Origin of the sequence: Prochlorococcus sp. MIT 0604 (genome assembly GCF_000757845.1) — a bacterium.
Taxonomy (GTDB): Bacteria; Cyanobacteriota; Cyanobacteriia; order PCC-6307; family Cyanobiaceae; genus Prochlorococcus_A.
Window position 1 is genome coordinate 1,592,399 of sequence record NZ_CP007753.1, and the last position, 56,504, is coordinate 1,648,902.

Genomic DNA, 56,504 nt, shown 5'->3' on the forward strand with positions numbered 1-56,504 from the left:
ATAGCAGAGGACTTCGCCGCCAATGCCTTGCTTTCTAGCATCGCGATCACTCATAACGCCTTTAGAAGTTGATATTATGGCAACTCCAAGACCTCCAAGAACTTTTGGTAAACCTCTAGTATTTTTATATATTCTCAAACCAGGTTTACTAACTCTTTGCATAGATCGAATAGTAGGAAATTTGTTTTTTCCACTATATTTGAGGCCGAGTATTATTTGTGATTTATAACCTTCACCTTCCTCATTAATATCAGAAATGAACCCCTCTTTTTGAAGTACTTTGGCGATACTTAAGGACATTTTTGAGCCTGGGATTGTTGTGGTTGTATGCTTTTTTTGACTCGCATTTCTAATTCGAGTTAGCATATCTGAAATTGGATCGTGATTTGACATAGTTTTAATTTAATTCTTACTAAAAGGCATTCCTAACTCCTGCAAAAGAGCTTTACCTTCTTGATCTGATTTTGCACTAGTGACAATAGTTATATCCATACCTCTTATTGAATCTATTTTATCAAAAGAGATTTCAGGAAAAATCAATTGCTCTTTCACGCCAACGGTGTAATTACCTCTCCCATCAAAACTTTTTGGATTAACTCCTCTAAAGTCTCTTATTCTTGGTAAAGCTAGATTTATAAATCTCTCCAAAAAAGAATACATCCTGTCTCCTCTCAAAGTTACAGTGCAGCCAATAGGCATACCCTCACGAATTTTAAAACCCGCGATAGCTTTTTTGGCCCTAGTTACTAAAGCCTTTTGTCCTGTAATTGTTGCCATTTCATTTAAAGAGGCTTCAAGAGCTTTCGAATTCGAAGCTGCTTCACCAAGACCTCTGTTAACGTTGACTTTGACAACTTTAGGTACTTGATGAATATTTTTAAGACCAAGGTCCTTTAAAAGTTTTGGTCTTATTGATTCTTTGTAGCGATTTTTTAGAGTCATAATTTTTTGTTAATTCTGGTCTTTGTCAGAATTGATAAATTAGAAAAAGTTGAAATCTGGTTTCTGATGAAAAATTAATCAATTACTTCACCAGTTTTCTTCAATCTTCTTTTCTTAACCCCCTCTTTATCAATAAAGTATTCAATCTTACTTGTAAGATTTTTATCCTTTGAAAAAAACATTACATTTGATGCATGTAAAGATGCTTCTTCTGTAAGAATTCTTCCAGTTTCTCCTTCCTGAGTTGGTTTTACATGTTTGGTCCTAAGGTTAATTCCCTTTACAACTACTCTATTTTCAAGAGGGATAGTTTTTAAAACTTCACCAGTTTTCCCTTTGTCCTTGCCATTAATTACTTTTACCAAATCTCCAGTTTTGATTCTCATTTTTATTCTCTGGAAATTTTTCTTTTGCTTTAATGAATCCAACATTTAAATCACCTCCGGAGCAAGAGAAACAATCTTTGTATAATTTTTATCCCGCAGTTCTCTAGCTACAGGACCAAAGACTCTGGTACCTTTTGGATTCTTATCTTCATTAATCAATACTGCCGCATTGTCATCAAATCTAATTGAATTACCAGTATTTCTTCTTAATGTTGCTTTAGTTCTGACTATAACAGCTTTAACAACTTCAGATTTCTTAACTCCCATGTTAGGAAGAGCATCTTTTACAGTTGCTACGATTACATCCCCGACATGTGCATACCTTCTATTTGAACCTAAAACCCTAATACATTGGAGTCTTTTTGCTCCGCTATTATCGGCAACTGTTAAATAAGTTTCTTGTTGAATCATTTTTTAACCTCCTTAGCCTGACTTGTTTTATTGAGAATCTCTTCTATGGCCCATCTTTTATGAGCACTAAGCGGTCTAGTTTCTCTAATTTTAACTCGATCACCTAAAACGCATGTATTTTCTGGATCATGCGCCTTATATCGAGTAGTTCTACTTACAATTTTTTTATAAGTGGGATGTGGATATCTGTTAATAACAGCAACAACAACTGTTTTATCCATTTTGTCGCTGACAACAGTACCAATTCTTTCTTTAAGTGCCATAACTAATAATTAATCAGAAGTTGTTTTAGAAGCAGATTGACTCTTACTGAGAGTGAGTAATTGAGCAACTTGTTTCTTGATAATTTTAAATTTATGAGTTTCATTCAGCTGTCTTGTAGCTTGCTTGAATCTCAAGTCAAAAAGATCTTTTCGTAATTGGTCAATCTTTTCAGTAATTTGTTCAGAATTTAATTTTTTAAATTCCTTTAGTGACTCTGAGTTTTTCATTGTTTAACCTCCTCTTGAGATTTTTTACTATTTTTTGTATTTTCTTGGGATGAATTTTCTAGATTTTTATCAATGGAGATAAATTTAGTTTTTACAGGAAGTTTGTATTGTGCCAGACGCATAGCTTCTTTTGCAATTTCCTCAGTGATATCCTCACCACCCATTTCAAAAAGTATTCTTCCAGGTTTTACAACTGCGACCCAAAACTCTGGATTACCTTTACCAGAACCCATTCTGGTTTCGGCAGGTCTCATGGTTACGGGTTTATCAGGAAATATTCTTATCCAGATTTGACCACCACGTTTGATATATCTAGTCATAGCTCTTCTGCTTGCTTCAATCTGACGTGCAGTTACCCAGCCACAGTCTTGAGCTTGGAGAGCAAATTGACCGAATGCAATAGTATTACCTTTTGAGGCTACACCCCTCATTCTGCCTCTATGTTGTTTACGGAATTTAGTACGTTTTGGACTAAGCATTGTTATACCTCCTATGAATTCTCATTTGAACGATCCTCAAATTGCTGAGGTCTTCTACTAGCTTTCCTCTTAGGGCTGGCACCCACAGGGATAGTTTGTTCTTCTTTAGGGAGAACTTCCCCTTTGAAAACCCAAACTTTAATGCCTAAAACACCGTAAGTTGTATTAGCTTCACGTGTTGCGTAGTCAATTTCAGCTCTCAAAGTATGTAAAGGTACTCTACCTTCTCTAGTCCATTCAGTTCTAGCTATTTCAGCACCATTCAACCTTCCCCCTACTTGAATTTTAAGACCTAGAACTCCAGCTCTTTGAGCCCTTTGTAAGGCCATCCTAATAGTTCTTCTAAAGGCGACTCTTTTTTCTAGTTGTTGAGCAATATATTCAGCTAGTAAAAAAGCATCAGCGTCTACGCGTTCAACTTCAACAACGTTTATTCTGACTTGCCTTGTTCTATCACCTATAGTTTTTTGAATGCCAGATCTTAATTCTTCAATACCACTTCCTTGTCTTCCAACTATAACTCCTGGTCTTGCTGTTTTTAATTCAAGTTCCAGTTGGTCAGCTTTTCTTGCTATTAAGACATCGCTAATTCCTGCTGCTCCATATTTTTTTTGTATGAAGGTACGAATTTTAAAATCTTCTTGGAGAAGAATTGGATATGTTTTTGAAGTAGCAAACCACTTAGAGCGATGCTCTTGTGTAATTCCTAATCTTAGTCCAGAAGGATGTATTTTATGTCCCATTAGTTTTGTACCTCCGCATTAGTTTGAGTAGGAGCAGACTCTACAGAAATACTGATGTGGCAAGTCTGTTTTTTAATTGAAAAAGCTCGACCTTGAGCTCTGGGTCTATACCTTTTCATTACTGGACCACTATTAGCCCATGCAGAGGAAATAACTAGGGTAGATGGATCCATTCCAAGGTTATGTTCTGCATTAGCAACAGCAGATCTTAGAACTTTAGTAATGGGGTCTGTAGATCTGTAAGGCATAAATTCCAACATAATCAATGCATCTCTATAAGATCTACCCCTTATCTGATCCAAAACTCTTCTCACTTTAGAGGCTGATCCGCGAACATAATTCCCATGCGCAATTGCTGTTTTTGTTGTTTCAGGTGTTTTTGTCATGATTTTGCTCCTTTCTTATCTCTTATGTGACCTCGGTAGGTGCGTGTAGGAGCAAATTCCCCGAGTTTATGACCAATCATTTGTTCAGTAATAAATACTGGAATGTGAGTCTTGCCATTATGCACAGCGATTGTGTGACCGATCATTAAAGGTAAAATCGTAGAGGATCTTGACCAAGTTTTGATAACAGACTTGTCATTATCAGTATTTTGTTTTTCTACCTTCTTGAGCAAGCTATCTGCTATAAAAGGTCCTTTTTTTAGTGAACGTCCCATGATTATGTAATAGAAATTGAAATAATAAATGAAGTAATCAAGAGTCTCTTCCTCCTCTACTCCTCTTAGAAACACGACGGCGTCTTCGAACAACTAATTTATTACTTGGTTTGTTCTTTTTACGTGTCTTTAGTCCAAGAGCTGGCTTACCCCATGGAGTAACTGGGCCTGCTCTACCAATTGGTGCTTTTCCCTCTCCTCCTCCATGTGGATGATCACATGGGTTCATTACACTACCTCTTACTTGAGGCCTTCTTCCAAGCCATCTTCTTCTTCCTGCTTTACCTAAGCTAGTATTTCTTATTTCAGAATTACCTACTTCACCAAGAGTTGCGTAGCATTCTTTTCTTACAAGTCTTACCTCAGTAGATGGGAGTTTTAAAGCAACATAATCTCCCTCTTTTGCCATAACTTGAGCACTAGCTCCTGCAGATCTAACCATTTGAGCACCCCTTCCTGCGTATAACTCAACACAATGAACACTAGATCCTAATGGCATAACAGAAAGTGGCATTGCATTTCCATCTTCAATTGGAACACTTTCTCCAGAAATGACATTTTGTCCGACTTTTACTCCTGCTGGAGCGATAATATATCTTTTCTCTCCATCTTCATAAAATAAAAGTGCCAACCTTGCATTTCTATGAGGATCGTAGTGTATAGCTGCAACTTTAGCGTTGATATTTCTTTTATCTCTTCTAAAGTCGACCAATCTATATTGCCTTTTGTGACCACCTCCACGGTGACGACAAGTGATAACCCCACGATTATTCCTGCCTTTAACTCTATGTTTTGAAACTATTAGTGATCTTTCAGGTTTTGCACTTGTGATTTCACTAAAGTCAGTAACTACTCTCTGCCTAGTGCCAGGTGTATAAGGTTTAAATTTACGTATTGCCATGATTAAAACTCCTTAAGATTCTGGAAATAGTTGGATTTTGTCTCCTTCAGCAAGACGTACAATTGCCTTCTTGACCTGAGAACGTTTTCCGGAAAATTTCCCGACTCTTCTTGTTCTCCTAGGAGGATTCATAGTGTTAACTCCTATGACTTTAACACTGAACAAGGCTTCAATAGCTGCCTTTATTTGAGGTTTTGCCGCTCTATGATCTACTTCGAAAGTATATTGGTTAAGATCTAGTGCATTTGTAGCTTTTTCAGTAATAACTGGCTTTCGTATTACATCGGCTAAACGAGAATCGAATAATTTACTCATGATGCATAAACCTCCTGAATTTTATCTATCGCTGATTGACCTATTACCAATTTATTGGCATTGAGAATATCAAATACATTTAATTGATCGGCGGCGATTAATTTTACTTTCTCAATGTTATTAATGGATTTTTTTATAATATCGGAAGGACTATCAAGAATAACCAAAACTTTTTCAGTTTTTTGTATACCTAATCGAGCAAGGCCATTGATGATATCACTTGTTTTAGGCTGCTTTAAAGTAGATCCAAAATCTTCAACAGCCTTCATATCAGATACTCTGGACATAAGAGCTGTTCTAAGAGCTAATCTACGTTCCTTACGATTCATATCAAGATTGTAAGAACGTGGTTTCGGTCCAAAAATAATTCCGCCACCAGGTCTTAAGGGTGTCCTTATTGATCCTTGACGAGCTCTTCCTGTACCTTTTTGTTTGTATGGCTTTCTACCGCCCCCGCGCACTTCAGATCTTGTCAAAGTTGATGCTGTCCCTTGTCTTTTATTTGCTAGCTGCCTAAGGACAGCTCTATGGATTAAGTCTGCCGAAGAAGTTTCTTTAGCAACTGCTAAATCAAGAGTAACTTTGCCTGATTTTTCACCATCCCACTTTAAAGTTTCAAGTGTTGTCATGATTTTTCACCTCCTTTTTTGCCTACAACATTATTTGGCTTAATGTTGACAATTGAGCCGGGCTTACCTGGAACAGAACCCTTTACTACAAGCAAATTCTTCTGATCATCAATTTTTAGAACTAACAATCCTTTGGTAGTTATCTGTTTTCCTCCATATCTTCCTGCCATTCTTTTCCCTGGATAAATTCTACCCGGAGTTGTTCCTGCTCCTGTAGATCCTGGTGCTCTATGATTTTTTGAACCATGACTCATAGGACCTCTGCTAAAACCATGTCTTTTCTGGTAACCTGCAAAACCTCTACCCATAGATTTGCCACTGATATCAACTTTTTGACCAACCTCAAAGTTTTTTACAGTTATTTGTTTTCCGATTTCATAAGATGAAGTTTCTTCAACCCTATATTCTTTTAAATGCTTTAAAAGTTTTTCACCTGATTTCAATAAGTGTCCCTTTTCAGGTTTGCTTAAATGCTTCTCTTTGGACAAACCATAACCTATCTGAACGGCGGTATAACCATCCAAAGCAGTTGTTTTCAATTGAGTGACGCGGCACGGACCTGCCTCTATAAGAGTAACTGGTACCGAATTACCTTTATCATCGAAAAGTTGGGACATGCCCAATTTCTTTCCTAAAATTCCGATAGACATAAGACTAAATTAGGCTAGCTCGTAATAATTTTTCAATTATCTAAACCCTTCAGTTATTAAGGTGAAGTTAATAAAAAAACAATTAGTAAGGTCGAGACTTATCTGAAATAATAGATAGTTTCTCTCGGGATAAACCCACCTGAATTTTTTTAACGAAACGCTAAAAAATGTGAAATTTCCAGAGGCTCGGCTAGCTTGCGAGCTTAAAAATTCACTAGGTTACAATTGTACAACATCAAGTACCATAAAATAAAATAAAATAGAAATAAAGGAAATTTTTATGCCATTACTTCTCTCAGGGAAAAAGTTTCATAACGATTTAAAAACTAACAAATGTCTCGCCATATTTGCTCCTCTTGAAGGTGGTTATGAAACTCGTCTTTTGAGAAGAATGAGGGCCAAAGGCTTTAAAACTTTTATAACTTCAGCAAGAGGGCTTGGAGATCCAGAAGTTTTCTTGCTCAAATTGCATGGCGTTAGACCACCTCACCTTGGTCATCAAAGTGTAGGAAGAAACGGAGCGCTTGGGGAAGTTCAACAAGTAATCCCACAAGCTTCTGAGTTATTTAATGAAAATGATAAAAATAAATTACTTTGGTTATTAGAAGGTCAAGTATTATCTCAATCTGAATTAGAGAGCTTAATAGAGATTTGCACTAACGATAATAAACTAACAATAGTTGTTGAAATGGGGGGTTCAAGAAAACTTGAATGGAAACCATTAAGTAATTATATTTTGGATGAATTTGAAAGTTAAATTGTTTGATTAAGACCAATAATAAAAAAGATAAATGGATTAAGTTAATTTGTGGTGCCAGCAATGAAGATATTGTTGCCATAGAAGATTTATGTGCAATTTATACTGCTGCTGGTGTCGACTACATAGATGTTGCAGCAGAAGAATCTATAGTTTATGCAGCAAAAAAAGGAATCGATTGGGCAAAAAAAGTCTTTAAAAACTCCCCTGGTATAATGATAAGTATTAGTGATGGTAATGATATCCACTTTCGAAAAGCAAAATTTGATCCTTTAAAATGTCCCCCTAGTTGTCCAAGACCATGCGAAAAAGTATGCCCCACCTTTGCAATTGATAATTTCGGAATTAAAGAGAGTAAATGTTATGGATGTGGAAGATGTTTAAATAGTTGTCCTCTAAATCTAATTAGTGAATATGAATATAATTTGTCAAAAAATGATTTAGCATCAACACTTCAAAAAATAAAGCCTAATGCAGTAGAAATTCATACAGAAATCAATCGCCTAGATTCTTTTACAAAAGTTGTAAGTATCGTTAAAAGTTCTGGAATGAAATTAGACAAAATATCTATTAGTTGTGGATTAAATCAATCTTTCAAAAAAGCCCAAGAGCCCGAAGATCTTTTGAAAGCTCTTTGGGAAAGATATGAAATTCTGAATGAGCTAGATATTCCCCTTATTTGGCAACTAGATGGAAGGCCAATGTCTGGAGATCTTGCTCCTACAACAAGTAGAGATGCTGTTAAGTTGTTTGAAAAAATCGGTTCAGATCTTCCACCAGGATTAATTCAATTAGCAGGAGGAACAAATGAAAAAACTCATGAATTATTGAATTCAAACAATCTCCCAGATGGAATAGCATTTGGAAGTGCTGCAAGAAAAATTATGCAGCCCCTTATTGAATTTGCTCACAAAAATAACAAAAAACTCTATGAGTATCCTGAAATAATGGGTTTGGCGATCAAAAAAGCTCAGAAATTTCTAGAGCCATGGAAATCGAGCTCAATCAAATAATATTTTTATTTTTCAAAACTAGCGCCATGTTTATAAAAAATTTGTATTTTTTGGATAGAAAAAAATCTTTTCATGTATTAAAATAGTAATTCAATGGGCCGTCGCCAAGTGGTAAGGCATCGGGTTTTGGTCTCGACATTCCTAGGTTCGAATCCTAGCGGCCCAGTTCTAATATTCAATTGGTGTCTTCTCAAAAAATTTTTCTATTTGATTTTGATGGTGTAATAGTTGATGGAATGCAAGAATATTGGCATAGCTCCTTGCTGGCCTGTGAAAAATATTTAAATTCCCCCAACATCACTATTGATCAAAAACTTTATCAAGAAGTACCAAATTCTTTCAAAGAAATTAGGCCTTGGGTTAAATATGGTTGGGAAATGATTCTAATTGTTCACGAAATAATAAAAACAGAAAATCCATTAAAAAGTGATAATAAAGATGATTTCATTAATAATTATCATCTAAATTGCCAGAGGATATTAAATGAAAATTCCTGGATAGCAGAAGATATACAAAAAATGTTAGATAAGTCTCGCAAGTACCAAATTGATAAAGATTTTAAATCGTGGGTAAATTTACATAAACCTTTTTTTGAAATTATATATTTTATGAAAGAATTAAGCAAAAGAGGAATCAAAACTGGAGTTATAACAACTAAAGGTAAAATATTTGCAGAAAAAATTCTTAACCAATTAAATATTTTTCCAGAATTTATTTTTGGTTATGAATCAGGAACAAAAATCAAAATAGCTGAAAAACTTACACAAACTTATAAAATTTTAGGCTTTATAGAAGATAGAAAAAAAACTCTAATCGATATTAAACAAAATTCGGAAACTTCTCACATTCCATGCTTCCTAGCTGATTGGGGATATTTGAAAGAATCAGATAAAAATAAGTTAAGTAATGAAATCAAATTATTAAAATTAGGAAACCTTGGAGAATTAGTTGCAATTCAAAGATAATCAGCTAGAGTACAAGTGTACTATAGTTTGTATTTATGAAGTTTGGTTTAAATAAAAATTTCCAAATTTAGAATAATTACAAGAACTTTAACCGATAAATCAAACAATGAGCCTTGAAGAAAAGAAAAAAACTGAATCAAAAGAAAAAGACAAGGCATTAAGTCTTGTCTTAGGTCAAATAGAAAGAAATTTTGGACGAGGTTCGATAATGAGGCTTGGTGACGCCTCAAGAATGAAAGTAGAAACAATATCTACTGGAGCGCTCACCTTAGATTTAGCATTAGGAGGAGGCTATCCAAAAGGAAGAGTAGTAGAAGTTTACGGACCGGAAAGTTCAGGAAAAACTACATTAACGCTTCACGCGATTGCCGAAGTCCAAAAAAATGGAGGAGTAGCTGCATTTGTAGATGCTGAGCATGCACTCGATCCAGTTTATGCGGCCTCTTTAGGTGTTGATGTTGAAAATTTGTTAGTTTCACAGCCAGATACTGGTGAAATGGCTCTAGAAATAGTTGACCAACTTATAAGATCGAGTGCGGTAGATCTTGTAGTTGTTGACTCGGTCGCAGCACTAACACCAAGAGCCGAGATAGAAGGAGAGATGGGAGATCACGTAATTGGAAGCCAAGCAAGGCTAATGAGCCAAGCAATGAGGAAAATAACAGGAAATATTGGCAAATCTGGATGTACGGTAATATTCTTGAATCAATTACGCCTAAAAATTGGCGTTACATATGGCAATCCAGAAACAACCACAGGAGGTAATGCATTAAAATTTTACGCCTCAGTAAGACTTGATATCAGAAGAATTCAAACTCTTAAAAGAGGTACTGAGGAATATGGTATAAGAGCAAAAGTGAAAGTAGCAAAAAACAAAGTTGCACCACCATTTAGAATTGCAGAATTTGATATTCTCTTTGGGAAAGGTATTAGTACAACAGGATGCTTATTAGATTTAGCAGAAGAGACCAATATCATCATAAGGAGAGGTGCTTGGTATAGTTATGAAGGAGAAAATATTGGACAAGGAAGAGATAATACAATTATTTGGCTTGATCAAAACTTAGAAATCAGGAATAAAGTAGAATCTATGGTTAAGGAGAAATTAACAGAAGGAACTGAAGTCAGTTCTAATTCAATGAAAGCATTAAATAGCAATCCTGCTAATACAATCGCTGTTAATGATATAAAAACAGTAGCTTAGATTTATAAAGAATCAGCTAAAGTCCACCACCCAGCAGCAGGGCCTATAAATCTCACTACAATCCATAAGATTACTAACCCTCCGATTCCAAACCAACTGGCCTTAATACTTAATTTAATTAGGTTATCTCTTTGATTGATTGTAAAGGGAAGCCATTCAAATAATCTGGGAGACTCATCAATTTTAGTTTTAGTATTATTTTTTTTTGGAGGTAAACCAAGTGTTTTACGTCTTTTTGCTTCTCCCATATTTCTTTAGTTATTTACAAAATCATAACCTAATCAAAAGGTAGCATATAGTTAATTTGTTTTGAGGGTTGAATGTTTTGCAAAAGTAATCTTCCCCAGTTTCTTTTATTTGCTCTTCCATCTAGGATTATTAACTTACCTGAATTTCTTCTTAAAGGAGAAATAGATCTTTCAAGTTTAATTCTAGCTTGAGGAAGAAAGAATTCTCTAAACCAGTCTTGAGAAAGCTTCTTTTTATGAGAGACAGTAATTACATTAATGGGTTCTGACAAATTCGGAATCGGAAGTAAAGGAATGATAATTTGTTCTGGAATTTGAATTAAATAAGAATTCATAATCCACCAGTCAAAACTAGAGCAAAGAATTTCATTTTTACCAGAGGGAATTTTCTCTAGCAATACTCTCTTCCCGTAAGTAGAAGCTAATTCTGTAGCAAGATTAATTTTTAAATCAATATCATCAGACAACACTAAAGTTAAACCCTTTCTAAAAAGTATTAACTTTTTGCATTTGTCCAAGATTGAATTGGTAAAAAGAGGATTATTAGGAAGCAACTGTTTAGAGGGTATATATAAAGAAATCATTTTCTCTTCAAAATTACTCTTAAAATTCATAACCAAGTCAATATCTAAACTATGTTTTTTAAAATACATTTGGAAAAAATTATCTTTTCTCAATGCTGATAAAAAAACAAATTTATTATTTGAAAAAAATTCCTTAATTTGAAAAAGTTCATCTATTGGCTGTAAATACAAATTCCAATCTAAATTTGTATCGTTTAACTTTACCCAGCATGCCCAACCTTGAGATAATGCTTTGTTGACGCTTAAAAATTTATCAGAAAAAAAAGAATTCTCATGAAAAAAGTTTGACAAGAAACTAATTTCTTTTTCATCTAAATTGATATAACTATTTCCTAAGACCTTTCTCAAGAAGAACTTTTTCTTCAACGAATCATATACTTTTATAAATTTTTGATTGATTAATTCAAATTCTTTAAAATTTTTTGTCCAATCCTTTTTAAGTAAAGAAATCCTAAAATGATTTTTTAAATCCTGTTTTATATCCTCAATTCCTGAATAAACTATTCTATGATTTCTAAGATTTCGAGAATTGGGATCATTAAGAAAATGTTGGATAGTTATCAAGTGAACATGATGATTTGCAAAAATAAATTGATCATTTTTAAAAATAAAATTAAAACCTAGATTTTTCAATGAATCAATCTGAAATTGGCTTATAAATTGGATTTTTTCTTTAGATAAAATGAAAGTTGAATCCTCTTCCTTTAAAAATAAAGAAATCAAAATTGGAGGTAACCAATCATAGCTAAAGAAAATTTCTGAATTAATTAGATAGGTAGAATCATTTTCAATACATTTGGAAACTATCCTCCCAAAAGAATATATGTGCTCCCAATTAATACTTTGATCTCTCAAAAAATTTTTCAAATATTGATGACTTAAAATTTCAAGCATTTATAATTAATTTAATTTCAAAAACATGCAAAATTTATGAACCTAATATACAAAAAATTGGTATCAATAAAAGAGGATCTTGAATTAATTAATTTATGAAAATTGGAATAGTAGGATTAGGATTAATTGGTGGTTCTTTAGGATTAAAACTCCAAAGTCTAAATCATACAATTTATGGAATAGCAAATAATGAATTTAATGAAAAAAAAGCTAAGGATAAAAAACTTGCAAATTTTGTTAGCTGTGATCTGAGCTTATTAAAAAAATGTGAGCTAATAATCTTGGCATTGCCTATCAAAGATTTGATCAGTCCGTCGCAACAATTAGTAGCATCAATACCTCAGGAAACAATACTAACTGATGTCGGCTCTGTAAAAGAACCAATTGTAAATACATGGGAAAATTCACATCCTCTATTTATTGGATCTCATCCAATGGCAGGAACAGAAAAAAAAGGAGTTGATTCTGGTTTTGAAGGTCTTTTTAAAAATGCAAAATGGATTATTACCCCAACACAAAATAGTGATTTAAATTCAGTCAGAACTATTTCCGAGCTCATAAAATCAATGGATTGTGAAATTTGCCAAGCTTCGCCAAAAGAGCATGATGAAGCAGTATCTCTAATTTCTCATTTGCCTATATTTTTAGCTTCTGCCCTCATAGAAACTGCGCAAACAAAAAATAATCAATCTTTATTAGATCTCTCGCAAAAATTAGCTGCTACAGGATTTGCTGACACTTCGAGAGTTGGCGGAGGCAATGAACAATTAGGCTTAGATTTAGCTATTAATAATCAGATTAATGTTTTAAATTCCATAAATAATTTTAAAAATAAGCTGAATATACTGGAATCTCTTATTAAAGAAAAAAATTGGGATTTACTTTCTAAAAAACTTGCTGAAGCAAAAGAAAACAGACAAAATTTTATAAACTAAAATTTTCTATACCTTTGGAAGCTAAAATTTGCCTTGAAACCATTAATGCAGACTGACTAACACCTGCAGTCCCCTCTCCTGGATAAATAGAATCTCCACATAACCATAAACCTTCAAAAGGTGTCCTACTTGATAATCCAAATAAACCAAAAATATCTGGATTTTGACCAAGCCCGCCTACTATTCCATTAGGTCTTTTTGTCCATTTTTCAAAGCCCAATGGAGTTGCTAATTCTCTATGTAGCCATTTTTCAGGATCAATATCAAATTGACTTTCCAATTCAAGGGATATTTTTTTCATGAAACCATTTTTTTTCTTTAAGTAAGTTTGTTTATCTAGATCAAACCAATCTTTAGTTTTGGTAAAGATACTGGCAATTAAAGTAACCTCACCTTTTGGAGCTCTTCCATCACCATCATCACTAATTGATACAAATAACGAACAAAATTCTTTTGAAACAAATTGATAATGATTGGAGAATATTTTTTTAATATGTTCTTTTTTTAATGCTGAATAAAAAACTACAGCTCCACTTGGATCAGGCAAATTATTAAGTCGATTTTTATAATTTTTTTTTCTTTCTAAAGGATCTTTCAAATGCTTGAGCAAAGATTGTGGAGGTGCGGTATAAATAACATCTTTTGCTTGATAAATAAATGATTTTTTTTTCGAATTAGCAGATACTTGCCAACACATATTACCATCATCAAAAGTTATAGAATTAACTTCTTGTCCAAAAATTAAATTCACTCCAGTTTTAATCAATGAACCTTCTAATGATTCACTTAAAGACTGCATAGATTTTTTAAGATGCCAGAGACCATGTGGCTGTTGACACATCTGAAGAACAGTAGATCCATATAATGCTGCAGTATTATAAACGTCCTCTTGAGAATAAAGTTTTAGTTGAAGATTTAAGAATTTAATCAGGCGCTCATTCTTGGATAATCCACATACTCGCAATAAATCATAGATAGTAGATTTAAGTAATATACCGGTGACAAGGTTTGAAGGTACTAGTGCTTTAAAAAGTTGAGAAAAATCCCAAAAATTACTTATTGGTAATACAGGGTTATTATTAGCAAATATCCAATTACTTTGATGTATAAGGGTACAAAGTTTCCAAAACCTTTGACTCCCAGGAAATTGCATTTCTCGTTCAGCTATCCATTTTCTTTTTTCATACCAAATAGGTATAGGTTTACTCCCATCATTTAAATCAACTATGCAAGCAGGATCTAAAATTGTGGCTTCTGGGGATGGAATATCTAAAAAATCAAAAATTCTAGAATGTATTCCTCCTTTCTCAAAACCCGCAACCTGAGTTGCGCCAACATCAAAAATATAATTCTTTCTTTTAAAAGTACCTGCACATCCTCCGGCTTGAGTATGAGATTCGATTAAAGTCACTGATAGGCCTTGTTTTGATAAAATTGCTGCAGAAGTGAGTCCTGCTATACCGGCGCCTACAACAATAACTTCAGACTTTCTCATAAAAATGCAAAAATTATCTCCTATTGAAATTAACGAAATTTGTGAAGAATTAGGTGAAAATTATCCAAAAAGCATTGAACAAGTTCATGGAGGTGATATTCATAATGCCTGGCAAATAGAATTCTCAGACAAAAAGTTATTTCTGAAAAGAAACATTAGAAACAAAAAATTCCTTGAATTTGAAAAATATTGTCTTCAAAATTTGAGAAAATACATTAATCAAGAAAATTTAGTTATTCCTGAAGTTATTGCATATAAAAATATAAAAAATATAGAAATTCTTTTAATTGAATGGATAGATATGCATAACTTTGACCAAAAAAAGCTGGGGAAAGGTTTAGGTGAATTGCATTTAAAATCATCTGAATCTAATCCCAAAATGTTTGGGTTTCCAGTTGAGGGTTTTATCGGAACAACAGATCAGAAAAAAGGCTTGGAAGATAATTGGATAGATTGTTTTCTAAACTTAAGGATAATACCTCAATTATTAAGTCTTAAATCGAGGATTTTAGATAAAGAAACTATAAATAAAGTTAAAGAAAAAATTAAATCAGAATTGCTGAATCATAAACCAATAAACTCTCTAGTTCATGGTGATTTATGGTCAGGCAATGCAGCAATGGACAAAAGTGGAAAAGGGGTTATTTTTGACCCGGCATCTTGGTGGGCAGATAATGAAGTAGATATAGCTATGACAAAATTATTTGGAGGTTTTAGAAAAGAATTTTATGAAGAATATCATAGATTTTTTCCTATAAAAAAAGGATTTGAAAAAAGAATTATTATCTATAATTTCTATCACATATTGAATCACGCCAATATGTTTGGAGGAGGTTATTCAAAACAAGTTAAAGATTACGTAAAAGCAATACTCAATATGTAATTTTAACTACCCTAAATATGTCTTTTTAAGATTTTGTACCTTATCTAGAACAGCTTCACGATTTTCACTGGTACGAAGATTTTGCCAGCTCCATTGACCTACAACAATTACGCCAAGTAGTTCTAGTAAACCAGGGAGAATAGGGAAAAAGTTTATCGTGTCAATGACAACTTTAATTATAATCTGAGCTATTACGACAACAGCAATTATGCCTGCCGCCTTGCCGTACTTACCCATTTGAGTCCAATCAACATTACCAAGGGTTTCGTTGACTTTTCCCATAACATCAGAGTACTTCTCTGAAAAACTTTTGGTTTCTGAGCTTGTATCGGAGCCGGAGTCTTGGTTTGACTCTGGAGTGTTATCACTCATGAATTCAGTAAACTTAATATATGAACCAGACAGTATCGGAAAAAACGTCTATTGACTACCTTTTTGTTGTGCAAAATTCCGAACCGAAACATTTTGTATTTTTTTAGAGGCATTGGTATATATGGTTTCTGAAGATATTTAAACTTAAAATTGATTTATAAAAACTTCACATTATTGTGTAGTTCTAACAAAAACATTAATAAATCCTAGTAATGAGAAAAATATAAAAGGCTAAAATTATTATTTTAATTATTATGTTTTCATAGTTTAGCTCGCAAACATTAAGGGATCGAAATGTCCAAAGATATCAAATTTAATTTCTTAAATTCTGATGAAGAAGAAAGATATCAAAAACATTTAACCCTCAGAGAGATAGGTTATGAGGGTCAACTATATCTTAAAAACAGCTCAGTATTATGCATTGGTGCCGGTGGGCTTGGGTCTTCCGTTTTGCTTTATTTAGCTGCAGCAGGAATTGGGAGAATTGGAATAGTTGATAACGATCAAGTTGAAAAGTCTAATCTCCAGAGACAAATAATTCATGAAACAAATACTATTGGTAATCTTAAAATTGATTCTGCCAGAGAAAGAATTAAAAAATTCAATCCTAATTGTGAAATATTAACCTTTTCAAAAAGAATTAATCCTAAAAATGCTCTTGAATTAATAAAGAAGTTTGATGTTATTTGTGATTGCTCGGATAACTTTGGCACAAGATATTTAATAAATGATTCATGCCTGATATTAAATAAACCCTTAGTCTTTGGAAGTGTACAAGGCTTTGAAGGGCAAGTGAGTGTTTTTAATTTAAATAAAAATAGTCCTAATCTAAGAGACTTACTTCCAGAGTCACCTTCAAAAAATGCTGCTCCTAGTTGTGCAGAATACGGGGTTGTGGGCGTTTCAACAGGTTTAATAGGAATTCTTCAGGTTAATGAAATTATCAAAATCATTTTGAAAAAAGGTGAAATTTTAGATGGGAAGATTTTAATTTTTGATCTATTGAATATGAATATGAAAAAATTACATCTAAAAAGTGATAAGTTAAATAAACGAATAAAAAATCTGTCTCAGTTTGAGGGCTTTTACGATAGTGATGAATATTGTGAGAAAAACGATAAAATAAACAGTATTAATGCTAATGATTTTAATAGTTTATACAAAGTAAAACCTAACAAAATTCTTTTAATTGATGTTAGAGAAAATGAAGAATTTTCTAAATCTGCAATAGAGGGATCTATCTCAATTCCCTTAAGTCATTTTAACCAAGAATCTGACTTAAAATTTATTCAAAAAGAAAGTTTGAATAAAGAGGTTTTCACTATATGTAAATCGGGTAAACGTTCTGAAAAAGCTTCAAGAATCTTGGCTAAATTAAAAATTCAATCAAGATCTATTGAGGGCGGCATTGAAAAAGTAAAAAAAATATTGTGCGATTAATATTTCTAAGAATATTTAGTAATCTACACCTCGTTTCAAATCAACTCCAACATTTGCGTAATGCTTATGACAAACCATTTCAGAGTAGACATTAGCGAGTTCAAAATATGAAGGTTCATTTTTACACCTCCCAGTAATGACAACTTCTGTTTCTGTCGGTTTTTTTAAGAGTGTTTGATGTATTGATTCCACTGGTAGCAGCTCTAAATCAACAGTTGGATTCAATTCATCTAAAATGATTGTTTTATACAAACCAGACAAAATAGCGGCTTTAGCAATTTCCCATGCTCTTTCAGCCTCAACATAATCAATTGGTTGTTGCTGACCTCTCCAGACGATGGCATCCCTGCCTGAACGCAAATGATCTACTAAGTGGGGGTAACTTTCTCTCAAAGCTTCTATGGCAGCATCTTCGGTATAACCATTTCCACCTTTTAACCATTGTAATATTAAGACTCTGTGACTTTTATCTTGAGATATTCCTTTACCGATAGCTTGAAGAGCCTTACCAAGTGCACTTGTAGATTTGCCCTTTCCTTCACCTGTATAAATCTCAATTCCACCACTAGAACTACTTTGTCTGGTAAGTTTTGAAAAGTCTTGAGTCAAACGTGGTCTCATTTCTGAATGGAGTTGAGATATTCTCACCAAAGAGGGCGGAGCTGCCCTTCCGGTAATAATTATTTCTAGTCCATCTGGACGATTTTGAAGAGAGTCAACTACTTCATTAATATTAAGCATTCCTAAATCAAGCACTGGGTTCAACTCATCTAGTACAACTACAGAGTAAAGAGAACTGGCAATAGCTCCTTTAGCAATATTCCAACCTCTTTCAGCCTCACCAACATCAAACTTTGTTACTTGGTCAGCGGTAAAGAATTCAGATCTTCCTGTTCTTACATGGTCAATTAAATGTGGAAAGCCTCTTTGCAAAGCCTCTATAGCTGCATCCTCGTCGTATGGCCTTTCAGGACCTTTTAAAAATCTCAGAAGTAAAACTCTTGATTGTCTTTTTTCGCATATTCCTAATCCTATTGTCCTAAGAACTACCCCCAAAGCAGCCTGGCTTTTACCCTTGCCCTCTCCATCATAAATATGTAATTGGCCTTTTGATCTTTCTTGACTGTCACTTGCTGTGACAATTCCAATTCCTCTATTTCTACTCGTATTCGTCAATTGAACAAAATTAATAAATTTAATCTAAGATATAGATAATAATATTATTAAAGATTTAATAATAAATTCAACCTATACATAGGTAATTTGAATTTTAAAGTAATTAGCATGTTCAATCAACTAGAAATCCTCTCTGATGAACAAAGTGAAAAGCTTTATACAATAAGAAGTTATATTAAGAATCTTGATAGTGTTTGTGTTGCTTATTCAGGAGGAGTTGATAGTACATTAGTAACATCATTAGCATTCGAGCAATTAGGTGGAAAAGCAATTGCAATAACTGGTATTTCTCCTGCATTAGCCAATACTCTTCGTGAAGAAGCAAAAAGTCAAGCAAAATGGATTGGAGTAAAGCATTTAGAAATTAAAACATCAGAATTAGACCAATCAAATTACAGTAAAAATCCTAAGGATAGGTGCTTTGCATGCAAAAAAGAACTTCACAAACACACAACATATCTCTCTAAAAAACTTAATTACAAAGTTGTTTTAGATGGAGTCAATCTAGATGATCTTAAGGATTACAGACCAGGTATACAAGCCTCAAAACAAGCAGGAGTTATCTCTCCCCTTGCAAAATTTAAATTCTCAAAAAAAGACATTAGGGATATATCAAGAGCATTAGGTTTTCCTTGGTGGGATAAACCTGCTCAACCTTGCTTATCATCAAGATTTCCTTATGGTCATGAAATAACTAGTGAGAGGCTAAAAATGGTTGAAAAAGCAGAGGAATACTTAAAAAAAGGTGGATTATCGGAGGTTAGAGTTCGATGCCAAGGCTCAACTGCAAGAATAGAAATTCCCCAAGATGAATTAAAGCATTTTTTTAACAAATATAATTTTAGTGAGTTAGTTCAATATTTTTCTAATTTAGGATTTAATTGCACAAGCTTAGATCTTGAAGGTCTAATAAGCGGAAAATTAAATAGGTAATATTTTATCTAAACAGGCGTTCTAATCTGTTCAGAGACTGATGAAGGAGGATTTCGTTCAATAACACGCAAATAATGTTCTTTAGCCATCAAAGATTCAATTAAATATTGACTAGCTAGTTCAGGCATCATATTTTGACCACATGTAAAAATATCCACTGCAGAATAATTAGATTCAGGCCATGTATGTATTGAAATATGAGATTCAGCCAATAATGCAATAGCCGTAACCCCCTGAGGCTCAAATTTATTGCTTATCAAATTCAGAACTGTTGCATTTGCCAATCTAGCAGCTCTGTTTAAAGTACAACGCAAAAAGGATTCGTCATTTAATTTTTCGCAATCACATCTATAAAGTTCCAACAAAAGGTGTTTATTTTGATGACTAAATTTTTGATCATCACGAAACGAACTTAAAATTTGGTTTTTTTTGTAGATTTCCATTTAAGAAATTTATATAAATTTAAGATTAGCTAAAAATCATTACTTTTTGAATTATAAGTGAATCATTTGTGACGAGCCTAAGAAAGACTGATTAAATTTATCTAAATGCGTCGCACTTATAAAACATTGACTATCTTTGCCAACAGAGTTCAATAGTAAATTTTGCCTAGTTAAATCTAATTCCGCCAAAACATCATCCAATATAAGTATTGGAGGGACATTTAAAGTTTTAGTTAATAAATCTAGTTCAGCCATCTTTAAAGCCAAGATAAAAGTCCTTTGCTGTCCTGATGAACCATATTTTCTAACTGAAACATTATTAATTAGAAACTCAACATCATCACGATGAGGGCCAAAATTACACTTGCCAGTCAATGCTTCTAGTGAACGCTGATTTAATAGTTGTTCTAGTATTTTTTTACTAATAACTTCCTCTTCTTCTTCTTCTGGGCTTATATTTTGTATCCCAGAAAGATAATTTATGCTTATTTGCTCTTTAGATTTACTTAAATGATTATGCCAATATTCGACATATGGTTTTATTTTTAATAAAGCTCTTCTTCTTCTCCTAAAAATTCTTGTACTTATTATTGACATTTGAATATCAAAGCTTTCAACAATATCTGTGTATTGGTTTTTTACAAAACTTTCCGAACGCCAAAAATGACTTCTTTGCTTTAAAAGCCTGTTAAATCTAATTAACAGGTCTAAATATACTGGTTCAAGCTGAGATACTACTTTATCAATCCATATTCTTCTAAAACTGGGTTCACTTCTAACAATATCTATATCATTAGAACAGAAACATACACTCCGAATGTAATTCTTTATTTCACTCTGTTTTTTCAAGATTGACTCATTAACATAAATTCTTTTAGGACCTCTTCGGAATAAATTTAACTTTAAATCGTCTTTAAAATTTATCTGTCCTATGACTATGGCCATATCACTTTCATTCTCTATTAAATCTTTATCACTTAATGCTCTATTGGATTTTAATTGACTTAAAAATTCAATCGATTCAAGTAAATTTGACTTACCAATACCATTGCAGCCCAGAACAATTGCTCTTTGCTCTTTTAGATCAATTTCAAAACTTTTATGGTTTCGAAAATTTTTAATTTTTAATTTATTTAAAAAAATTTTTTTTGTGCATTCATTAATTAAATTAGCTAAATTTAAAATATTTAGATTTTCTTTAAAGAAATTGAAAAATTAAAGGGCATGTAGCTCAGTTGGATAGAGCATCAGATTCCGGTTCTGAGAGTCGGGGGTTCAAATCCCTCCATGCTCGTAAAATGATTTTTAAAGTTTATATCCCATTACTCTGATTCCATTTGGATCTAGTATGAATCCATTTTCCTCTAAACTTATAAGCGAAGAAGCTGGAGCCTGTACAGAAATACTGCATCCAGGCATTTCTCTATTTATTTTCTCAAGAGTTACTTGAAGCAATATTGAATAATAAAGTTGCTGATTATCATCTGGCAATGCACTAAAATTCCACAAGTTAGCATTCAATCCCCTGTCGGACGTAACCCTTACGAAGCCATATAATTTATTTTTGAATTCATTTTGTATGGTAAAAAAGAAATTACTTTTCTTAATAGCCTGAGAAAGAGGTTTATTCGGGAAGGTCTCACAACCGCAATTCACTAAAAGTTTATTAACCTCTTTGGCTAATGGGATTTGAGAAGAGTTAACAAAATAACCTTCTGGAAGAATAAGTTTTTTTTTAGAAAAATATTGCAATTATTAACCTGTATTTCTCATGCCAGCTGCTATCCCATTAATAGTTAAAAGTGCCCCCCTCAATAGTTCACTTCTACTGTAAGCTCTTCTAGATTCATCTTGATCAATAATAAATTCGCTTATTGGTGGTTGCCTTGTCTGGTCTCTTAGTCTTCTTAAAAGTGAAACCTGTAAAAAGCCCAATGGGATTATCGTTTTATTTCTCAAGCTTACTGATGATTTCAAGTCTCTATCAGATTCGAGAAGCTTATTTTTACCCGTAATTTCAAGTATTAAAGATTTTGTAAGAATATATTCTTTAGAAATGACTTCAAAAATATCATCAAAAGAATCTTTATTTTCTTTACTACCAAGGGTATCAACATAATATCTAGCAACTTCCAAATCTACCTTAGATAATGTCATTTCTACCTTAGAAATAAGCATCCTAAAAAATGGCCATCTTTGATGGAGAACTCTTAATAATTCAATTTGTTTTGGATCTGAATTTAATTCAGATGACAATGCAGTGCCTACTCCAAACCAACTTGGCAAAAGAAATCTGCTTTGTGTCCAACCGAACACCCATGGAATAGCTCTTAGACTTGATAAATCTTTTGCACCTTTTTTTCTTCTAGCAGGCCTACTAGATATCTGTAATTTACTTATTTCTTCTATTGGAGTGACCTCTTGAAAGAAATTTAACAAATCAGGATTCTCATGCACTAATCGTCTGTAGTGAGACCTTGATGTTTCTGCCAGCCTAGACATTAATTGATTCCATTCTGGAGTAGCGTCAAGTCTATTATTTACCAAACTATTTTGAATTACAGCTGTAGTGACAGTCTCAAGATTGTATAAAGCCAGTTCAGGAAGACTATATTTAGAGGCTAAAACTTCGCCTTGTTCTGTTATTTTTATTCGACCTTTTAAAGTACCGCTTGGTTGAGCCAATATTGCCTGATAGGCTGGTCCTCCTCCTCTCCCTACAGAACCACCTCTTCCATGAAAAAGTCTTAGCAATATATTATTTCTACTTGAAAGATTTTGAAGAGATATTTGGGCTCTATGAATTTCCCAATTACTAGAAACAAACCCCGAATCTTTATTGCTATCAGAATATCCAAGCATTAATTCTTGCAGAGGTTTAGAAGATTCTCCCACTTTTGGTAATAATGATCTATAAAAATCTAATTTGAACAACTTTTCCATTACTTCTGGTGCTCTTTTAAGGTCTTCTACAGTTTCAAAAAGAGGAACAACTAATAATTTTGACTTTTGCGAATTTTGATCAAAAAGTCCCATTTCTTTTGCCAGTAAGAGAACTTCAAGCAAGTCAGATGCACTATGACTCATTGAAATTACATAAGAATGACAAATGCGACTTCCAAATTCTTGCTGTAATCTCTTAACCATTTTAAAAACTGCAAAGGTTTCTTCTGTAGTGTTTGTCCAGTTAACGTCAGATGGAATAAGAGGCCTTTTTGTATTTAATTCCTCTATAAGCCATTTAATTTTCTCTTCCTCAGACATTTGGTCATAATGGACTGATAGATCAAGATAATTTGTAAGCTCTTGTATAGCCTCACTATGCCTTGTACTCTCTTGACGAATATCTAAACTTGCTAAAGAAAATCCAAAAATGTGAACCTGAGTAAGTAGGGTGTTTACAGATTCACAATTTAAATCTGTACTAATCAGGCTATTTTTAATCAATTCGAGATCATAAGTAAATTCGTTTACTGATTGGTAATATAAGTTTTCAACTTTCTCTAGATTTTTATTGTCAATTTCTCCCTCCAAGTCAAATTTCCACCCACTATCAGCTAATAAATTATTTCTTTCCTGTGTTAACCTTAATTTCTCTAAAATATAACTTAATTTCAATCTGTAAGGTTCTGATCTATACCTTGTAGCTCTAGCTTCATAGATTTCTGGGAACTTGACCCTATCCGTTTCGAGTGACTCTAATAGAGAGGAACTGACTTGGCTCCACTGCATCGAAACACTTAATTGATCTCTAAGATTAGATATCGCAATAATATATCTTTCCAACATTAACTGCCTTTGGTAGCAAGCAGTTCTCCATGTTATGTCGGGAGTAACCGATGGATTACCGTCTCTATCGGAGCCTACCCAAGAACCGAAGTTACAAAAAGATTCAGAGGGCATCTGAACATCTGGATAATTTTCAGTAAGTGCTTCTGCGATCCTGCACCTCAATTGAGGCATCGCATTAAATAAAACTTGCTGAAAATAATGCAAAGCATAATCTACTTCATCTAAAACTGAAGGTTTAAATTGATGCAGTTCATCTGTTCTCCACCAAAGTCTTACTTCCTCTTTTAATTGGGTTTTTAGAGAATTTTTTTCTTCTTTTGTTAGAAATTGCTCAATCTGTATTTTTTTTAATAAATTTGCTACTCTTGTTTGCTTATGTCTAATCGTATGTCTCACTATCTCGGTGGGATGTGCAGTAAAAACTAAACGGATATCCATTTCCTGCAATAACTCTTCTAATTTCCCAGGTGGTACATTTAATTTCCTCAGCCTGTAAAATAATTCTCTAAAAGTTACTGGAGCATTTTGTCTAGCCAATGCTGGAGCAAAAGGATCAAGATTATCGGGCGATTTTTGAACGTCCTTATTGGTAAAACTTTGAATATATCTATCTTCTTCAACTCTTTGTTCCAAAATATTCACGAGTTGAAAATATAATGAAAACGCCCTCGCTGCTGCTATGGATTCTGATAAATCCATAGAATTTACAATTTCAACTATTTCATTTTTAGAAGTTTTTGAACTATTACCATCAATTTGTTTTGAATAACTTAATTCTTTAAGCTGAATCAACCTCTCTGCTTGATCATCTGGGCATTCTTCTCTGAGCACAGATTCCCATAGATCTTCTATTAAAAGACGATTTTTATCAAGTGGATCATTGTTACTAATCAGATCCACGTTATTATTTTTTATCTGTCGAAAAGATTCCATATAATCATTATGTCATAAGTAAAAATGTTCAGATAAAATATTTATTTAAATAATCAAACATTCTCGTCTTCACTCCTAATCATATCTTCGATAGAAATTTTCATTATCTGCTCAATAGAAAGGCCTTTGTTATATTGATTTATCCATTTCATAGATTGATTACCTTCTTCAAGCACTTTATAGATAGGGTTCAAAAGATGTTTCATACCAAAATTTTCTGCTGTGGATGACAAATCTGATAATAAGTTTTGAATCCATTCTCTACAAATAACTTTTTTGCCATCTTGCCAGTGAATTAATTCTGAATTAAGACTATCTTTAGCAGCATTTATTTCATTTTGATCACATATTTCTGATAATTCATCCATAGAAAAAATACTTGCATTCAAAGGATCTAAAGTATTTATATTTTCAAAAAGATTTAAAATTCTTAGTTCTATCATGGCTGTTATCCCTAAAAGCAAATTAATATCATGAACAAAATCACAAATTCTTAATTCCAAACGATCAAGTATTAAAGGTCTTTGGGGACCATTTGGTCGGATTGAGGACCAAAAATGCCTAATATTTTGCATATTTTTATTAGATATATTTTCCTCTATCCAATCGATATAAGAACTATGATTTACAAAAAAAGGTACCTTAACTGGCGTTTTAGGAAACTGGATCCATCTCTGGGAATGATTCTCCGTAATTTTATTGTTTAAAAAAGGTGAACTTGCACTTAAAGATAGATATAGAGCAGCCTCAGATCTTATAAGTCTAATAGCTGTAAAAAGCTTATCTAAATCATCTATTCCTATGTTTATGTGGACACTTGAAGTTGCAATAGATATTCCATAATTATCTTGAATAAATTGATGATAAAGATTGTCAACATCAGATCTTTGAAATTGAATATCGTGTTTAAAACAAAGAGTGGATGAAGGAATGATTGTTAAATTTTTAGTATTTAGCCACTTTCTTAACTTTTTTCTTGGAGTAATTAATTTCTCGTACAAAAAACCATAGTCTTTTTCAGGTGTTGTTATGTATTCAACATTTCTATTATCTGGCTCTTTGACAAAATCAGAAAATTTTTTCTCAATATCAGCTGAAACACCAATATGAGAATCAAATGAACCTGTAAAAAGTTCCACCTCAAAACCTTTATAAAGATAATACTTACTCATTTATTACTCTAAACAGGCTAATGCTTTCAATATCCCCTTAGCTTTATTAATTGTCTCTTGATATTCGTTTTCAGGAAAAGAATCAGCAACTATTCCAGCTCCTGCCTGCACTGAAACATCATATTTCCCATCTCTTGAGGGTTTAACTATCATAGTTCTTATCGTAATTGCCGTATTTAATGCACCATTAATATCAATAGATCCGTAAACACCAGCATAAGGTCCTCTAGCATCTTTTTCAAAGTGCTTAATCAATTGCATAGCTCTTATTTTTGGCGCACCGGTTACTGTCCCTGCAGGAAAAGATGCTTTTAGCAAGTCCCACACATCAGCATTATTTTTTAAGATTCCCTCAACTTCACTAACGATATGCATAACATGTGAATATTTCTCAATAACCATTAAATCTTTGACCTTCACAGTGCCAATTTCACAAACTCTTCCAAGATCATTTCTCCCAAGATCAATTAGCATTACATGCTCAGCTATCTCTTTTGGATCTTTTAATAAATCCTTTTCTAATTCCAAGTCTTGTCGATGATCAATACCTCTTGGTCTTGTGCCAGCTATTGGTCTTAAGCTTGCCACAATCTGACTATTTTTATTTTTTTCAGCTTTTACCATCACTTCAGGACTTGAACCTATCAGATACCATGTGCCAAAATCAAAAAATGACATATATGGAGATGGATTAACCATCCTCAAACTTCTATATAAATTAAAGGGATCATTATTAACTTGAGTTTGGAATCTCTGACTTATAACTATTTGGAAGATATCTCCCTTTCTTATGTATTCTTTTGCAGAAAGAACCGCATCCTCAAAATCTTTTTTCTTCCAATTACTTTCTAGATCTAAATTAAAATTCTCATTTTCGTTCCAATCTAAAAAATCATTTTCTTTTAGGGGAACTCTCATTAAATTTCTAGTTTTCTGAATTTTAGAAATTGAGTTGAGATACAATTCTTCAATCGAAGACTCCTTTGAGGAAGTTGTATCTGCATAAACCACTGCAGTAATACATCTTTTTATTTGATCAAAAATAACTAACTGATCAAAAAACATCCAGGAACCATAAGGGATATTCGTGTCTGGGATTTCATTTATTGGAACGCTTGGTTCTATTCGATTTATTAATTCATACCCCCATGAGCCATATAACTGTCCAATTGATGGTAAGTCATCAAGCATGGTTGACTTATATCCCTTTGTCCAACTTCTTAAAATATCAAAGGGATCACCTTTATGTGTTTCGGTTTTACCATTATTCCAAGTTTTAACTATTTCTTCTCCATAACAAATGGCTTCCCAAAGAGGTTTAGTAGCAACAATACTCCACCTACCCAAACTTTCCCCACCTTCAACAGATTCAAGAAAAACACCATGGGAATCTTTTGAGGATAATTTTAACCAAGTCGACAATGGAGTCTCTAAATCTGCTGGCCAAGTTTGAATAATAGGTATAAAATTTTTACCTTCTTTGTAAGACTTTAAAAAACTATCTTTCTGTGAGCTGATCATATTAATAAGGTCAACCCAAATTATAATTATTTTCTTCTTTTATATCAACTTTAAGGAAGTTAATCAAAAGTATTCTTAGTTGTAAATTTCAAACCAGCTGGATTAGGATTCTCACCTATTCTTCTTGGATTATGACCTACTTTCTCTCTGCCTTCATTTACTTTTTCAGGGAAAACACCATCTTTTGGGTGTAAAAATTCAGTATCACCACCTGGAAAAATTCGGTAGATTTTAAAATCTTCAATTCTTGGTTTAAAGGCTCTTAGTTGTGTCCCTAATGCAAGGCATTGTTCTTTTCTAGCAAAGTACATTAAATTATCACCTTCATGCATAATAGCGGCTCCACCAGTGGGCAATTCAAAAGCTTGTTCCTTTGAACTTTTCCATACAATTGCGTATTTTTCTTCGGTTTCTGCTGAGTTTAATAAACCCCCAGTACTTCCTATATGCTTTGGAAATTGACCAACTAAAGTTTCAGTCATCCTTGATTTTGAGTTATTTCTAATAAGAAAATAGCATTCATATTTTGCAAAATTCGAGATTTACAGGAAATTTTCTACATTATTTAATATATCGAAAGCTTATTTCTCATTTTATTTGGAATCTGATATCGGAAAAAAAACTGTCAAACCTGTATCACGCCTTTGTGTGACATGCCCTCCTAAACTAGCTAACAACTTTTGAGTAGCATTTTGACTAAGTTGTAAACTACCTGTTTGGGGATTCCAATTTAAAACAGGACCAATATCAGAGCCGTTATCTTTTTTAAGAATTTCTTTTTGATTACTTTCTAATTTTTGTACTTTTAATTGAAGTTTGAGTTTTTGACCAGCTGGTCTTAATTCTAAAATTAATTTACTACCTTCTTGTAATCCTCTAGTATTTTTATCAATTAATCCACTTAACATTAATTCCAATTTTTCAGAATCACTCAAAATTTGCGGAAGTTGATTGGGAATATCAATCTTTAAAGAAATCCCACGTCGATTTAATTGTTTATTCCATAAAGGAGCAAGCTTTTTAAAAATTTCGGCTAAATTAATTTTTGCCAAATTATTTAATGACGGAACTTCATTACTCACTAATTCTGCCGCATTGAAGATTAAACCAAACCTATCTATTTGTGCATTACATTCATTATCTATTTGAATTAAACGATTTTTCATTGATTCGTCCATCTTATATTTTTTCAAAGTAGAACTTATAAGGGTTCTTATTGTTGCCAAAGGTGTTCTTACTTCATGAGATATTGCACGTAATAATTTTGCTTCAGTTACTTGAACATTTTTTTCATCGTTTCTTACAGAATCCTTTATATTATGATTTGTAGAAATATTTGCTAATTTTGCAGATAATATTGGCCAAAATAGTTTCTCAAATTCATTGTTAATACTAAGGTTTCCTAAATTATTGATTGCATTACGAAATTTTACTCCCTCTTCAAAATTTTCTTGATTTAATTTTGCATGCATTAATTCAATTGAAAGTTTTAGACTTTCTTCATCACACTTCATTAACAGAATTTTCTTATCTTTTTCTCCTACAATTGATAATATGCATTGAAAATTTGGGGTGATTATCATCAAAAAAGGTTCATAACCATCTTCTTGACAAAGATTTAAGACTTTATAATTACTAACTAAATCGAAATCTTTTTTTATCTTTTCTGAATTATTGACTGGTAAAAAACCAGCATTCTCATTTTGAAAGTATGGAAACCCTTCAGGTGACCAAAGCCATCCATGAAGTTGATTTAAAAATTTTTTATCATTAAATGCTGGTAAAGGCGAAGAAACCCAAATTCCCCCATTTTTATAATTATGAGATAAGAAATCTTTTTGAATAAGTTCTAAAGAAGCCCACCACATTCTTCTAGATGTATCATTATCCACATATATAGGTTGAACTCCTTTAATCAAGAGGTCTTGAATTTTTTTTATAGTTATTTGTGATTTCATCAACTTCTTAGTGACCTAGAACGTTTCAATATAGATAAAACAAATCCAATAGATATAAAATTAGTCACCAATGACGTTCGACCATAGCTCATGAAAGGAAGGGGAATCCCAGTAACTGGTCCTAGTCCAATAGTCATAAATAAGTTAATAATTATTTGGAATAAAAAAGTTGAGGCTATTCCAATAACAATTAGAGATTCAAAGTTAGTTCTAGCAATTGTTGCAATATTAATAAGTTTTTTAATCAAGAAAAAGAACAAAAACAAAACTATCATGCAACCCACAAAACCTAATTCTTCACCTAAAGCACTGAATATAAAATCAGTATGTTGTTCTGGTATAAATTGCAATTTAGTAAGCTTACCTTGTAGCAAACCAGTCCCAAATAATCCTCCAGAACCAATCGCAATTTGGCTCTGTATCAAATGATATCCACCACCTAATGGATCTCTATTTGGATCTAAAAATAAAACTAATCTATCTTTTTGATATTCTTTTAAGCCATATTGCCACAAAATTGGTGTCAATTTTGCCACTAATAAGTGGAACGAAATAGCGAGAGCAGAAAAAATAATTTTCTTTTTTGAAGATCTATAAGCAAGATATCCTATAGCTGGAATCCAGAAAATAAGAAGAGTTGGTAAGGTTAAATATAATATAGAAGTGACGATACAAAACACTAATATCAAAATCCACTCTATGGGCATTTGCGACCAATAAAGCATCACACCTGTTAAAACAAGTAAAACTAAAGAGGTACCTAAGTCCGGTTGAAAGAAAATTAATAACCAAGGTACAAAAACTACTAATAAGGGCAATACTAAATCTCTTATTTTTAAAATTATTTTTTTGTCCAGTACTAAAGCAAGAGTTAATACAGTACTTAATTTAGCTACTTCTGAAGGCTGAAAAGAAAAGATGCCAAAATTTAGCCATCTTTGAGCTCCAGAAACTGAAATTCCAAAAAAATAAATTAGTAATAAGGATATTAAAGTACAAAAATAAAATGGAACCAAGTACTTTCTAATTCTTTCTAAAGGTATGTAAGAAATAAAAAATGCTAAAAAATAACCTAAAAAACCAGTTAGGATATGACTTAAATAATTTGATATTACAAAATCACCCTGTATACTTTTTATTAATAAACCTGAAATAATAACTAGAAAGAGGGGAATTAAAAGTAGTGGAGAAAATAAAAAACCTCTATTAAATCCTTTTTTTGGTAAAAAGCCTCCCTTATTTAATAAATAAATTCTCCTAAACATCAATTAAATATCAACGAATTGATTCTTAATTAATTGAGCTAAATTACCAAATACAACAGAACTTTCTTTATTGGGCTGGCTTATTGAGATTGGCACACCTTTGTTGCATTCATCAACGAGAGGAATTTCAATAGGAATTTGGGCTAATAATGGTAAATCATTTTCTTTAGCTAATGTTTGTCCACCACCTTTACCAAAAATTTCATATTTTTTACTTGGCATATCAGGTGGAATAAATACTGACATATTTTCTACAATTCCCAGTAAAGGTACTCCAAGTTGTTTAAACATTGCTAATCCCCTCCTTGCATCTTGCAAAGATACTTGTTGAGGAGTAGTGACAACAATAGCTCCAGAAATTGGCACAGATTGAGAAAGAGAGATTTGAGCATCTCCTGTTCCTGGAGGCAAGTCAATAACCAAAAAATCAAGATTATTCCATTCAACTTGGTACAAAAATTGTCGGATAATACTATTTAGCATTGGTCCTCTCCATATAACTGGCTGACCTTCTTCTATGAGGAAACCCATTGATACTAAAGAAATTCCATATTTATTTATTGGTATTAACCTTTGATCACTGCCACTACCTTCTGTAACCTTTGGGTTCTGTTCGGCAACTCCCATCATTGAGGGAGTATTAGGTCCATAAATATCCGCATCCAGTAAACCAGTTTTTAAGCCTAATTTAGCTAGAGAACAAGCAAGATTAACAGCAATGGTACTTTTCCCAACTCCACCTTTCCCACTACTAACAGCTATGATATGACGAATTCCATCAATCTTCTGCAACTCAGGAGCATTGCTTTCATTTTTAGATTCTATTTTGGAAGGATTATTATCTATCTCAATTTGAACATCATCAATATCTTCAAAATTCAATAGCACTTTTCTAACCTCATTTACAATTCTATCTCTCTGAGAATTTGCAAATGATGGTAATGATAATGTTACGATTACTCTCGGTATAGTTACTCTTACGTTTTTAATCCAAGCTAATTCAATTACATTTTTCTGTGATCCAGCATCTAGAACTTTTTGTAAAGCAAAATTAGCATCTTCTATTGTGGTCATTAAATTTTGAAATATTTTGACGAGGTAGTCGACTGTGTAAAAGATTAAGAACTATGTCGAACTATCAAATAATAGGCAATAAGGTCCCCTTAAGAGAAATTATAAAGGGAAACTTATAATTAACCAAAAAATTTTTTCTTCAAGATTGACTAAATACATGTTCAAAGAACCTCCTAAAAACTCGAGAGAAAAAACGAAAAATCTCTTATTAACCCTACAAGACCAAATTTGTTCAGGACTTGAAAATGTAGATGGCAAAGGGAAGTTTATAGAAGAATCCTGGCTAAGAGACGAAGGTGGTGGTGGAAGATCAAGAGTGTTGAAAAATGGTTCTATTTTTGAGCAAGCAGGAGTAAATTTCTCTGAAGTACAGGGAAAAGAATTACCTCAATCTATAATCTCTCAAAGACCTGAAGCAAAAGGTCATGAATGGTTTGCTACTGGAACTTCTATGGTGTTGCATCCTAAGAATCCCTATGTTCCTACAGTTCATCTGAATTATCGATATTTCGAAGCTGGACCTGTATGGTGGTTTGGGGGAGGTGCAGACTTAACCCCTTTTTATCCTTATCTTTCTGATGTAAGGAATTTTCATAAAGAGCATAAAAAAGCTTGTGAGAAAGTTGATAAAGATTTGCATAAAGTTTTCAAACCATGGTGTGATGAATATTTCTTCTTGAAGCATAGAAATGAATCTAGAGGAATAGGAGGTATTTTTTATGATTATCAAGATGGTTCAGGCAATATTTATAGAGGAAATAATCAAAATGGAGAAGCATCAAAAGCTTCACAAAATATTGGCAGATCTAATTTAAATTGGGATGATTTATTTTCTTTAGCGGAAAACTGTGGGCAAGCATTCCTCACTTCATATTTGCCCATTATTGAAAAAAGAGCTTCTCAAACATATTCATCGAAGGAAAGAGAATTCCAGCTATATCGAAGAGGTAGATATGTCGAATTCAATTTAGTTTGGGATAGAGGGACGATTTTTGGACTACAAACAAATGGCAGAACTGAATCTATATTAATGTCCTTACCGCCTTTAGCTAGATGGGAATATGGATATAAAGCTAAAAAGGGTTCTCGAGAGGAATTTCTCACATCAATTTTTACAAAACCCCAAGATTGGTTAAATGATAAAGAGTTAGAGAAATTCTGTATAGAGAATAATATTTTTGATTAAATATTATCGAATAAAATTTTAAAGCATCTTAAATAGGTGTTTTAAATAAAGAACCGTCACTTTTTAATTGAAGTTTTTCTCCAAGTTCATTTTCTAAAGATATTAATTCATCCCTATGCGCTCTTAGTCTCATGAAAGTTGAATCATTTTCATTTTCGTTGATCAACCTTAATTCAAATTTCTCCTCTCTTGCAGATTTTTTAAAATAAACAATTCCAGACAAAGGGCCACCAATTAATCCCAAAAGAATAGGCCACCAACCTAATTCAGGATATATTTGAATAATTACTAATCCCAAAGCACAAGAACCAAAACCTCCAAGAAAACCTAAAAAAATTGCCAAAAATTTACTAGAAACAACTTGTCCCTTGAATATTAAAATTCTTTGTTCAAAATCTCCTCCTATTTGCTTCCAACCCCTCAAATTAAGCCATTCACATAAGCCATTTAAAACCTTAACTGGCTGCTGAGAAGATGAAATCTCAACGATGGTTGTTCTATCTTTACTGGAAGCCCTAAGAAAAAAAAATAATCCTATGGCCAAGAGAATTGTCAGCAATAATGTTGAATTTAAGGAATAGGACATCAAATAAATTTTTTCTAGTAACTCGAGAATAAAAATTAAAGTTACATCATATTATAATTTTTTAGATTTATTCTGTAAAATATTCCTATTAAACAAAAATTCTTAATTAAATAAAATCTCAAATAATATTCTAAATCTTAAATTACCTTAAATACTTATTAAAAATGACTATTGAAAATAAAAATATTGATCTTCTTTATAGTGATTTAACAGCAGATTTATACAATCTTTATAAAAAATCATCCTACCTAGCTATTGACACTGAAGCAATGGGTTTAATTCATGGAAGAGATAGACTCTGTCTAGTACAAATATGCAACGAATTTAAAAGAACATCCTGTATAAAAATCGAACTTAATACTTCTTCTTCACCTCATTTAAAAGCACTTCTTGAAGATGACAAAATTACTAAAATATTCCACTATGCGAGATTTGATGTAGCAGCTCTAAAATGCAATCTTGAAATTAAGACAAAAAATATCTTTTGTACTAAAATTGCTAGTAAGTTGGCAAGAACTTATACAAATAAACACGGTTTAAAGGATTTAGTTAATGAATTGTTAGGAATAGAGCTGGACAAAAGCTCGCAAAGTAGTGATTGGGGTAGCAACGAAGATTTAACAAAAGAACAATTAGATTACGCAGCAAATGATGTTAGATATTTAATTGAAGCTATGCATAAATTAAAAATTATCTTAGAAAGAGAAAATAGATATGAATTAGCTCAAAAATGTTTTGAAACAGTTTCTGTACATGCTGATTTAGACATACTAAAATTCTCAAATATATTTGAACATTAATAATCAATCTTCAGTTAAAAAATTATCTTCACCATCAAGAGTTTCCATAAGCTTATCCAGTATTATTGATGAACTTAATTTATCTCCGTCATTTTTTTCACAAATTTTTAAGACATTTTGCGCAACTTGTATTTTTTCTTGAATAGTTTTCGAGCCTTCTTTTGCAATTTGAATTTCTACTTTCTTCTTAGCAGAAGATAAGCTTATACTCATAAGTTTTGCAATCTCTGCACAAATTTTTAGATATTGCCGATCATTTATTGGATACATAAAAAAATTAATAATTAATAAGCTAGGGACATTTACTAAGATAACAAATGAAGGTTTATGGCATCTACGATTTTCTTACTTGCGCCGGATTCCCCCATTCTTTTTTGTCCAATTTTTGCTTGTTCTAACCTATTAACTTTTCCTTTCAAAAGTAAACTTAAACGTTTTAAAAGAATTTTTTTGTTATTGCAAACTAAAACACTTCCTCCCAATAATCTTGATTGCCTTTTTGCAAATGATTTTGTAAATTGTGGTCCAGGTCCTGGTAGAGAAAGAGATGGAATTCCAAGGCCAGCAATTTGCTCTGTAGCAGTTCCTGAATTAGACAAGCCGACTTCTGCCATATTGGCCCATGAATTGAATTTACCTTTTCCAATCACTACATATTGATCTTTCTTTTTCCATACTGAATCTTCATCAATTAAAAATTTAACTTTACTCTGATTTATAAAACCATATTTATTTAAATAACTTTGAATTTGAATAACATTAGCATTAATGCTCAAGGGCAAAAGTATTATCAATTCCTTTGAAAAATCAAAATCTTGCAAACATTTAAGAAAATTATCAAGATTTTTAAGAGCTTCAGGGTATCTACTTCCAACTAATAAAATAATCCGTTTAAAAGAAATAATATTAGATATTTTCTCGTTTGTTACATTAACAAAATCCATCATTGGATTACCCAAGTATTTTGCATCAATATTTTTTTTATTCAAATTTTTAGCCGTAATTTTATCTCTCATAATTAAATTTTTGCATCTTGGAGATTTCATTAAAAACATTTCCCACGGATCCCATTCAGAACCTTTCAACTTATGATAAAAATCGCTTAAAGCCCAACCTGGCTCGCTACTCCAAGTATGATCACTTTTGGGAGTTCCAATGAAACTGAATTCGCATCCTGAACTCCAAGCGTAAAGTAATGGCAAGAAATCACCTACTGCGATAATTTTGGATTTATGTTTTGACTTTTGTTTTACAAGTAGAAAATTTCTTAAATTATCGATTAAAAATCCTGCAAATAAATCAAGCACAAATCCCTTCAAACTTTGATTACTAAAACCTCCACTAGGAAGCTCATTTAAATGACCTATTTTACGAAAATTCTTTGATTTTATGGAATTAAATACATCTCCATTTCCTACTAATGGCAAAACTTCAATATTTTTATTTTTTATTTTTTTTAGTAATCTTTTTATTATTTCCGATGCGATTACATCTTCTCCATGACCATTGCATATAAATAATAGAGAATGAGACACCTTACTGTTAAGATCATAAAGAGACTCAATTGAATCTTTTTCGGCGGCATGGCCAAGTGGTAAGGCAGAGGATTGCAAATCCTTTATCCCCAGTTCGAATCTGGGTGCCGCCTTATTGAATTTTTTTACGCATTTAATTATGAAGTTTTCGAAGAACTTCAATTTCAGAAAAAGGGTATAAAGTTTCAATTACTTATTTATATATAGAAAAATAATCTTTTCTTTATTATGGACAAATAATACATTATATCTATTGATAAATAAAATAAAATTAAATGAATTTATTAATTATTTTCATCAGATTATTTATATTTAAACTTTAATTATTTTAGTAATCATTATCTGCTACACACATTCCTAAACATCTAACTCCATTTGATGCGGTCCTTTTGCAATGATTGCATAAAATGGGATCATTCTCAGTAGAAAGGTGAATTTTTGAATTATTTTGGTCTTTAAAACTTATTAACTCTTGTGTTGAATCAAATAGAGTCATTCTTGGAATCATCACTTGAATCGATACTAACAACAAGTGAAGCATTTGTGTTGGAAGAGGGTATATCCATAATTTTTACAGTTTCTTTAGGCTCATCAATAACTTGATTTTCTTCAGTACTCTCATCAACTGCACAAGCTTCAAGAGCCTCTCGAAGTAGTGAATCAAAAGTTGCTCCAGGCAATCTATGTCTAGCAACCTCAAGAAAAGTTCTCGGTAACGATTCAGATGCAGCATCTCGTAAAGCAGGATTATTCTTTCTATGTTCTTGTTCTTCTTCTATTGATTTAATAAACCTCAGCGTGACATCTCTTTTGGTAGAGGCTTTTATCAGCGTATCATTTTCAGGATTACTATTATTAGGTTCATTTTCGAGATCACTAAGTCTTTTTTCCAAACTATTTAAAACTTCATTAGCTTCTTTACTAATATGTGCTAATTGACCATCGGACAAATTAGGTAAATCAGCGACAAAAACTTTCCCATGATCCCTTAGTGTCAAGAAAGTTGGTCTTGGTCCTTGAGCCTGTCTACCAATTGATTCAGAACTATTGCCTATTGGTCTTTTGGGAGGAGTAGGGCCAGCTGAACTACGTCTACGTGTAATTCTTTGATTATTTGCAAAGGGCATTGAATAAAATGTTAAATCTTAATACTTAAACTTCCGATATAATTCGGCGGTGATTTTATTATATTACACCTAACTTTTTCATTTGGGTATAAAAAATAATTTTTAAAACTCATTTGAAAAAGATAAAAAAATTTAAGTTAAAATTTCTGGCAAAAATTTACTAATTGTTGAATCATTTTTTCGAACTATCTTTCCAATTTCCCAACTATCGATGTCATGATCTTTACTGATACTTAATATCGCGTCCTTAAATTGTTTATCAATAATTAAACAAAATCCCACACCAAGATTGAAAGTATTCCAAAAATCTTTTTCAGGAATCAATCCTTTCTCTTTAAGGAATTTAAATAAAATAGGAATCTCCCAAGAACTGGTATTGATATAAGGAATAAAATCAGAAGGCATACATCTTGGTAAATTTTCTGGAATTCCTCCTCCAGTAATATGAGACATTGCTTTAATTTCTATATTTTCAGATAATATTTGGTTAATCACATTATTATAAATTTTTGTAGGTTTTAATAACTCATCATAAAAATTTAAGTGAGAAACTTTTTCAAATTCTTTATCTATTTGATTATTGTTTTGAATAATTTTTCTTACTAAACTAAAGCCGTTGCTATGAACTCCATTACTTTTTAAAGCAATTATTAAATCATTTTCGGATACTTTTTTACCATTAATAAGCTTATCCTCATCAACTATTCCAACACAAAATCCTGCAAGATCATACTTATTTTTTGAATAAAATCCAGGCATTTCAGCAGTTTCCCCGCCTAGTAATGAGCAGTTATTTTCTCCGCAGCCATGTGCAATTCCCTGAACAACCTTCAATAATTGTTTTTTATCAAGCTTACCAGTAGCAATATAATCCAGAAAAAATAAAGGTTTTGCTCCACTAGTAATGATATCGTTCATGCACATAGCAACTAAATCAATACCAACCTCAAAGTGAAAGTTTTTACTTTGGGCTAATTCTAATTTTGTTCCAACACCATCAGTTCCTGAAACAAGAACTGGTTTTTTCAAACTATCGATAGGAATTCTAAACAAACCTCCAAACCCACCAATACCCTCAATCACATTAGATGTATGAGTTCCTTCAACTGCCTGTTTAATTTCGGAAACAAATTCTCGCCCAGCTTCTATATCAACACCTGATGTTTTGTAATCCATGAAATAAAAATGATAGACTTTCCCTATATAGATATTCCTCCTAAGATTGCTTTTGTCCAGTAATTATTTATCAAATAGATTTATTTAAAAACAAAGTGAAGAAAGTAATCATAAGGAAAACTGAAGAAATAGAAAATTGGAGGAGAAATATAAATAGTGAAATTAACTTCATTCCAACAATGGGTAACCTTCACGATGGACACATAAAACTAATATCAACAGCAAAAAATGACAATTCTAATGTTAATTTGGTAAGTATTTTTATTAATCCACTTCAATTTGATAACAAGTTAGATTTAGAGAATTACCCTAAAACAATTGATAATGATATAAAAATCTCCTTTTCAAATGGAGCAGATGCCGTCTTCATCCCAAGTAATGAAGATATATATCCTCCGAATAATAAAAAAATAAAATTTCTAAAAGCTCCTATAGAATTATCCTCTGTATTATGTGGATTAAATCGAATTGGACATTTTGATGGCGTTTGTACAGTTGTTTATAGATTACTTAAACTCATCAAGCCAAAAAATCTTTACTTAGGAGAAAAAGATTGGCAACAACTTTTAATTTTAAAAAATCTTGTCCTAACAAATAAATTAAATGTTGCTATTAAATCTATTCCTACACAAAGAGATTTTGATGGGATTCCTTTAAGTTCACGAAATGTACATTTATCAAAAAACGATAGAAAATTGATTAGTTTTTTTTCAAGTGAGTTATTAGAAGCAAAAAAAATTTTTCAACAAGAAAAAAAGATCAATTTAAACGAAATAATTAAAAAGCTATCAGCAAAAAAAATTTCAATTGAATATTTAGAACATTTACACCCTCATACTCTCCAAAAAGCAAGATTTGAGGATAATATTTCGTTACTTGCTGGTGCGATAAGATGTGGAAAGACAAGATTAATTGATCACGTTTTTCTAATGAAAAGAAGGCCGATTATTGCAATTGATGGTCCTGCAGGTTCAGGTAAAAGTACTGTAACAAAGTTAATAGCGAAGAAACTTAAACTTTTATATTTAGATACTGGGGCAATGTATAGGGCATTGAGTTGGCTCATATTAAAAGAAAGTATTGATTATAAAAAAGAAAAAGAATTACATAATACTCTTAAAGATATATCTATTTTTTTCAAGTCGAATACAAAATCACATCAGGATGTTTATGTTAATAACTACTGTGTTACTGAAGAAATTAGGTCGCAAAAGATAAGTTCCATCGTTTCTAAAATTTCCGCGATAAAAGAAGTAAGAAAATTCTTAGTAGAAGAACAGAGGAAAATTGGGAAATCTGGCGGTCTTGTAGCTGAGGGGAGAGATATAGGAACTACTGTTTTTCCTCATGCAGAACTTAAAATATTTTTAACTGCTAGCATCGATGAAAGAGCAAAAAGAAGAAAATCTGATAAAAATAGTAAAGATTCACAAGAAATAGACCTTAATACATTAAAGGAACTCATAAAGAAAAGAGATTATGAAGATTCCAATAGGGAAATTTCACCTCTAATAAAAGCTAATGACGCAATAGAAATTATTTCGGATGGATATTCAATTAATGAGGTAGTGGATAAAATTATTGATCTTTATAATGACAAAATTCCTAAAGAGACTGAGATCAAATAAATTCAAGAAATACTTTCCAAAAAACCGTTTACAGAGTCCTCTAAAATATCAAGGACATAATCAAAGCCCTCATCACCTCCAAAATATGGGTCAGGAACTTCTTGCTCATTAAAAACAGACCTAAAATCTTGTATTTTTTTAATAGATGCGAAATCAGTTGAAGCTGTTCTATTTTTAAGATCTTGAATATTTCTAAAATTTGAGTCGTCCATTGCAAGAATATAGTTAAATTGCTCAAAATCTTTGCTAGTAATTTGGCGAGCCCTGCTTAAGATATTTATATCTCTTCTTTCTGCCGCAATTCTCATCCTAGAGTCCGCTTTTTTCCCAATATGCCAACTCCCAGTTCCAGCAGAATCAACAATAAAGCCATCGGTTAATCCATTCTTTTCAAGTAGACTTATAAAAATAGCTTCTGCTGCAGGAGACCTACAAATATTCCCCAAACATACAAAAAGAACAGAAATTTTTTTCATATGATTTCAAATTTCAACAAATTATAAAACTTTTAAGTAGTAAATAAAACTTCTTTAATTAAAGATTCTGTAAATTCTTTACCAAACAAACTCGACAACATTGGTCTTGCTGGATCGTTATCTCTTCTATATTTCAAATAATTACTTTGACCATTTATTAATTCTTTTTGCAGTTCCATATTGACTTCTCTTCTTTCGAAAAGAATTTCCAAATACAAATCAAGATATTCCTTAAATGAGGTATAAAGATGATTAGCAATTAAAAAATCACTTCTTTCTTCTTTTGGTAATTTTGACCAGATTACTCCTGGAGAAAAAAATCTAGCTACATCTGCAGGCATTTTTTCAGCTAATGGGATTGATGAATGACAATGATTTTTGAGTTTTATGAGTTTTTCTAATAACTCATTATTGTATTGATTTTCTATTTTTAATGAAGGCTGAAAATCTAATACTAATAAATGACTATTAGGTAGAGAAACAAAATCTACCCCAAAGAATGGGACGTTATAAATAGTATTAGGAATAATTAAAAAATTTAAAACAGAATAATTTGGACTATTTATACACACTGCTCTAGCGAATTGAATTCTTTTTTTATGCGTTACACCCCAAGTAAAGAGATTCACATTTTTTTTTGATTTTTTTGAACCATAAGTGGAATCTTTACAAGAATATTCCGAGGGTATTATCTTTTCTAAACAGTTATATTTAATTAAATTATTAATTAAATATTTTAGAAAATTATGCCATCTCCAATCTGGCCTATAAAAAATGGTATCTTGTATTAACATTCAATAAATAATCTCATTATTTAATGTAAAAAGAAATTTATTGATAAATTTTTTTGTCCATCTTTCTCCAAAAAAAGATTTAAACAATTTATCTGCAGGGTCTTTTTCAAAACTGTACTTATCATATTTAATTTGACTAATCTTAATTTCCGCTGCATTTAAAAATTGATTAACTGGATTCGATTTATAAATGTTCAAATAATTATTTACAAATGAATGGAATATATTATTTAAATCTCTATCTAGATTTAATTTATTTCCCCTACATATAATCACCCATGGGGAAAAATACTTTTTTGAATCATATATGTTCTTCATTTTATTATTATCAAATGCAGAATATTTTTTCTTAATACTTCCTAAACTTGAACAATATTTTTCAAGATACTTGCCTTCTTGAATTAAAGGTTGATAATCAAGTATTGCCAATAACTTTTGAGAAGTTCCAAACCATAAAACATCAGCTCCTAAAATAGGCATTTCACTATCATAATTTGGATATGCGACAGTATTAAACACTTGCAGTTTTTTGCCACCATCTAATCTTGTTATTCGCCACTTTCTATATTCGGGAGATGAAAAAAGCCAATTTTTAATGATATATTTTGAGTCTTCGTTGTGATGTTCTTTAAATTCGTTAGATATTTGTACTTCATGACCATTTAGTTCATCAATATTGGTTTTAAGGAAATCAACTAATGAATCAAACATAAATTCCTAGGTCTCGGTGCTTCCTTTCCTTACTTTTTTTGTAATGTAATTAAATACAATCTTGCCTAAAACAGCAATCAAGTTACCTTCAAGCTCCTTAAACATTTTCATATTGTAGGTAAAAGCTTGATTAGCTTCATCAATAATTTGATCAGCAGTCTTTTGATTTATTGGAAGTTTATTCAAAGTAAGGGAATATTCTTCCTTGAATTTCTTTTCATCAGCAATTAATTCAAACTCATAAAAATTTAAACCATCATTGCCCTGCAAATTTAATGCTTTTTTTGCTATTCTTTTTAAAATTTGCCCCCCGGATAAATCTCCTATATAGCGAGTGTAGTGGTGACCAACCAGTAGCTCAGGTGAATTTTTTGCGACCTCTCGGATTCTTTCAACGTATTCTTTTGCTGAGTGAGAAATATTAATTTCATTCTTCCAGTTATCACCAAAATAAAATTTAAGATCATTTACAAGAGTTTCTTTCCTGAATAATGATTTAAAACCTATAGGTTTTATTACGGGATGTTCCTCATTGACCAGTCTTTCAATTTCTTCTTCCATAGCTTCATAAACAAAATATAAATCACTAATTAATTTTCTATAAGATTTTTTTTCAACAACTCCTTTTAAAAAACAAGCGACAAAGCCAGTATTTTCTGCCATAGTGTGGGATTTTTTTGTCCCCTCTCTTAATTGTCCTGCAAGAGCGACTGCCATATATTTTGAATTATTTTGTAAGTGTATTTAATCTACAAGGAAAACACATAAAACAGCTAATTTTTGTTACCAGCGGATGTTGTAGAGAATAGCTTATAAAGTTCTTTACAAACCAAAAAAAGGTTATCTTTTTGTTCCTTTTGGGGTAGATGAGTGCCAGTCATTTCCCAATCACCGATGGTAGCCACTCTCCATCTCTCGGAGGGAACAATCATACCTCGCATTATTATCCCCAACAATTTTGGGACTCTGTCATTATTATCATTTTCAATTCTTAATTGTAAGAGTATTGCTCTACATTCAATAAGAGGACTCCAACCAGGGAAATGAAACGCAAAATCAATAGTATCTCTCATGGATTCATGATTTGAATTGTCCCAGGGACTAAAGTTTACGCTTGCATCTGGAAAATATTTCCGAAACAAAGCTGCAGTAGAAGCAATTTTATTAGCTATTTCAACATTACTAACATTTGAACTAGCATTCATAAATAGCTGAGTATTTTTTTGAAAATGACATAATTTGCTTTAACTTGCTTATTAACTACTTTTTCTTTTAATAAAGATGTTGAAATGCTGATCAATAAAGTATTCTCTATTCACATTTGAACAATAAATTTCTAGGTTTTAAAGAAAATAACTCATCGCAAATTACAATACGAGGAACTTCAATGAGTTATCTTTTATTAATTCAATGCTATGCCAAAATTTGAAAAATTAATTTTACCTAATGAAGGCGAGATAATAACTTTTAATCAAGGCAAACCTAATGTTCCTAATAATCCAATTGTTCCATTTATTAGGGGTGATGGCACTGGAGTTGATATTTGGCCTGCCACTCAAATAGTTCTTGATTCAGCGATTAAAAAAAGCTATGGAGATGAAAGAAAAATTAATTGGTTTAAAGTCTATGCAGGCGATGAAGCTTGTGAACTTTATGGAACATATAACTATCTTCCTCAAGATACTATTGAAGCAATCAGACACTTTGGTGTAGCCATCAAAGGTCCTTTAACGACTCCCATCGGTGGAGGTATTAGATCTCTTAATGTTGCATTAAGGCAAATCTTTGATTTATATAGCTGTGTTAGACCATGCAAATATTATTCAGGAACTCCAAGCCCTCACAAAAATCCCCAAAATTTAGACGTTATCGTTTATAGAGAAAATACTGAGGATATCTACATGGGAATTGAATGGGAAGCAGAGGATAATAATTGTCTTGAATTAATTAATCACTTAAATAACGTTGTCATACCAAAAAGTAAAAATTTAAAAAATAGATCTATACCAAACGGATCAGGTATTGGCATCAAACCGGTTAGTAAATCTGGTAGCCAAAGGCATATTAGAAAAGCTATAGAACATGCTAAAAGATTATCGGGCAATAAAAGGCATGTGACTCTTGTACATAAAGGAAATATTATGAAATATACAGAAGGTGCATTTAGAGATTGGGGATATGAATTAGCCGTAGATGAATTTAGAGAAGATTGCATTACAGAAAGAGAAAGTTGGATTTTAGATAATATTCAGAAAAATCCAGAAATTACAATTGAAAATAATGCTCGAAAAATTGAACCAGGTTTTGACAAGCTTACAAATAACAAAAAAGCATTCATTTGCGAAGAAATTAAAGAAGTTATTGCATCAATATCAAATTCTCACGGAGATGGAAAATGGAAGGAACTTATTCTTGTTGATGATCGGATAGCTGATAGTATATTTCAACAAATTCAAACTAGACCTCAAGAATATTCAATACTTGCAACATTAAACCTTAATGGAGACTATGTTTCTGATGCAGCTGCGGCAATTGTTGGAGGTCTAGGTATGGCTCCTGGTGCAAATATTGGAGATAATGCAGCAATTTTCGAAGCTACGCATGGTACTGCTCCAAAACATGCAGGCTTAAACAAGATTAATCCTGGCTCAGTAATTCTTAGTGGTGTAATGATGCTTGAATATTTTGGTTGGGATGAAGCAGCTAACTTAATTACTAATGGTTTAAGTAAAGCAATAGAGCAAAAAAAAGTCACTTATGATCTAGCACGTTTAATGGAACCAAAAGTAGAACCCTTATCCTGCAGCAGTTTTGCTGAAGAAATTATATCAAATTTCTAATTTTTAAAAATTACTTTTATTTTCAAAAACTTTCCAAATATTAACCAATGAATCTTTAGTGCCAATGTTTCCAGGATGAGTAACAATCGGGAGTTTTTTGTCATTTTTTAAGTTATAAGTCACCACCGAAATTCCTGTTAAAATCTGTCCCTCAAGATAAACATAATCTGCATTAAGTCCATTACTAAGAATTAAATTTGTTGTTATTCCACCTTTTGAAATCAAATATCCTATTTCATACTTCAAATCTGCTACTAATTCAGCAATAAAACAAGCAAGTAAATTATAAAAATTAACTATTTCAGAAGAATTTAAGGACATAAATTTTCTTGATGTAAACAAAACAGGAGTTTTTCCCTTCTCAAAAGAAAATCTAATTTCCTTCAAAAATTTATTTTTAAACAAATTCCTTCGCTTCTTATTATTATCTGATGAAGTGATGTTAAAGAATTCAAAAACATCTAATTCAACTGGATTGAAATTACTTATCTCTAATAAATTATTCAATTGTATTGTTGAAAGTTCTACATAAGATCCAACAATTATCAGTCCTGGAAGAAAACTCTTTTCTTTATTTTTTATTCTTAAATTAGAAAAAAATAGTTCACCCTTAGAGACACTTTTTTTCTCAGAAATTGAACTTATAAAACTTGCTGCAGTTCGAAAAAGGAATTTTTTTTGTTTAATTAATTTTTTAATTGCTAAAGAAAATTTTTTTAGTTGAGAATAATTTTCTACATCTACAATTACATGTTTATTATTCTTCAAGTTCTTTAGTTTTTTAAAAACAATATTATTTTCTTCATCATTTAGCATTTCGATATCTGACAATAAAAGATTTTGAATATCTTCAAAATTTATTTCCGATTTACTCTGTTGAAATAAAAGATTCTTGACTTTACTTGTCTCATATCCAAAAATTTTATCTTTTGCAAAAATTGTTTCACTAATAGGGGTTTTATCAACAAAATGTGATCCATTAATTGTTAATCTTTTACCCTCTATGAAAGCTGGAATATGAAAAGTAGCATCAAAAGGACCTAAGCGACTATTTAGGACACTTGGCTCTAAAAAGTTATGACCTCGTAGAGTAGAGTCTCCTCTACTTATAAAAATAATTTCTTCATTATAGGCTTTAGAAGCAATTACAGTCTTCAGATTTTCACAAATTTCCTTTATTGTTAATTTCGCATCATTTTCCGAAAGTGACCTTGTATTAGCCAAAATAAAAAATAAATTAGATTTAGATTCAAAACCTTTGACTAAAGTTGGACAGTCCCATTTAAGCAGTAACAAGCAATCTTGCACAGTTTGAGAGCCAGTAGGATCATCATCTATAACGACAAATTTCATAAGTATTGCACAATTACTTAAGAGATTTTATTTGTATTGAGGCATTAAACCTTTTACTATCATTTGAAGGAATCATAAATTTTCTAAATCCATCAACAAAAGAATTTCTTGGACTAGTCCAAGGTTCAAGACAAATCATTCTTCTTGGAGGATCACTCCAAATAACGCCTAAATCAAAAGGATATGGATGATTTAAAGTTACCTCTCTTTTAAAAACTTTATCTCGAAAAGAGCTTCTACCGGAAGTATACATAAGTAGATCAACTCCTAAATTAATTTTGTTTAATTCATCCAAAGTATTACTTATAGTATTTCTTTCTTGATCCTGACAATTAAGTGGATTATCAATAAACTCCAAATTTTTGAAATCTGAAACATTAAAATAAGGATGCAAACCAAAATTCATAGGCATAGCAAAATCTGTTTTGTTATGGATTGTAATTTCAAATTCTAAACAATTAATTTTTAAGGTAACTAAAATTCTTAGTTCGAAATCGAAAGGATAATATTGTTTGGTTTTTTTAGATTCATTTAAAAATAAGCATAAAGATTTTTCATTTTCATTAAAAGAGTGTTGCCATTGCGAATCCCTAGCGAAACCATGTTGTGTTAGTTGCAAATACTCTTTTCCAAATACTGAACTAGAGGTATTGAGATTTCCACAAATGGGGAACAAGATAGGAATGCCTCCCCTAATACTTTTTGTCTTATCCATAAATCTTTTTTCATCGAAATAAAGTATCTCTTTACCATCCGAAATCCAATTTGTAATAAAACCCCCTCTCTCAGGACAAAATTTAATGTAGTTATTTTTATCTAATTGAAAGACAAAAATTTTTTGGTCTTTATTAGATAATTTAATTTGCACAATTGTTACTTAAAGAGAATCAACCCAATCCAAAATATGCTGATTAACTAATTCAGGTATTTCGTCATGAGGACAATGTCCAGCTTCAAGAATGATTTCTTTTGTATTCTTTGGTGTAAATTTTTTATAAAGATTTCTTTTTTTGGGAGTATTCATCCAAGGATCTTTTCCTCCCCAGAGCAGTAATAATGGTGAATCAAGTTTTGCGAACAACTTATCCAACGGCAATCCCTGGGGACCTGATGGGTTAAATACGCTTCTAAAAACATTAAAAGCACCGAAATCTAGCGAAGGCTTTCTTATGGACTCAACTAAAAAATCATCAACGTTTTTCTTATCAACATAAACTTGATTCAAAGTTTTTTTAATATTTTTTGGATTTCTCATATTCTCGAAAATCAAACGTTGAAGAACAATATTTTTCAAAAATATGCCGGCAACTGTTTCAATAGAAGTTTGCAACATATTCTTTTTGGTAGTTTTTTCTTCACTAAAGTATCCCGCAGCATTAAGTAATATCACTCCTGCATTTAGTTCATTTAATTCTGAACCAGCTGCTAATGCTGCATAACCACCTAATGAATTCCCAACAACAATTGTAGGTTTTTTAATTTTCTCTTTTACATAAGCTACAACTTGGTCTTTCCATAAAGATCCTGAGTATTCAACATCTTGAGGCTTAGGACTTTTTCCAAAACCAAGTAGATCCATAGCATGAACTTCGTATTTGGTACTCAAAATAGGAATATTAAATCTCCAATGATCCGTGGAGGCTCCGAAACCATGAATTAATAAAATTGCACATTCTTTTGATGTTTTCGCAGGCTTAGCAGAAACAGTATGGATTGGGTAATTTAAAAAATTCCAGTCATAATTTACATCACTATTTATTAGAACTGTCTTTTCCATTTATTGAAAATCATATTTTGGTTGATTCTAATAAACTTATTTCCTAAAGAAGACCCACAGGATCAGCTGCAACATCATCTGAAATTTTATTGCCATCATTTGGGGGCTTATCTTTTAAAACAATTCTTAAGAGAACAGGTGCAAGAAACGTGGTTCCAATAACCATTAATAAAATAGCTGCTTCAAGAGAGGGAGTTAACAACTTAGCACTTGTCCCTAGTCCGAGGAAAATTAAACCAACCTCTCCTCTAGGCATCATACCCAAACCAACAACTAATCTATTTGTAGGTTTATCACTTGAGAATACCCATCCTGCTGCAATCTTTCCTATAATCGCCACAACTAATAAAAAACCAGCAACTACAAGTGCTGACCTACTTGTTGGATCAAGTGGATTGATAACTGATAAATCCATTCCAGCTCCCACTAATACAAAGAAAATAGTTGCGAATAAGGATACTAAAGGTAAAACGGATTGTTGTATTGCGTGATTATTTTTAGAACTACTAAGAATTAGTCCAGCTGCAAAAGCACCTAAAGCTGCTTCCAAGCCTATGGCTGTTGCGACAAAACAACACAACACAAGTATCACAAAAGAAGCTACCACTACGGCTCCAGGAGCCTTTAATCTATCTAATAACCAATCAAAACCTGGGGCAGCTGTTCTACTTAATGCAATAGCAGCAATAACAAATACTACAGCTGCTGCAACTAATTTAACTATAGGTGCAATTTCTAAAGAACCTCCGGCAGCAAGTGCAACTACAACTGCAAGAATAACAATACCCAAAATATCATCCAAAACAGCTGCTCCAATGACAATCTGTCCTTCTCGAGTTTTTAAATATCCCAACTCACCGAAAACACTTGCAGTAATTCCTATACTGGTTGCTGTCATAGATGCTCCCGCAAAAACTGCTGGAATTAGATCTACTTGGAAAATAAACATTAATCCAAGAGTTCCAAATGCAAACGGTAAAATTACACCAGCCATAGCAACAGTAAATGCCTGAGCTCCGACAGCAACTAATTCCTCTAACTCACTTTCTAATCCTGTTAAAAATAAAAGAGCATATAACCCGAGAGTTGCTACTGCTTGGAGAGATGGAAAACTTTCGAAGTAAACTTCAGGTACAGCTTCTGGGGGAATAGACGCTAATGAGCTAATAACATTTATAAGTCCCTCATTTAATTCAGTTCCAGCTGAAGGCGGTATCAACAAATGAAATCCTGAGGCCCCTATTACGACCCCTGCAAGAAGCTCGCCTACTATGGTTGGCAAACTTAGTCTTACTAATACTTCTGCTAATGCTCTTGCAGCTAAAAATATCAATAGAAATCTTATAACTCCTATCAAAGTTTCGGCAACTTCTAAATCATGTGCACTTAATTCAGCAAGTAAAGAATACATTTGAAATGAGAGAAAAAATAAACTACCTAATTGGAAGATAGTTTATTAAGGGCCCACTTTAAGAAATATGTAAGAAAAAAGCAAAAATACTCAACAAGTGTGGATCTGAAGTTACTACAAAGAAATTTTCTAAAAAATGGCTATCGTCTGTTATATGGCTAATCCAATGAATACCAACGAACCCTTTGATCTACGTTTGCCTACCCCAGGCTGCTATTTAGATCCTGAGAAAGCTGGAATGGATTCTGATGCTGTTTTTCAAGGAATGACTGCCCATCTTTTTTATACTCTTGGAAAGTTAGCAACTTCTGCAAGTCCTCACGACTTGTACATGGCTTTAAGTTATGCAGTAAAAGATAGGCTAATGACACGATATTTAGCCAGCCAAGAAGTCATAAGAAAAAAACCACAAAAAACTGTCGCCTACTTATCAGCAGAATTTCTAATAGGCCCTCAATTAAGTAATAATCTTCTCAATCTTGGAATTACTCAGGAGGCAGAAGATGCTTTGAAAAGATTCGGCATTGAATCATTGTCAACAATTCTTGAAGTTGAAGAAGAGCCTGGATTAGGGAATGGTGGGCTTGGCAGACTTGCAGCTTGTTATATGGAATCATTAGCATCTCTTCAGGTTCCAGCAGTTGGTTATGGTATTCGATATGAATTTGGTATATTTAATCAGTTAATTAGAGACGGTTGGCAAGTTGAAGTAACTGACAAGTGGTTAAAAGGGGGATGGCCATGGGAACTTCCACAACCCGACGAATCATGTTTTGTTGGTTTTGGAGGCAGAACTGAAAGTTACAGAGATAATAAAGGAAATTACAGATCAAGATGGATTCCCTCAGAACATGCTATTGGAGTACCTCATGATGTTCCAGTTTTAGGATACAGAGTCAATACATGTGACAGATTAAGATTATGGAGAGCTGATGCAACAGAAAGTTTTGACTTTTATGCATTCAATATTGGTGATTATTATGGTGCAGTAGAAGAAAAAGTTGCATCTGAAACTCTTTCAAAAGTTCTCTATCCAAATGATGGAACTGACGAAGGTAGAAGATTAAGACTTAAACAACAACACTTTTTTGTAAGTTGTTCTCTTCAGGATATGTTGAGAAGTCTTGAAAAAAGATCAATATCAATAACAGAATTCCCTAAGCACTGGACAGTTCAATTGAATGATACTCATCCTGCTATTGCTGTTGCGGAATTAATGAGACTTCTGATTGACCAATATCAAATAGGTTGGGATAAAGCTTGGAACATAACAACCTCCTCAGTTGCTTATACCAATCACACATTGCTGCCAGAAGCTTTAGAGAAATGGGATTTAGGTTTATTTAATGATCTTCTTCCTCGTCATCTTGAAATTATTTATGAAATTAACTGGAGATTTTTACAACAATTAAGACTACGTTATCCTGGAGATGACAAGATTCTTCAAAAACTTTCAATAATCGATGAAGAAGGATCCAAATCAGTTCGGATGGCACATTTAGCTACAATTGGAGCACATCATATAAATGGAGTTGCAGCTCTTCACTCTGATCTAATAAAAAGACAACTTCTTCCTGAATTCGCAGCTTTATGGCCTGAAAAATTTACAAATGTTACTAATGGGGTTACTCCAAGAAGATGGGTTGCCCTATCTAATCCATCATTATCTAACCTTTTAGAAGAAGAAGTTGGTCCAAATTGGATAACAAATATGGAACTTCTTAAAAAGTTAGAAGAAAAAAAAGATGATAATAATTTTTTACAAAAATTTGAGGAAACAAAATTAAATGGCAAAAGAAAATTAGCTAGTTTTATACATTCAAAAACTGGCATACTTGTAGATCCATCAAGTTTATTTGATGTTCAAGTAAAAAGAATTCATCAATATAAGAGGCAACATTTAAACGCTCTACAAATTATTGCTCAATATTTAAGAATCAAAAATGGTAAAAACAAGCACGAAGTCCCAAGGACAATAATATTCGGAGGTAAAGCTGCTCCAGGCTACTTTATGGCAAAGCTGATGATTAGATTTATTAATGGTATTGCTGATGTAGTTAATTCTGACCCAGATATGGATGGTTTATTAAGAGTTGTTTTTCTACCAGACTATAACGTCAAACTTGGCGAAATAGTCTATCCCGCAACTGATCTTTCAGAACAAATTTCAACTGCTGGAAAAGAAGCATCTGGAACTGGAAATATGAAGTTTGCTATGAATGGAGCGTTAACGATTGGAACCTTGGATGGAGCTAATGTGGAATTAAGAGATCTTGTAAAAAAAGAGAATTTCTTTCTTTTTGGTAAAACTGAAAGTGAAATTATGGATTTAAAAAATAATAATTACTCTCCCAAAACTTTTATTGAGAAATGTCCTGAGCTTAAAGAAGTTATAAACTTAATTGAAATTGGGCACTTTAGCAATGGTGATAAAGAATTATTTAAACCTTTATTAAATAGCTTGACTGGACATGACCCATTTTTTGTTATGGCTGACTTTGAAGACTACTTAAATAAACAAGATGTGGTCAGTGAATGCTGGAATAATAAAAATTCTTGGAATAAAATGGCATTATTAAACACTGCTAGATCAGGATATTTTTCTTCAGATAGATCTATTAGAGAGTACTGTAAATCTATTTGGAAAGTTTCTCCAATGCCAGTTGAAATTACTTGTGACGTCGAAGAATTAACTAATTAATATTTTTCTTATCTGGTGAATCTGGGGTTTGATGAAATAATCTATTCAGAATTAACCTATCCATATTTAATGGGTCTGGAGCTAATTCATTGGCAATTTCTTTAAATTTTGATTCAATATTGTTTGAAACTTTTGTATCAAATATCCTCTCCATTAATGCTTCAATTGAAAATAAATAGGCATTAACACTTTCAAGTTCATCTAAAGCTTCAGTAATTTCTATATCAGAAATATGTTTTTCTTCTGAGCTGATATTTTCTTTAGATTCTCTTTCAGATAATATTCTCTGCAACTCATTAGTCACCTTAGTACAAAGAGTTCTGAAAGATTGAATAGATGCCCAATTTAATTCTTGTTGCTGCTTAAAAGTAGGAAATTCTCTAATCAAACGATCATGCTCTTTATAAAATCTCTGACAATCAGAGCATTGACATGGTTCTTCAGTCAAAAGAAAATGAAATTCTTTTTATATCATCTCACTATTTGGGCAAAATTGTAGGGCCATCCAACAATTCGTCATTTTCATCGAGTGAATCTGGACTATCTGGCAAAGGTATCTCAATACTAGTAACCAAATTAATAACATCTCTAAGTCTCATAGAATCAGCAAACCATCCCATAGCTTGCTCGGCATCGCCTCTTTTTTCAGCATCATTTGCTTGATCTTCGTGAGCTTCCGCTAACAGAGCAAGCCAGCACAGACATCTTGCTTGAACTATTGAAAGATCTAAATCATTAGGTTGGGATTTAGAAATGCGTTCATGCTCCTGTTGAATTAAGAGCTTCAAACGCATATCATGCAACTTAGCCATAAAAGATTTATTACTAACTATACGCTAGCTAGAGAGTAGCGAGTTTGCACACATACTACATATAGTTTTTTATTTTTACGGGACTGGCGGGAGTCGAACCCACGACCTACGGTTTAGGAAACCGTTGCTCTATCCTGCTGAGCTACAGCCCCAATAGATGATTTTTAGAGTATTAAGCATTATGCTAAATGAAAGCAGGAGAGGCGATCGCAAGAAAGTTTTATTTTGGAAACAAAATAAAACTTTCTTGAGGAAAGTCCGGGCTCCCACATGGTCAGGCTTGCTGGGTAATTCCCAGTGCGGGCAACCGTGAGGATAGTGCCACAGAAACATACCGCCTAATACTTTAAGTATGGCAAGGGTGCAAGGGTGTGGTAAGAGCGCACCAGCAACATTGAGAAGTGTTGGCTAGGTAAACCCCGGCTGGGAGCAAGGCTTAGTAGATTTATGACCATTACACAATCTGCTTATAAGCGCCGCTTGAGACTGTGAAGTAATTCCAGTCCTAGATAGATGATTGCCCATCTTAATTAAGATGAACAGAACCCGGCTTATGACCTGCTTTCTAAATTATTGTGATTATTCAAATCAGATGACAAATATAATTAATGCAAAGAGAATTAATCAAATAACTTCTTTTTTGAAGTCTTTAAATATAAAATCAAAAAGATTTTCTGAAATAATTAGAACTCAAAATATTTCAGTTATTCAAAATTTTAATCAAGCATTTATCCATTCTTCAGAGGACAAAATCATAAATTACGAAACACTAGAATTTTTTGGAGATGCAGTACTTAGATTAGCTGCTTCTAATTTTATTGAAAAAAAATATCCTAAAATGAGTGTCGGCCAAAGATCCGAGCTAAGAGCACAAATTGTAAGTGATGAATGGTTAACTAAATTAGGGGAAAAAATTGATATTGAGAAATTAATAATCAAAGGACCTAAAGCTCTTGGTGATGAAAATTCAAAAAATACTATTATTGGTGAAGCTACAGAAGCATTAATAGGTGCTGTTTACAAATGCTTTGATTCAATTCAAGAAGTAAATCTTTGGTTAGATGATATTTGGGAGGAAGATTCAGAAATATTTTTACAAGCTCCATATAAATTCAAATCTAAAACAGTATTGCAAGAATGGTGTCAAAGTAAAGGTTTTGAATTGCCAGTCTATAAGATAATTGAAGTCTCAAAGAAAAATGGAGACCCTAAAAGATTTTCATGCGATATATTTATAGAAGGATTAAAAGAATCATCTGCATTCGGCAAGTCCCATAAACAAGCAGAAACTAATGCAGCTAGAGTTTTGATAGAAAAATTTATAACTATAGGTAAAATCTAATTTTCAGACTATTTCTAGATTAGTTAGTTGAAAAGTTATAAGTTTATCCCAATTACCCCCTTCAAACAGGACCGCTGCACTTTTTTTTGTAACTCTTTGTACAAACCCTTTATATCCTCTGTATATGGAGTTATTGTCTTTTACAACAACAAAAGAACCAGGGAGTATGGGTTTATTTGATAATTCCATAAAATACTCTTCCTAATACAATATATGATAAATGAAAATGAATGGTTAACTGTTGGATTAATAACATCATGTCATGGAATTAATGGACAGTTAAAAGTTAAATCTCTAAGTGATTTTGAAGAAAGATTTTTAAAACCGGGAATGAGATGGTTGCAAAAAGAAAATGAACCTCCTTTAAAAGTAGAACTTATATCTGGTTTCAAACAGCCCGGTAAAGGAACCTTTATAGTTAAGCTCCAAGGAATAAATACGAGAAATCGTGCAGAGCAATTGAAAAAATTTAAAATTCTTGTAAAGACTGATAAACTACCCAAATTAAAAAAGGAAGAATTCCACTTCTTGGAACTTATAAATCTGGAGGTCAAGACTTTTGAAAATGATGAATTAAAAACAATTGGAAAAGTTATAAATTTAGAAAATGAAAAAAATAATTTACTCATTATTGAACTATTTAAAAATAAAAAAGAGGTTTTCGTACCATTTGTTAAAGAAATAGTCCCATTGGTAGATATAAAAAATAATTTTCTAATTATTAATCCACCAAATGGACTTTTAGAGCTATAAATTTAAAAATTAAAAATTTATTAGAAATTCATCATTCCACAGTTACACTTTTAGCTAAGTTTCTTGGTTGATCAACGTCCAATCCTCTATGAGCTGCTATGTGGTAACTCAATAATTGTAAAGGCACTATGTTAAGTAAAGGTGAAATCCATTCATTAGAGAAAGGAACTTTCATTAAATAATCAAAAATTTCAGTTCCATTATGTTCAGGGGCAATCCCAATCAAAAATGAATCTCTGGCTTTTGCTTCTTGAGCATTACTTATAACTTTATCGAAAACTTCACCAGGGGAAGCAATGGAAATTACCGGTACTTTTTTATCTAACAAAGCTATTGGACCATGTTTCATCTCACCAGCTGGATATCCAGCTGCATGAATGTAACTAATTTCTTTGAGTTTTAACGCCCCTTCAAGTGCTATGGGATAATTGATACCCCTACCTAAAAAAATAACATCTTTAATATTAAAAAAATCATGTGCTAGCTTTTCTGAAGATTTATTATGTTTCTCTAAAAGATTTTCTATTAATGGAGGCAGTTTTATAAGTTCAAATATTAAATTATTTATTTCATCTAAGCTTCGACTACCTTTGATTTCTGCAAATTTTATTGCTAATCCATAAAAAGAAAGCAATTGAGCAAAAAAAGTTTTTGTTGCTGCAACTCCAACTTCTATTCCTGCACAGATATCAATTATATTTGAGACCTGCCTTCCTATGGAACTCTCTTTTCTATTTGTTATTGCAATAAGATTTGGTTTAAATTTTTTATCTTCAATTGAAGAACGCCTTTTAATTTCCATATCGATAGCCGCGATTGTATCAGCAGTTTCTCCAGATTGAGTAACTCCAATAGTTAATGTATTTGGCAAAAGTGGAGGTGGTGAATATCGAAATTCGCTTGCATAAAAGACATTTGTAGGAATACCTGAAAATTGTTCTAACAAAAAGCTTCCCACCATTGCAGCATGTTTACTTGTACCACAAGCAATAATTTCAATTCTTTCTATTGATTCAAAAAACCCTGTATCAAATGGATATTTTATTTGATATTGGCCATTATCTAAGTTTTTAATTAAATAATTTTCTAACCAGTTTTTTGCAGTCCCAGGCTGATCATATATCTCCTTTAACATATAGTGTTTAAAATTCATCTTATCCATTATTTGCTCTGAGACTTTTAAAGAAACTGGATTTCGATATTGTCTCTCGTTGTTTGAGTCATATATTTCAATTCCAAGCGGAGTTAATAAAGCTATTTCTTCATCCTCCATAGGCAGAATAATATTCGTAAAGTTTGCAATAGCAGGCGTATCACTTGCACAAATAAATTCGCCTTCGCCCAATCCAATAATCAAGGGGGCTTGCCTCCTTGCAACTACCAAGGAAGTTGGAGCATCAGCCCATAAAACTGCCAAAGCATAAGATCCTTCTAAATCAGATATTACATTTCTCACAGCCACTAACAATGTTGAACCATTATTCTCAAGATTAAGTTTACTTAAAGTATTTAACTCTCTTTGTATTAGATGGGGAATTACCTCGGTATCTGTATCAGAATTAAAAATTATGCCCTCTTTCTCTAATTTATTTTTTAAATCTTGGAAATTTTCAATAATGCCATTTTGAACAACTGCTATGGTTCCAGAACTATCAGTATGAGGATGTGCGTTTTTAACCTCAGGTTTTCCATGAGTTGCCCATCTAGTATGACCTATACCTACAGTTCCAGGAATATTAAGATCATTAAGATTATTTATTAAATTCTTTAGTTTTCCTTCTGCTTTATTACAAGAAATACAATTTGTCTCGGAATTTATTATCGCAATACC

The 56,504-nt window shown here is 32.2% G+C and carries 63 protein-coding genes, 4 tRNA genes and 1 other RNA gene (2 of these 68 running past the window's edge); 19 read left to right on the top strand and 49 right to left on the bottom strand.

Annotated elements, in window-relative coordinates:
* The 14 genes from rpsH to rplC all read right to left on the bottom strand — a co-directional run.
* Positions 1–393 carry the 5' portion of a 30S ribosomal protein S8 gene (gene rpsH, locus EW14_RS09955; protein WP_011819159.1) on the bottom strand. It extends 9 nt beyond the left edge of the window, so 393 of the gene's 402 nt are visible here — the first part of the coding sequence; it begins with the start codon at positions 391–393; its stop codon lies beyond the left edge, outside the window.
* Between the two features lie 9 nt (positions 394–402).
* Positions 403–942: a 50S ribosomal protein L5 gene (gene rplE / locus EW14_RS09960; RefSeq protein ID WP_011819160.1), complete on the bottom strand. Its 540-nt coding sequence runs from the start codon at positions 940–942 to the stop codon at positions 403–405.
* 74 nt (positions 943–1,016) lie between these two features.
* Positions 1,017–1,373: a 50S ribosomal protein L24 gene (rplX, locus tag EW14_RS08800; protein WP_011819161.1), complete on the bottom strand. Its 357-nt coding sequence runs from the start codon at positions 1,371–1,373 to the stop codon at positions 1,017–1,019.
* Positions 1,374–1,739, bottom strand: a complete 366-nt coding sequence (gene rplN / locus EW14_RS08805) for a 50S ribosomal protein L14 (protein WP_002807235.1) — start codon at positions 1,737–1,739, stop codon at positions 1,374–1,376. It abuts the gene before it with no gap.
* Positions 1,736–2,002, bottom strand: coding sequence for a 30S ribosomal protein S17 (rpsQ, locus tag EW14_RS09965; protein WP_011819162.1), 267 nt, complete (start codon positions 2,000–2,002; stop codon positions 1,736–1,738). Before rpsQ ends, rplN begins: the two co-directional genes overlap by 4 nt.
* A gap of 9 nt (positions 2,003–2,011) precedes the next feature.
* Entirely contained in the window at positions 2,012–2,230 is a 219-nt protein-coding gene (gene rpmC, locus EW14_RS09970) for a 50S ribosomal protein L29 (protein WP_025895061.1), read from the bottom strand.
* On the bottom strand, positions 2,227–2,709 hold the full coding sequence (gene rplP / locus EW14_RS08820) for a 50S ribosomal protein L16 (RefSeq protein WP_042851083.1): 483 nt from the start codon (positions 2,707–2,709) through the stop codon (positions 2,227–2,229). The genes rpmC and rplP overlap by 4 nt, the downstream gene beginning before the upstream one ends.
* Before the next feature lie 11 nt (positions 2,710–2,720).
* Positions 2,721–3,452 carry a 30S ribosomal protein S3 gene (gene rpsC / locus EW14_RS08825; RefSeq protein WP_011819165.1) on the bottom strand — a complete coding sequence of 244 codons (732 nt, stop codon included), beginning with the start codon at positions 3,450–3,452 and terminating at the stop codon, positions 2,721–2,723.
* Positions 3,452–3,838 carry a 50S ribosomal protein L22 gene (gene rplV / locus EW14_RS08830; protein ID WP_025895064.1) on the bottom strand — a complete coding sequence of 129 codons (387 nt, stop codon included), beginning with the start codon at positions 3,836–3,838 and terminating at the stop codon, positions 3,452–3,454. Before rplV ends, rpsC begins: the two co-directional genes overlap by 1 nt.
* The gene (gene rpsS, locus EW14_RS08835) at positions 3,835–4,113 is read right to left on the bottom strand and encodes a 30S ribosomal protein S19 (protein ID WP_011819167.1); all 279 of its coding nucleotides are present in this window, start codon (positions 4,111–4,113) and stop codon (positions 3,835–3,837) included. Before rpsS ends, rplV begins: the two co-directional genes overlap by 4 nt.
* Before the next feature lie 37 nt (positions 4,114–4,150).
* On the bottom strand, positions 4,151–5,014 hold the full coding sequence (gene rplB / locus EW14_RS08840; RefSeq protein WP_002807290.1) for a 50S ribosomal protein L2: 864 nt from the start codon (positions 5,012–5,014) through the stop codon (positions 4,151–4,153).
* A gap of 12 nt (positions 5,015–5,026) precedes the next feature.
* On the bottom strand, positions 5,027–5,329 hold the full coding sequence (locus tag EW14_RS08845) for a 50S ribosomal protein L23 (RefSeq protein WP_011377190.1): 303 nt from the start codon (positions 5,327–5,329) through the stop codon (positions 5,027–5,029).
* Positions 5,326–5,958 (bottom strand): 50S ribosomal protein L4, encoded by a 633-nt coding sequence (rplD, locus tag EW14_RS08850; protein ID WP_042851084.1) that lies wholly within the window; start codon positions 5,956–5,958, stop codon positions 5,326–5,328. The genes EW14_RS08845 and rplD overlap by 4 nt, the downstream gene beginning before the upstream one ends.
* On the bottom strand, positions 5,955–6,608 hold the full coding sequence (gene rplC / locus EW14_RS08855) for a 50S ribosomal protein L3 (RefSeq protein ID WP_042851085.1): 654 nt from the start codon (positions 6,606–6,608) through the stop codon (positions 5,955–5,957). The genes rplD and rplC overlap by 4 nt, the downstream gene beginning before the upstream one ends.
* 280 nt (positions 6,609–6,888) lie before the next feature.
* Between rplC and ndhN the strand changes: the two genes are divergently transcribed.
* From ndhN to recA, 5 genes are all read left to right on the top strand, one after another.
* Positions 6,889–7,365 carry an NAD(P)H-quinone oxidoreductase subunit N gene (gene ndhN / locus EW14_RS08860; protein WP_011819171.1) on the top strand — a complete coding sequence of 159 codons (477 nt, stop codon included), beginning with the start codon at positions 6,889–6,891 and terminating at the stop codon, positions 7,363–7,365.
* A gap of 5 nt (positions 7,366–7,370) precedes the next feature.
* The gene (locus EW14_RS08865; protein WP_042851086.1) at positions 7,371–8,378 is read left to right on the top strand and encodes an LdpA C-terminal domain-containing domain; all 1,008 of its coding nucleotides are present in this window, start codon (positions 7,371–7,373) and stop codon (positions 8,376–8,378) included.
* Positions 8,379–8,472: 94 nt separating this feature from the next.
* Positions 8,473–8,544 (top strand) — tRNA-Gln (locus tag EW14_RS08870).
* Between the two features lie 16 nt (positions 8,545–8,560).
* Positions 8,561–9,343, top strand: coding sequence for an HAD family hydrolase (locus EW14_RS08875; protein WP_042851088.1), 783 nt, complete (start codon positions 8,561–8,563; stop codon positions 9,341–9,343).
* Between the two features lie 106 nt (positions 9,344–9,449).
* The gene (recA, locus tag EW14_RS08880; RefSeq protein WP_011819174.1) at positions 9,450–10,547 is read left to right on the top strand and encodes a recombinase RecA; all 1,098 of its coding nucleotides are present in this window, start codon (positions 9,450–9,452) and stop codon (positions 10,545–10,547) included.
* Positions 10,548–10,549: 2 nt separating this feature from the next.
* Here the strand turns inward: recA and EW14_RS08885 are convergent, their stop codons facing one another.
* Together EW14_RS08885 and EW14_RS08890 are read right to left on the bottom strand one after the other, a co-directional pair.
* On the bottom strand, positions 10,550–10,795 hold the full coding sequence (locus tag EW14_RS08885; protein WP_025895071.1) for a DUF2839 domain-containing protein: 246 nt from the start codon (positions 10,793–10,795) through the stop codon (positions 10,550–10,552).
* Positions 10,796–10,824: 29 nt separating this feature from the next.
* Complete coding sequence (locus EW14_RS08890) at positions 10,825–12,273, bottom strand: DNA helicase (RefSeq protein ID WP_042851090.1); 1,449 nt, start codon at positions 12,271–12,273, stop codon at positions 10,825–10,827.
* A 95-nt stretch (positions 12,274–12,368) separates the two neighbouring features.
* Between EW14_RS08890 and EW14_RS08895 the strand changes: the two genes are divergently transcribed.
* Positions 12,369–13,208 (top strand): prephenate/arogenate dehydrogenase, encoded by an 840-nt coding sequence (locus EW14_RS08895; RefSeq protein WP_025928898.1) that lies wholly within the window; start codon positions 12,369–12,371, stop codon positions 13,206–13,208.
* Here the strand turns inward: EW14_RS08895 and crtD are convergent.
* A complete protein-coding gene (crtD, locus tag EW14_RS08900; RefSeq protein ID WP_042851091.1) occupies positions 13,198–14,703 on the bottom strand; it encodes a C-3',4' desaturase CrtD in 1,506 nt (501 codons plus the stop codon). The two genes, EW14_RS08895 and crtD, sit on opposite strands and share 11 nt — an antisense overlap.
* A 4-nt stretch (positions 14,704–14,707) precedes the next feature.
* On the opposite strand from crtD, the gene EW14_RS08905 reads away from it, so the two are divergent.
* On the top strand, positions 14,708–15,586 hold the full coding sequence (locus EW14_RS08905; protein WP_042851092.1) for a fructosamine kinase family protein: 879 nt from the start codon (positions 14,708–14,710) through the stop codon (positions 15,584–15,586).
* Positions 15,587–15,592: 6 nt separating this feature from the next.
* On the opposite strand, the gene EW14_RS08910 is transcribed toward EW14_RS08905, so the two are convergent.
* The gene (locus tag EW14_RS08910; RefSeq protein WP_011819180.1) at positions 15,593–15,958 is read right to left on the bottom strand and encodes a CAAD domain-containing protein; all 366 of its coding nucleotides are present in this window, start codon (positions 15,956–15,958) and stop codon (positions 15,593–15,595) included.
* Between the two features lie 294 nt (positions 15,959–16,252).
* On the opposite strand from EW14_RS08910, the gene moeB reads away from it, so the two are divergent.
* Entirely contained in the window at positions 16,253–17,398 is a 1,146-nt protein-coding gene (gene moeB / locus EW14_RS08915; protein ID WP_042851093.1) for a molybdopterin-synthase adenylyltransferase MoeB, read from the top strand.
* Positions 17,399–17,413: 15 nt separating this feature from the next.
* Here the strand turns inward: moeB and EW14_RS08920 are convergent, their stop codons facing one another.
* Positions 17,414–18,574 (bottom strand): cob(I)yrinic acid a,c-diamide adenosyltransferase, encoded by a 1,161-nt coding sequence (locus EW14_RS08920; protein WP_042851094.1) that lies wholly within the window; start codon positions 18,572–18,574, stop codon positions 17,414–17,416.
* Positions 18,575–18,682: 108 nt separating this feature from the next.
* On the opposite strand from EW14_RS08920, the gene larE reads away from it, so the two are divergent.
* Positions 18,683–19,507 (top strand): ATP-dependent sacrificial sulfur transferase LarE, encoded by an 825-nt coding sequence (gene larE, locus EW14_RS08925; RefSeq protein ID WP_042851095.1) that lies wholly within the window; start codon positions 18,683–18,685, stop codon positions 19,505–19,507.
* Between the two features lie 8 nt (positions 19,508–19,515).
* On the opposite strand, the gene speD is transcribed toward larE, so the two are convergent.
* Both speD and recF read right to left on the bottom strand, forming a co-directional pair.
* Entirely contained in the window at positions 19,516–19,950 is a 435-nt protein-coding gene (speD, locus tag EW14_RS08930) for an adenosylmethionine decarboxylase (protein WP_042851096.1), read from the bottom strand.
* Between the two features lie 51 nt (positions 19,951–20,001).
* The gene (gene recF / locus EW14_RS08935; protein ID WP_369794283.1) at positions 20,002–21,135 is read right to left on the bottom strand and encodes a DNA replication/repair protein RecF; all 1,134 of its coding nucleotides are present in this window, start codon (positions 21,133–21,135) and stop codon (positions 20,002–20,004) included.
* Between the two features lie 35 nt (positions 21,136–21,170).
* On the opposite strand from recF, the gene EW14_RS08940 reads away from it, so the two are divergent.
* Positions 21,171–21,244 (top strand) — tRNA-Arg (locus tag EW14_RS08940).
* Between the two features lie 11 nt (positions 21,245–21,255).
* On the opposite strand, the gene EW14_RS08945 is transcribed toward EW14_RS08940, so the two are convergent.
* The 8 genes from EW14_RS08945 to EW14_RS08980 form a co-directional block, all read right to left on the bottom strand.
* Positions 21,256–21,702, bottom strand: coding sequence for a hypothetical protein (locus tag EW14_RS08945; protein WP_042851099.1), 447 nt, complete (start codon positions 21,700–21,702; stop codon positions 21,256–21,258).
* Positions 21,703–21,705: 3 nt separating this feature from the next.
* A complete protein-coding gene (gene ppc / locus EW14_RS08950; RefSeq protein ID WP_042851100.1) occupies positions 21,706–24,675 on the bottom strand; it encodes a phosphoenolpyruvate carboxylase in 2,970 nt (989 codons plus the stop codon).
* A 53-nt stretch (positions 24,676–24,728) separates the two neighbouring features.
* Positions 24,729–25,847 carry a glutamate--cysteine ligase gene (gene gshA / locus EW14_RS08955; RefSeq protein ID WP_042851102.1) on the bottom strand — a complete coding sequence of 373 codons (1,119 nt, stop codon included), beginning with the start codon at positions 25,845–25,847 and terminating at the stop codon, positions 24,729–24,731.
* Positions 25,848–25,850: 3 nt separating this feature from the next.
* Positions 25,851–27,368: an anthranilate synthase component I family protein gene (locus EW14_RS08960; protein ID WP_042851103.1), complete on the bottom strand. Its 1,518-nt coding sequence runs from the start codon at positions 27,366–27,368 to the stop codon at positions 25,851–25,853.
* Positions 27,369–27,427: 59 nt separating this feature from the next.
* Positions 27,428–27,850, bottom strand: a complete 423-nt coding sequence (locus tag EW14_RS08965) for a photosystem I reaction center subunit II PsaD (RefSeq protein ID WP_042851104.1) — start codon at positions 27,848–27,850, stop codon at positions 27,428–27,430.
* Positions 27,851–27,961: 111 nt separating this feature from the next.
* A complete protein-coding gene (locus EW14_RS08970; RefSeq protein ID WP_042851105.1) occupies positions 27,962–29,326 on the bottom strand; it encodes a sensor histidine kinase KdpD in 1,365 nt (454 codons plus the stop codon).
* Entirely contained in the window at positions 29,326–30,591 is a 1,266-nt protein-coding gene (rodA, locus tag EW14_RS08975; protein ID WP_042851107.1) for a rod shape-determining protein RodA, read from the bottom strand. The genes EW14_RS08970 and rodA overlap by 1 nt, the downstream gene beginning before the upstream one ends.
* 3 nt (positions 30,592–30,594) lie before the next feature.
* Entirely contained in the window at positions 30,595–31,665 is a 1,071-nt protein-coding gene (locus EW14_RS08980; RefSeq protein ID WP_042851108.1) for an Mrp/NBP35 family ATP-binding protein, read from the bottom strand.
* Positions 31,666–31,822: 157 nt separating this feature from the next.
* Between EW14_RS08980 and hemF the strand changes: the two genes are divergently transcribed.
* Positions 31,823–32,851 carry an oxygen-dependent coproporphyrinogen oxidase gene (gene hemF / locus EW14_RS08985; protein WP_042851109.1) on the top strand — a complete coding sequence of 343 codons (1,029 nt, stop codon included), beginning with the start codon at positions 31,823–31,825 and terminating at the stop codon, positions 32,849–32,851.
* Between the two features lie 28 nt (positions 32,852–32,879).
* Here the strand turns inward: hemF and EW14_RS08990 are convergent, their stop codons facing one another.
* Positions 32,880–33,437 (bottom strand): cofactor assembly of complex C subunit B, encoded by a 558-nt coding sequence (locus EW14_RS08990; protein ID WP_042851111.1) that lies wholly within the window; start codon positions 33,435–33,437, stop codon positions 32,880–32,882.
* A 164-nt stretch (positions 33,438–33,601) separates the two neighbouring features.
* Between EW14_RS08990 and EW14_RS08995 the strand changes: the two genes are divergently transcribed.
* Entirely contained in the window at positions 33,602–34,237 is a 636-nt protein-coding gene (locus tag EW14_RS08995) for a ribonuclease D (RefSeq protein ID WP_042851112.1), read from the top strand.
* Between the two features lie 3 nt (positions 34,238–34,240).
* On the opposite strand, the gene EW14_RS09000 is transcribed toward EW14_RS08995, so the two are convergent.
* Together EW14_RS09000 and EW14_RS09930 are read right to left on the bottom strand one after the other, a co-directional pair.
* Positions 34,241–34,507, bottom strand: coding sequence for a hypothetical protein (locus EW14_RS09000; protein WP_042851114.1), 267 nt, complete (start codon positions 34,505–34,507; stop codon positions 34,241–34,243).
* Positions 34,508–34,542: 35 nt separating this feature from the next.
* Positions 34,543–35,772, bottom strand: a complete 1,230-nt coding sequence (locus tag EW14_RS09930; protein WP_225866635.1) for a lipid-A-disaccharide synthase-related protein — start codon at positions 35,770–35,772, stop codon at positions 34,543–34,545.
* Positions 35,773–35,814: 42 nt separating this feature from the next.
* On the opposite strand from EW14_RS09930, the gene EW14_RS09010 reads away from it, so the two are divergent.
* Positions 35,815–35,885: transfer RNA gene (locus EW14_RS09010), tRNA-Cys, on the top strand.
* A 215-nt stretch (positions 35,886–36,100) separates the two neighbouring features.
* Here the strand turns inward: EW14_RS09010 and EW14_RS10525 are convergent.
* The 3 genes from EW14_RS10525 to purM all read right to left on the bottom strand — a co-directional run bounded on the left by EW14_RS10525 (position 36,101) and on the right by purM (position 38,075).
* Complete coding sequence (locus EW14_RS10525; RefSeq protein ID WP_197049590.1) at positions 36,101–36,268, bottom strand: hypothetical protein; 168 nt, start codon at positions 36,266–36,268, stop codon at positions 36,101–36,103.
* Positions 36,255–36,899: a hypothetical protein gene (locus tag EW14_RS09015; RefSeq protein ID WP_042851118.1), complete on the bottom strand. Its 645-nt coding sequence runs from the start codon at positions 36,897–36,899 to the stop codon at positions 36,255–36,257. Before EW14_RS09015 ends, EW14_RS10525 begins: the two co-directional genes overlap by 14 nt.
* A 132-nt stretch (positions 36,900–37,031) precedes the next feature.
* Positions 37,032–38,075, bottom strand: a complete 1,044-nt coding sequence (purM, locus tag EW14_RS09020) for a phosphoribosylformylglycinamidine cyclo-ligase (RefSeq protein WP_042851119.1) — start codon at positions 38,073–38,075, stop codon at positions 37,032–37,034.
* Positions 38,076–38,170: 95 nt separating this feature from the next.
* Between purM and EW14_RS09025 the strand changes: the two genes are divergently transcribed.
* Positions 38,171–39,703 carry a bifunctional pantoate--beta-alanine ligase/(d)CMP kinase gene (locus EW14_RS09025; RefSeq protein WP_042851120.1) on the top strand — a complete coding sequence of 511 codons (1,533 nt, stop codon included), beginning with the start codon at positions 38,171–38,173 and terminating at the stop codon, positions 39,701–39,703.
* A 2-nt stretch (positions 39,704–39,705) separates the two neighbouring features.
* Here the strand turns inward: EW14_RS09025 and EW14_RS09030 are convergent, their stop codons facing one another.
* Genes EW14_RS09030 through EW14_RS09050 form a run of 5 tightly spaced genes read right to left on the bottom strand, consistent with a single transcriptional unit; the run spans position 39,706 to position 42,889 of the window.
* Positions 39,706–40,179, bottom strand: coding sequence for a low molecular weight protein-tyrosine-phosphatase (locus EW14_RS09030; RefSeq protein ID WP_042851121.1), 474 nt, complete (start codon positions 40,177–40,179; stop codon positions 39,706–39,708).
* A 32-nt stretch (positions 40,180–40,211) separates the two neighbouring features.
* On the bottom strand, positions 40,212–40,973 hold the full coding sequence (locus tag EW14_RS09035; protein WP_042851123.1) for a phycoerythrobilin:ferredoxin oxidoreductase: 762 nt from the start codon (positions 40,971–40,973) through the stop codon (positions 40,212–40,214).
* Positions 40,974–41,684, bottom strand: coding sequence for a 15,16-dihydrobiliverdin:ferredoxin oxidoreductase (locus tag EW14_RS09040; RefSeq protein WP_042851124.1), 711 nt, complete (start codon positions 41,682–41,684; stop codon positions 40,974–40,976).
* A 6-nt stretch (positions 41,685–41,690) separates the two neighbouring features.
* Complete coding sequence (locus EW14_RS09045) at positions 41,691–42,401, bottom strand: heme oxygenase (biliverdin-producing) (protein ID WP_042851126.1); 711 nt, start codon at positions 42,399–42,401, stop codon at positions 41,691–41,693.
* A 56-nt stretch (positions 42,402–42,457) separates the two neighbouring features.
* On the bottom strand, positions 42,458–42,889 hold the full coding sequence (locus EW14_RS09050) for a hypothetical protein (RefSeq protein ID WP_042851128.1): 432 nt from the start codon (positions 42,887–42,889) through the stop codon (positions 42,458–42,460).
* Positions 42,890–43,099: 210 nt separating this feature from the next.
* On the opposite strand from EW14_RS09050, the gene EW14_RS09055 reads away from it, so the two are divergent.
* Positions 43,100–44,524 carry an NADP-dependent isocitrate dehydrogenase gene (locus EW14_RS09055; RefSeq protein ID WP_042851129.1) on the top strand — a complete coding sequence of 475 codons (1,425 nt, stop codon included), beginning with the start codon at positions 43,100–43,102 and terminating at the stop codon, positions 44,522–44,524.
* A gap of 3 nt (positions 44,525–44,527) precedes the next feature.
* Here the strand turns inward: EW14_RS09055 and EW14_RS09060 are convergent, their stop codons facing one another.
* Genes EW14_RS09060 through EW14_RS09075 form a run of 4 tightly spaced genes read right to left on the bottom strand, consistent with a single transcriptional unit; the run spans position 44,528 to position 49,065 of the window.
* Positions 44,528–45,877, bottom strand: a complete 1,350-nt coding sequence (locus EW14_RS09060) for a four-carbon acid sugar kinase family protein (protein WP_042851130.1) — start codon at positions 45,875–45,877, stop codon at positions 44,528–44,530.
* Positions 45,878–45,890: 13 nt separating this feature from the next.
* Complete coding sequence (locus EW14_RS09065; RefSeq protein WP_042851131.1) at positions 45,891–46,745, bottom strand: galactose mutarotase; 855 nt, start codon at positions 46,743–46,745, stop codon at positions 45,891–45,893.
* Positions 46,746–46,754: 9 nt separating this feature from the next.
* Complete coding sequence (locus tag EW14_RS09070) at positions 46,755–47,654, bottom strand: alpha/beta fold hydrolase (protein WP_042851132.1); 900 nt, start codon at positions 47,652–47,654, stop codon at positions 46,755–46,757.
* Positions 47,655–47,697: 43 nt separating this feature from the next.
* Positions 47,698–49,065, bottom strand: coding sequence for a cation:proton antiporter (locus EW14_RS09075; RefSeq protein WP_042851133.1), 1,368 nt, complete (start codon positions 49,063–49,065; stop codon positions 47,698–47,700).
* 154 nt (positions 49,066–49,219) lie between these two features.
* Between EW14_RS09075 and EW14_RS09080 the strand changes: the two genes are divergently transcribed.
* On the top strand, positions 49,220–51,766 hold the full coding sequence (locus EW14_RS09080) for a glycogen/starch/alpha-glucan phosphorylase (RefSeq protein ID WP_042851134.1): 2,547 nt from the start codon (positions 49,220–49,222) through the stop codon (positions 51,764–51,766).
* Here the strand turns inward: EW14_RS09080 and EW14_RS09085 are convergent.
* From EW14_RS09085 to EW14_RS09095, 3 genes are all read right to left on the bottom strand, one after another.
* The gene (locus EW14_RS09085) at positions 51,759–52,214 is read right to left on the bottom strand and encodes a hypothetical protein (protein WP_042851135.1); all 456 of its coding nucleotides are present in this window, start codon (positions 52,212–52,214) and stop codon (positions 51,759–51,761) included. The genes EW14_RS09080 and EW14_RS09085 overlap by 8 nt on opposite strands.
* 31 nt (positions 52,215–52,245) lie before the next feature.
* On the bottom strand, positions 52,246–52,578 hold the full coding sequence (locus EW14_RS09090) for a hypothetical protein (RefSeq protein WP_011377237.1): 333 nt from the start codon (positions 52,576–52,578) through the stop codon (positions 52,246–52,248).
* A 78-nt stretch (positions 52,579–52,656) separates the two neighbouring features.
* Positions 52,657–52,730, bottom strand: a tRNA-Arg gene (locus EW14_RS09095).
* 38 nt (positions 52,731–52,768) lie between these two features.
* On the opposite strand from EW14_RS09095, the gene rnpB reads away from it, so the two are divergent.
* Positions 52,769–53,148: RNase P RNA component class A (rnpB, locus tag EW14_RS09780), an RNA gene on the top strand.
* Positions 53,149–53,170: 22 nt separating this feature from the next.
* The gene (locus EW14_RS09100) at positions 53,171–53,920 is read left to right on the top strand and encodes a ribonuclease III family protein (protein ID WP_042851136.1); all 750 of its coding nucleotides are present in this window, start codon (positions 53,171–53,173) and stop codon (positions 53,918–53,920) included.
* A 3-nt stretch (positions 53,921–53,923) separates the two neighbouring features.
* Here the strand turns inward: EW14_RS09100 and EW14_RS09105 are convergent, their stop codons facing one another.
* On the bottom strand, positions 53,924–54,109 hold the full coding sequence (locus EW14_RS09105; RefSeq protein ID WP_042851137.1) for an NAD(P)H dehydrogenase subunit NdhS: 186 nt from the start codon (positions 54,107–54,109) through the stop codon (positions 53,924–53,926).
* A 24-nt stretch (positions 54,110–54,133) separates the two neighbouring features.
* Between EW14_RS09105 and rimM the strand changes: the two genes are divergently transcribed.
* On the top strand, positions 54,134–54,673 hold the full coding sequence (gene rimM, locus EW14_RS09110; protein ID WP_042851138.1) for a ribosome maturation factor RimM: 540 nt from the start codon (positions 54,134–54,136) through the stop codon (positions 54,671–54,673).
* 31 nt (positions 54,674–54,704) lie between these two features.
* Here the strand turns inward: rimM and glmS are convergent, their stop codons facing one another.
* On the bottom strand, positions 54,705–56,504 hold the 3' portion of the coding sequence (gene glmS, locus EW14_RS09115) for a glutamine--fructose-6-phosphate transaminase (isomerizing) (protein WP_042851139.1). Its footprint extends 96 nt past the window's final position; 1,800 of the gene's 1,896 nt are visible here — the last part of the coding sequence; the start codon falls outside the window, past its right edge; its stop codon occupies positions 54,705–54,707.

Excerpts from the sequence above, each read along its gene's own strand:
- ndhN (WP_011819171.1), top strand. The coding sequence starts at position 6,889 with ATGCCATTACTTCTCTCAGGGAAAAAGTTTCATAACGATTTAAAAACT.
- ppc (WP_042851100.1), bottom strand. The coding sequence starts at position 24,675 with ATGGAATCTTTTCGACAGATAAAAAATAATAACGTGGATCTGATTAGT.
- rplV (WP_025895064.1), bottom strand. The coding sequence starts at position 3,838 with ATGACAAAAACACCTGAAACAACAAAAACAGCAATTGCGCATGGGAAT.
- rplB (WP_002807290.1), bottom strand. The coding sequence starts at position 5,014 with ATGGCAATACGTAAATTTAAACCTTATACACCTGGCACTAGGCAGAGA.
- EW14_RS09105 (WP_042851137.1), bottom strand. The coding sequence starts at position 54,109 with ATGGAATTATCAAATAAACCCATACTCCCTGGTTCTTTTGTTGTTGTA.
- EW14_RS08970 (WP_042851105.1), bottom strand. The coding sequence starts at position 29,326 with ATGAAATCACAAATAACTATAAAAAAAATTCAAGACCTCTTGATTAAA.
- EW14_RS08995 (WP_042851112.1), top strand. The coding sequence starts at position 33,602 with ATGACTATTGAAAATAAAAATATTGATCTTCTTTATAGTGATTTAACA.
- EW14_RS09035 (WP_042851123.1), bottom strand. The coding sequence starts at position 40,973 with ATGTTAATACAAGATACCATTTTTTATAGGCCAGATTGGAGATGGCAT.
- rplN (WP_002807235.1), bottom strand. The coding sequence starts at position 1,739 with ATGATTCAACAAGAAACTTATTTAACAGTTGCCGATAATAGCGGAGCA.
- EW14_RS08845 (WP_011377190.1), bottom strand. The coding sequence starts at position 5,329 with ATGAGTAAATTATTCGATTCTCGTTTAGCCGATGTAATACGAAAGCCA.
- moeB (WP_042851093.1), top strand. The coding sequence starts at position 16,253 with ATGTCCAAAGATATCAAATTTAATTTCTTAAATTCTGATGAAGAAGAA.
- EW14_RS09000 (WP_042851114.1), bottom strand. The coding sequence starts at position 34,507 with ATGTATCCAATAAATGATCGGCAATATCTAAAAATTTGTGCAGAGATT.
- EW14_RS09090 (WP_011377237.1), bottom strand. The coding sequence starts at position 52,578 with ATGGCTAAGTTGCATGATATGCGTTTGAAGCTCTTAATTCAACAGGAG.
- rplC (WP_042851085.1), bottom strand. The coding sequence starts at position 6,608 with ATGTCTATCGGAATTTTAGGAAAGAAATTGGGCATGTCCCAACTTTTC.
- EW14_RS09080 (WP_042851134.1), top strand. The coding sequence starts at position 49,220 with ATGGCTAATCCAATGAATACCAACGAACCCTTTGATCTACGTTTGCCT.
- crtD (WP_042851091.1), bottom strand. The coding sequence starts at position 14,703 with ATGAGAAAGTCTGAAGTTATTGTTGTAGGCGCCGGTATAGCAGGACTC.
- EW14_RS08965 (WP_042851104.1), bottom strand. The coding sequence starts at position 27,850 with ATGACTGAAACTTTAGTTGGTCAATTTCCAAAGCATATAGGAAGTACT.
- rpmC (WP_025895061.1), bottom strand. The coding sequence starts at position 2,230 with ATGAAAAACTCAGAGTCACTAAAGGAATTTAAAAAATTAAATTCTGAA.
- recA (WP_011819174.1), top strand. The coding sequence starts at position 9,450 with ATGAGCCTTGAAGAAAAGAAAAAAACTGAATCAAAAGAAAAAGACAAG.
- rpsS (WP_011819167.1), bottom strand. The coding sequence starts at position 4,113 with ATGGGACGTTCACTAAAAAAAGGACCTTTTATAGCAGATAGCTTGCTC.
- EW14_RS08890 (WP_042851090.1), bottom strand. The coding sequence starts at position 12,273 with ATGCTTGAAATTTTAAGTCATCAATATTTGAAAAATTTTTTGAGAGAT.
- gshA (WP_042851102.1), bottom strand. The coding sequence starts at position 25,847 with ATGAGTAAGTATTATCTTTATAAAGGTTTTGAGGTGGAACTTTTTACA.
- rplX (WP_011819161.1), bottom strand. The coding sequence starts at position 1,373 with ATGTTGGATTCATTAAAGCAAAAGAAAAATTTCCAGAGAATAAAAATG.
- EW14_RS08910 (WP_011819180.1), bottom strand. The coding sequence starts at position 15,958 with ATGAGTGATAACACTCCAGAGTCAAACCAAGACTCCGGCTCCGATACA.
- rplE (WP_011819160.1), bottom strand. The coding sequence starts at position 942 with ATGACTCTAAAAAATCGCTACAAAGAATCAATAAGACCAAAACTTTTA.
- EW14_RS10525 (WP_197049590.1), bottom strand. The coding sequence starts at position 36,268 with ATGACTCTATTTGATTCAACACAAGAGTTAATAAGTTTTAAAGACCAA.
- EW14_RS08980 (WP_042851108.1), bottom strand. The coding sequence starts at position 31,665 with ATGACCACAATAGAAGATGCTAATTTTGCTTTACAAAAAGTTCTAGAT.
- rpsC (WP_011819165.1), bottom strand. The coding sequence starts at position 3,452 with ATGGGACATAAAATACATCCTTCTGGACTAAGATTAGGAATTACACAA.
- EW14_RS09015 (WP_042851118.1), bottom strand. The coding sequence starts at position 36,899 with ATGCCCTTTGCAAATAATCAAAGAATTACACGTAGACGTAGTTCAGCT.
- rpsQ (WP_011819162.1), bottom strand. The coding sequence starts at position 2,002 with ATGGCACTTAAAGAAAGAATTGGTACTGTTGTCAGCGACAAAATGGAT.
- larE (WP_042851095.1), top strand. The coding sequence starts at position 18,683 with ATGTTCAATCAACTAGAAATCCTCTCTGATGAACAAAGTGAAAAGCTT.
- rimM (WP_042851138.1), top strand. The coding sequence starts at position 54,134 with ATGATAAATGAAAATGAATGGTTAACTGTTGGATTAATAACATCATGT.
- EW14_RS09100 (WP_042851136.1), top strand. The coding sequence starts at position 53,171 with ATGACAAATATAATTAATGCAAAGAGAATTAATCAAATAACTTCTTTT.
- speD (WP_042851096.1), bottom strand. The coding sequence starts at position 19,950 with ATGGAAATCTACAAAAAAAACCAAATTTTAAGTTCGTTTCGTGATGAT.
- EW14_RS08895 (WP_025928898.1), top strand. The coding sequence starts at position 12,369 with ATGAAAATTGGAATAGTAGGATTAGGATTAATTGGTGGTTCTTTAGGA.
- EW14_RS09030 (WP_042851121.1), bottom strand. The coding sequence starts at position 40,179 with ATGAAAAAAATTTCTGTTCTTTTTGTATGTTTGGGGAATATTTGTAGG.
- rplD (WP_042851084.1), bottom strand. The coding sequence starts at position 5,958 with ATGACAACACTTGAAACTTTAAAGTGGGATGGTGAAAAATCAGGCAAA.
- rodA (WP_042851107.1), bottom strand. The coding sequence starts at position 30,591 with ATGTTTAGGAGAATTTATTTATTAAATAAGGGAGGCTTTTTACCAAAA.
- purM (WP_042851119.1), bottom strand. The coding sequence starts at position 38,075 with ATGGATTACAAAACATCAGGTGTTGATATAGAAGCTGGGCGAGAATTT.
- EW14_RS08990 (WP_042851111.1), bottom strand. The coding sequence starts at position 33,437 with ATGTCCTATTCCTTAAATTCAACATTATTGCTGACAATTCTCTTGGCC.
- EW14_RS08905 (WP_042851092.1), top strand. The coding sequence starts at position 14,708 with ATGCAAAAATTATCTCCTATTGAAATTAACGAAATTTGTGAAGAATTA.
- rplP (WP_042851083.1), bottom strand. The coding sequence starts at position 2,709 with ATGCTTAGTCCAAAACGTACTAAATTCCGTAAACAACATAGAGGCAGA.
- EW14_RS09060 (WP_042851130.1), bottom strand. The coding sequence starts at position 45,877 with ATGAAATTTGTCGTTATAGATGATGATCCTACTGGCTCTCAAACTGTG.
- EW14_RS08885 (WP_025895071.1), bottom strand. The coding sequence starts at position 10,795 with ATGGGAGAAGCAAAAAGACGTAAAACACTTGGTTTACCTCCAAAAAAA.
- EW14_RS09075 (WP_042851133.1), bottom strand. The coding sequence starts at position 49,065 with ATGTATTCTTTACTTGCTGAATTAAGTGCACATGATTTAGAAGTTGCC.
- EW14_RS08960 (WP_042851103.1), bottom strand. The coding sequence starts at position 27,368 with ATGATCAGCTCACAGAAAGATAGTTTTTTAAAGTCTTACAAAGAAGGT.
- EW14_RS09050 (WP_042851128.1), bottom strand. The coding sequence starts at position 42,889 with ATGAATGCTAGTTCAAATGTTAGTAATGTTGAAATAGCTAATAAAATT.
- EW14_RS09070 (WP_042851132.1), bottom strand. The coding sequence starts at position 47,654 with ATGGAAAAGACAGTTCTAATAAATAGTGATGTAAATTATGACTGGAAT.
- EW14_RS09045 (WP_042851126.1), bottom strand. The coding sequence starts at position 42,401 with ATGGCAGTCGCTCTTGCAGGACAATTAAGAGAGGGGACAAAAAAATCC.
- hemF (WP_042851109.1), top strand. The coding sequence starts at position 31,823 with ATGTTCAAAGAACCTCCTAAAAACTCGAGAGAAAAAACGAAAAATCTC.
- EW14_RS09040 (WP_042851124.1), bottom strand. The coding sequence starts at position 41,684 with ATGTTTGATTCATTAGTTGATTTCCTTAAAACCAATATTGATGAACTA.
- EW14_RS09055 (WP_042851129.1), top strand. The coding sequence starts at position 43,100 with ATGCCAAAATTTGAAAAATTAATTTTACCTAATGAAGGCGAGATAATA.